The organism is Pseudomonas sp. LAIL14HWK12:I1 (assembly GCF_003202095.1).
GTDB classification, from domain to species: domain Bacteria; phylum Pseudomonadota; class Gammaproteobacteria; order Pseudomonadales; family Pseudomonadaceae; genus Aquipseudomonas; species Aquipseudomonas monteilii.
This window is the reverse complement of record NZ_QJKG01000007.1, coordinates 113,684-170,408: the sequence shown is the minus strand read 5'-3', so window position 1 is coordinate 170,408 and position 56,725 is coordinate 113,684. Positions and strand designations below refer to the sequence as shown.

The following is a 56,725-nucleotide window of genomic DNA, read 5'->3' as shown; positions in this document are numbered from 1 at the left end:
CGTTGTCGAGGAACGGTTCCTGGGTGTAGCGGCGCAGGCCATGGCCGGCCACGGTGTTGACGTCCTCGTGCAGCAGCCCTGCATCGAGCAGCTCGCGGATCAGGAAGGCCATGCCACCGGCGGCCTGGAAGTGGTTGATGTCGGCCTTGCCGTTGGGGTAGACGTGGGACAGGGTCGGCACCACTTCGGAGAGGTCGGCCATGTCCTGCCAGGTCAGCTGGATACCTGCCGCCTGGGCAATCGCCGGGATGTGCAAGGTGTGGTTGGTCGAGCCGCCCGTGGCGTGCAGGGCGACGATGGAGTTGACCAGCGCCTTCTCGTCGACGATTTCGCCCAGCGGCATGAAGCTGCCGCTGGCCTTGGTCATACGCGTTACCTGCTGCGCGGCCTCGGCGGTAAGGGCATCGCGCAGCGGCGTGTACGGGTTGACGAACGAAGCACCCGGCAGGTGCAGGCCCATCACTTCCATCACCAACTGGTTGGTGTTGGCAGTGCCGTAGAAGGTGCAGGTGCCAGGGCTGTGGTACGAGTTCATCTCCGACTCCAGCAGCTCTTCGCGGCTGGCCTTGCCTTCCGCATAGCGCTGACGCACGTCGGCCTTCTGCTTGTTGGAGATGCCGGACACCATCGGCCCGCCGGGGACGAAGATGGTCGGCAGATGGCCGAAGCGCAGCGCCCCCATCATCAGGCCGGGGACGATCTTGTCGCAGATGCCCAGCATGAGCGCCGCGTCGAACATGTTGTGCGACAGCGCTACCGCAGTGGACATGGCGATGACTTCGCGGCTGGCGATGGCCAGTTCCATGCCTGGTTCGCCCTGGGTCACACCGTCGCACATGGCCGGCACGCCACCGGCAAACTGGCCGACCGAGCCAACCTCGCGCAGGGCCTGCTTGATTTGCTCGGGGAAGTGCAGGTACGGCTGGTGGGCAGACAACATGTCGTTGTAGGCCGAGACGATGGCCACGTTGGCCGCGTTCATCAGGCGCAGGGTCTGTTTGTCCTCGCTGCCGCAACCGGCCACGCCGTGGGCGAAGTTGGCGCACTGCAGGCTGGCGCGCATGGGGCCTTCACTGGCCGCACCGCGAATCAGCTGCAGGTAGCGTTCGCGGGTGGCACGGCTGCGTTCGACCAGCCGTTGGGTGACCTCAAGGATGCGCGGATGCATGTACTGGACTCCAGGCTAATTGTAAGGGCGGTTTACCAGGCATTTCCCCTCCAAACGATTGCGGCCTAGGCTCAAGGTAAGGAGCCCGCTGCATCGGTGGAGGCCCATCGCCCGACCACTCGTTGTATGTTTAAACAAAATACTGCCACTAAAAAGGCTTGTTTTCTATCTGCCAGTGAATAATCTTGTAATTCCAACAACAAAACCGTTTCAGTGAAGCTCCTTTTTGCCACAGGTTTCACTCGGACTGCCAGAGGTACTGCCATGACCCTACGCATCGCCATCAATGGATTCGGCCGCATCGGGCGCAACGTCCTGCGCGCACTGTATACCCAAGGCTACCGCCAGGACCTGCAGATCGTCGCCATCAACGACCTGGGCGACAGCGCCATGAATGCCCACCTGCTCAAGTACGACAGCGTGCACGGCACCTTCGACGCCACCGTCGAGGCCGACCACGAGAGCCTGACGGTCAATGGTGACCGTATCGCGGTCAGTGCCATCCGCAACCCGGCCGAACTGCCCTGGAAGGCCGAGGCGATCGACGTGGTGTTCGAATGCACCGGGCTGTTCACCGACCGTGCCAAGGCCGCTGCACACCTGGCCGCAGGGGCTGGCAAGGTGATTGTTTCGGCGCCGGCCAAGGGTGCCGATGCCACCGTGGTGTACGGGGTCAACCATGACATCCTGCGTGCTTCGCACCAGGTCATTTCCAACGCCTCCTGCACCACCAACTGCCTCGCGCCGATTGCCCAGGTGCTGCACCGCGAGTTCGGCATCGAGCAAGGCCTGATGACCACGATTCACGCCTACACCAACGACCAGGTGCTGACCGACGTGTACCACAGCGACCCGTACCGCGCGCGCTCGGCCACCCAGTCGATGATCCCGAGCAAGACCGGCGCCGCCGAAGCCGTGGGCCTGGTACTGCCGGAGCTGGCCGGCAAGCTGACCGGCATGGCGGTGCGGGTACCGGTGATCAACGTGTCGCTGGTGGACCTCACCGTCAACCTCAAGCGCGAGGCCACGGCCGAGCAGGTCAACCAGCTGTTCCTTGAAGCCAGCAAGCATTCCAGGGTATTGGGCTACAACGCCTTGCCGTTGGTTTCCTGCGATTTCAACCACAACCCGCTGTCGTCCATTTTCGATGCCAACCATACCCGGGCCAACGGGCGTATGCTCAAGGTGCTGGCCTGGTATGACAATGAGTGGGGGTTCAGCAACCGGATGCTGGATAACTGCCTGGCGTTGTGCCGGGCCGGGTGAGTATGGCGTGACATTTCTGGCGCCTATGAGATCGAGCGCCGCCCGCGCGGCGCTCGATCTCATAGGCGCTGAAACTGCTGTGGCAAGCACAAACATACCCCCGCCACTCACAATCTTTACCTTTTCCTAACACTTCCACACTTGACCTTCGGCACAGATGATAAGCATTATCATTATCCTTTCGTCGACCAGGTCCCCCCGTGAGTCAGTCCCGGTTCAACTCCGTCTTCCTCGGCCAGCGCCTTACCCTGCTGCGCACCCTGCAACGCATGGTCACTAACCCCAGCACGGCCGAAGACCTGCTGCAGGAAACCTACCTGCGGGTGTCCCGTGCCTTGGGCGAGCGGCCCATCGAGCATATCGAGCCGTTCGTGTTCCAGACCGCGCGCAACCTGGCACTGGACCATCTGCGCGCACGCCGGGTGCAGGCACGGATGCTGGTCGACGACGTGCCCGACGAGGTCCTGCACAGTGTGGCTGCCCCCGCCACCAGCAGCGAGGACGCCGCCCATGCCGAGCAACTGCTCAAGCAACTCAGCATCAGCCTCAACCAGCTGAGCGAGCGCCAGCAGCGCATCTTCATCCTCAGCCGGCTGCATGGCGCCACCTACCTGGAAATCGCCGAACAGCTGAATGTGTCGCCCAGCACGGTGCAGAAGGAGCTGAAACTGATCATGGCGATCTGCATGGGTGTCGCCGACCGCCTCAAGTGAGCCGACCGCTGCCCGGCGGTTACGCAAAGCCCTTGCCACACCCCACCTTAGCCTTGATCATTCGCGAAAAACCATTCAAGGATTTCCCGTGACCGACAGCCCCGCCCCTCGCCCGTCACCCGCCGGGCCCAGCGCCCGTGCTCGTGCCATGGACGAGGCGCTGGACTGGCTGGTGCGCCTGCAATGTGCCGATGCCGCAGATACCCAGGCTTTCGAAGCCTGGCTGAGCGCGGCTCCCGAAAACGCCGAGGCCTATGTCGAGGCGGAAGCGCTGTGGAACGGTGCCCCACTGCACCACGCAGCCGCGCAGATGCACCAGCAGCAGCGCCGCTCATGGCGCGGGCGCCTGCGCAGCCACTGGAAACCCCTGGCCACTGCGGCTGTGCTGCTGGTCGGGCTGTTCACCGTCGGTAACCTGCCCATGCGCCTGCAGGCTGACCACCTGACCGTGGTGGGCGAGCGCCAGCGCCTGCAGCTGGAAGACGGCGCAAAAGTGCTGCTCAACACCAATTCGGCCTTTGCCAGCGACCGCCGCGACGGCCGGCAGGTCGCCCGCCTGCTGCAAGGCGAGGCCTACTTCCAGGTACCCGAGGATGCGCTGCTGCCGCTGGAGGTAGAAGCCGGGCCGTTGCGTGCCCAAGTACGCGACACCGACTTTGCCGTGCGCTACCTGGACGGCGAGGCTCAAGTGCGGGTGCAACGCGGCGATGTCGACCTGCAGGGGGCACGCGACCAGCGCATCCGCCTGAGTGCTGGCGACAGCATCAGCGTCGGCCCGCAGGGCTTTGGCCAGCGCCAACGCGCCGACATGCAAAAAGACCTGGCCTGGGTCGATGGCCGCCTGGTGTTCGAGAACTGCCCCTTGAGCCAGGTGCTGGCCGAAGTACGGCGCTACTACCCCGGCTGGATCATCAACCGCAATGCTCAACTGAAAGACGTGGCAGTCACCGGCAACTACCGCCTCGACCAGCCGCTGGAAACCCTGCGCGCGTTGGCCCACATCACCTCGGCACAGCTGCATGAGTACCCGGCGTTGGTCATTCTGAACTGACCCGAAAATTATTTTTACGCAATCGCGCTACCCCAGCCGTCTCGTTATAGCCAATGCAACTGATTCTTGTTTGAAAACGAGAACAGCCATCACCTATAACAGCCCGCGCGTCTGGGAGCGCTTCCGATGTCCACTGGTCCTACCCGCTCGTCCACCCTTCCCCGTCGTACGGGGCAACTGTCCCTGTTGACCTTGGCTCTGCTCGCCAGCGGTGCCTGCAGCCTGCCAGCGCTGGCCGCCGAACCGGCCCAGGCCAGCAGCCCGCGCATGGGCGACTATCGCTTCAGCATCGGCCAGCAGCCGCTGGTGTCGGCAATCAACGCCTTCAGCCAGGTCACCGGCTGGCAGGTCGGCTTCAGCGCCGAACTGGCCGACGGCGTGGCTTCGCCGGGCGTGCAGGGCTCGCTGCCGCCAGAGGCCGCTCTCAAGCGCCTGCTGCAGGGTACCGGCCTGAGCTTTCGCAAGATCAGCAACGGCAACGTGGTGCTCGAACGCCAGGCGAGCGGCAATGTGATCGCGCTGCAGCAGGTGACCGTCAGCGCCACCCGCAGCGCCCAGGATGTCAGCCAGGTGCCGAGCACCGTCAGCGTGCAGACCCGCGAGCAACTGGACCGCCAGAACGTCAACAACATCCAGGACCTGGTGCGCTACGAGCCGGGCGTATCGGTGGCCGGTACCGGCCAGCGCAGCGGCCTGAACGGCTACAACATCCGCGGTATCGACGGCGAGCGCATCCTCACCCAGGTCGACGGCGTGTCGATCCCCGACAGCTTCTTCTACGGCCCCTACGCCCAGACCCAGCGCAACTACGTCGACCCGGAAATCGTCAAGCGCGTGGAAATCCTGCGTGGCCCGGCCTCGGTGCTGTACGGCAGCAACGCCATCGGCGGCGCGGTAAGCTACTTCACCCTCGACCCGGACGACATCGTCAAGCCTGGCAAGGACGTAGGCGCCCGCCTGAAGACCGGCTACAGCTCGGCCGACGAAAGCTGGCTGACCTCTGCCACCGTCGCCGGCCGCGAGGGCGACTTCGATGGCCTGCTGCACCTGAGCCAGCGCAACGGCCACGAGACCGAAACCCACGGCAGCCAAAGCGGTGACGGCCTGTCGCGCACCGAAGCCAACCCGATGGATGTACGCACCACCAACGTGCTGGCCAAACTGGGCTGGAACTACGCCGACGACGCACGCCTGGGCGTGACCTACGAGCGCTACAAGGATGACCGCGACCAGAACATCCTCAGCGCAGTGGGCGGGCCGTTCATTCCCGGTTTTGGCGGCATGGGCTACTACAAGGCGCGTAATGGCAACGACACCATCACCCGCGAGCGCTTCGGCATCAATCACGAATTCGGCCTGGACTCGGTGGTCGCCGACCAGGTGAAGTGGAGCCTGAACTACCAGATCGCCAAGACCGACCAGCACACAGAGGAAGTCTACGCACCGCCTGGCCGCCAGGTTCTGCGTACCCGCGACACCACCTACAAGGACCGTCAGTGGGTGTTCGATGCCCAGCTCGACAAGGCCTTCAGCATCGGCGCCACCGACCACCTGCTGACCTACGGCACCACGCTCAAGCATGAGAAGGTCACCGGATCGCGCAGTGGCACCGGCACCTGCCTGACCATTGGCTCCGGTTGCACCACCATCGGCGCCGACCGTCCGGCAGACGGCCAGGCGCTGGTCAGCGACTTCCCGGACCCGACCGTGAACACCTACAGCCTGTTCGTGCAGGACGAAATCCGCTGGAACAACTGGACCTTCATGCCAGGCGCGCGCTACGACTACACGCGCATGGCGCCCAAGTTCACCGAAGAATTCCTGCGTGGTCTGGCATCCACCGGTACCGCCCCAACATCCCAGGACGATTCGGACAAGAAGTGGCACCGCGTCTCGCCCAAGTTCGGCCTGACCTACGCCTTCAACGACAACTACACCTGGTACGGCCAATACGCCGAAGGCTTCCGCACGCCGACGGCCAAAGCCATGTATGGTCGCTTTGAAAACATCGAGCAAGGTTACCGTGTAGAGGGCAACCCGAACCTCGAACCGGAGAAGAGCAAAAGCTACGAAACCGGCCTGCGCGGCAACTTCGACGCCGGCAACTTCGACGTGGCGGTGTTCTACAACAAGTACCGCGACTTCATCGACGAAGACGCCGTGCAAAGCGCCAACCTGGAACAAACCTTCCAGGCCAACAACATCAAGCACGCCACCATCAAGGGTGCCGAGGTCAAGGGCCGCCTGAACCTCGACCACTTCGGTGCGCCGCCAGGTCTGTATACCCAGGGCTCGATTGCCTACACCTACGGCCGCAACGATGACACCGGAGAACCGCTGAACAGCGTAAACCCACTGAAAGGCGTGTTTGGCCTGGGTTACGAGCAGCAAAACTACGGTGGCCTGCTGAGCTGGACACTGGTCAAGCGCAAGACCCGCGTCGACGACAGCACCTTCTATTCGCCTGACGGCTCGACCTCGAAGTTCCGTACACCGGGCTACGGCGTGCTGGACCTGACCGGCTACTACAAGGTGACCGACGACGTCACCATCAACGCCGGCCTGTACAACCTGACCGACAAGAAATACTGGCAGTGGGATTCGGTACGCAGCTACGACGGCCAGGGTGAAGCGGCTGTGACCCAGCCCGCCAACATCGACCGCCTGACCATGCCGGGGCGCAACTTCGGTATCAATGTGGTTTGGGATATCTGATTCCCTCCGCCTGGACCGGCCTCTTCGCGAGCACGCCCGCGAAGAGGCCGGTCCAGGCAACACTAATACCCAGTTTTTTTACTGTCCCGCCCCCGCTGCTTCGTCTTGTATCTAGACGCCCCTTTTTCCAAGGACTGCCCCCATGACCGAACGCCCAGCCCTGCGCTCCCAGCGCCTGAACCAGATCACCCACGCCCCGCACGCCGAACTGGATGCCCTGGTCAAATCCCACGCGCCCTTCGACAGTCGCGAAAGCTTTGCCCGCTTCGTCGTTGCCCAATACCTGTTCCAGTCTGAATTGCAGGCCCTGTACAACGACCCGCAACTGATCGCCATCGTCCCGGACCTGGCCGAGCGCTGCCGCGCCGATCAGGCCCGCCGGGACCTCGCCGACCTCGACACCGAAGTACCGGCAGCCGTGCCGGGCGCCCTGGGCAAACCGAGCCTGGGTGAGGCAATGGGCTGGATCTTCGTCTCCGAAGGCTCCAAACTGGGCGCTGCGTTTCTGATCAAGCGTGCCGTGGCCCTGGAACTGTCCGACAGCTTCGGTGCCCGCCACCTGGGCGAACCGGCCGGTGGCCGTGCCGAAGGCTGGAAGCAGTTCACCCGCATCCTCGATGGCCTGGCATTGTCGGCCGAAGAGGAAGCCGCTGCCGAACGCGGCGCAGTTGCCGCCTTCGAACGCTTCACCGAGCTGCTCAAGCACGCCTATGCTGCTGATGCCGCGCTGGTTTGATACGCCGTAGCCGGCCACCCTTCCGGTGGCCGCACCGTTTTATGCAGTGAGACCATGACCCGACCCGCCCGCTCCAAACTCGCCCGCCTGCTGTATGGAATACTGGCTTACGTGAGCCTGGGCGTGGGCCTTGTCGCCATCGTGATTCCTGGCTTGCCGACCACCGAGTTCATCCTGCTGGCCGCCTGGGCTGCTACGCGCAGCTCACCGCGCCTTTCAGCCTGGCTGGAAAACCACCGGTTGTTCGGGCCAATCCTTTACAACTGGCGCAATGGCAAGGTGATCCAGCGCCGGGCCAAGGTAAGCGCGACCGTCAGCATGCTGCTGTGTGCTGGCCTGATGCTGACCTTTCTCGAACACCGCTGGCCGGTGTTCCTGGCCGTCGCCGGCATGACCCTGGGCAACCTGTGGATCTGGTCGCGCCCGGAGCATGCCTGCCCTGCCCCGTCACAAGCTCAGCAGCCCTGAATACAAGGCGTAGGCCGCCAGCGCAGCACCCACAAGCACGGCAGCAAAAATCAGTTTTTCCCAGGTGGTGAACAAGGTCTGCCCCTGCTCATGCTTGGCCCTGGCGAACAGGACCACACCGGGTGCGTACAACAGCGCAGAAAGTAGCAGGTACTTCAGCCCCCCCGCGTACAGCAGCCAAACGGCATACAGCAGGGCAACCAGCGCCACCAGCAGGTCCTTGCGGCGCAGGCCCGGTTGCCCGGCGTAGGTTTCCCCACGCACCGCCATCAGCACGGCATAAGCCGCCGACCACAGGTAGGGCACCAGTATCATCGAAGAAGCCAGGTAGATCAGGCTGGTGTACGTACCGGCCGAGAACAGCGTGATCAACAGGAAGCCCTGGATCATGCAGTTGGTCAGCCACAGGGCGTTGGCCGGCACATGGTTGGCGTTTTCCCTGGCCAGAAAGCGCGGCATGGTCTTGTCCCGCGCCGTGGCGTACAGAATCTCGGCGCACAGCAGCGCCCAGGACAGCAAGGCACCGAGCAGAGAGACCGCCAGCCCGAGGCTGATCAGCAACGCGCCCCAAGGGCCGACAATGTGCTCCAGCACCGAGGCCAGTGAGGGGTTCTGCAGCCCGGCCAGTTCCGGCTGGGTCATCACCCCCAGCGACAACACGTTGACCAGCACCAGCAACGCCAGCACACCGAGAAAACCGATGACCGTAGCCTTACCCACGTCCGAACGGCGCTCGGCTCGCCCGGAATACACGCTGGCCCCCTCGATACCGATGAACACGAACACGGTCACCAGCATCATGTTGCGCACCTGCTCCAGCACGCTGCCGAACTGCGGGTTGCTCATGCCCCAGATATCCCGGGTGAAGATATCGGCGCGGAAGGCAAACGCGGCAATCACCACGAACATCAGCAATGGCACCACCTTGGCCACGGTGGTCACCTGGTTGATGAACGCTGCCTCCTTGATGCCGCGCAGCACCAGGAAATGCACCGCCCACAGCAGCAGCGAGGCACAGCCGATGGCGATTGGCGTGTTGCCTTCGCCAAACACCGGAAAGTAAAAGCCCAGGGTGCTGAACAGCAGTACGAAGTAACCGACGTTACCCAGCCAGGCGCTGATCCAGTAACCCCAGGCCGAGGAGAAGCCCATGTATTCACCGAAGCCCGCCTTGGCGTAGGCGTACACCCCCGAATCGAGCTCCGGCTTGCGGTTGGCCAGGGTCTGGAACACGAATGCCAGCGCCAGCATGCCGACAGCGGTGATGCCCCAGCCGATCAAAACCGCCCCTACATCGGCACGCGCCGCCATGTTCTGCGGCAGCGAGAAGATCCCGCCACCAATCATCGAGCCAACCACCAGCGCGATCAGCGCGCCCAGGCGCAGCTTCTGTCCCGGTTCGCTCATGAGCCTCCCTTTTTTATGCACTGTCACGCATTTGAAACAGCGTTGCGGGCCATATAAACGCTGATACTTATAATGAAGCATGGCATTGAAGCTATAGCACTCATAACGGCTTTGTCTATACACCTATCCTGTAAAAACTAGCAGCTGCGCGGCAACTAGAAAAGAAACTGATAAAACTCGAAATTCTTGTGAAAAATTTGCGAAAGCGGCAAAAACGGCTAGCTTCAAGCATCGCAGGCTGAACAGAGCGTTTGCTCTAGAACGACATGGAGGTGCCAGCGCGCAAGGCTTGCAGCTTAAGCTGCCGGCACTCTCCAGGAGCACCCGTGAAGGAAATTTCCTACCTTCACGTAGCCATAAACTGACGCAAGTCAGCGTACGGCAAAGGCGTCAGATTTATGCTGATGTCAACTTTCTCCTGGCAGGAGTTGTTAAATGTCTGATTCATCTGGAAAACTAAAGCTCGGCGCGTTAGTTGCACTCGTCGTCGGTTCGATGATTGGCGGCGGTATCTTCTCGCTGCCGCAAAACATGGCCGCCAGCGCGGGCGTTGGTGCGGTATTGATTGGCTGGGGCATCACCGCCATCGGCATGCTGACCCTGGCCTTCGTGTTCCAGACCCTGGCTAACCGCAAGCCTGACCTGGATGGCGGGGTGTATGCCTACGCCAAGGCCGGTTTCGGCGACTACATGGGCTTTTCCTCCGCCTGGGGCTACTGGATCAGTGCCTGGCTGGGCAACGTCGGCTACTTCGTGTTGCTGTTCAGTACCTTGGGGTACTTCTTCCCGATCTTCGGTGAAGGCAACACGCCGGCCGCCATCATTGGCGCATCGATCCTGTTGTGGGCGGTGCACTTCCTGGTGCTGCGCGGCATCAAGGAAGCAGCGTTCATCAACCTGGTCACCACCGTGGCCAAAGTGGTGCCACTGGTGCTGTTCGCACTGATCTGCCTGTTCGCCTTCAGGCTCGACATCTTCAGCGCCGATATCTGGGCCGTAGGCACACCAGAGCTTGGCAGCGTGATGAACCAGGTGCGCAACATGATGCTGGTCACCGTGTGGGTGTTCATCGGCATCGAGGGTGCGAGCATCTTCTCGTCCCGGGCGGAAAAACGCTCTGACGTGGGCAAGGCCACGGTCATCGGCTTCGTCACCGTGTTGCTGTTCCTGGTGCTGGTCAACGTGCTGTCGCTGGGCATCATGACCCAACCCGAACTGGCCAAGCTGCAGAACCCGTCGATGGCGGCCGTGCTGGAACATGTGGTCGGCCACTGGGGTGCGGTGCTGATCAGCGTCGGCCTGATCATCTCGCTGCTGGGGGCCCTGCTGTCTTGGGTGCTGCTGTGCGCCGAGATCATGTTCGCCGCCGCCAAGGACCACACCATGCCGGAGTTCCTGCGCCGCGAAAACGCCAACCAGGTGCCGGCCAACGCCCTGTGGCTGACCAACGCCATGGTGCAGATCTTCCTGGTGATCACGCTGTTCTCAAACAGCACCTACCTGTCGCTGATCTACCTCGCCACCTCGATGATCCTGGTGCCTTACCTGTGGTCGGCGGCCTACGCCTTCTTGCTGGCACTGCGCAGCGAAACCTACGAACAAGCCCTGGCCGAACGCAAGAAAGACCTGATCATCGGCGGTATCGCCCTGTTGTACGCCATCTGGCTGCTGTACGCCGGCGGCGTGAAATACCTACTGCTCTCGGCCCTGCTCTACGCACCTGGCGCCATCCTGTTCGCCAAGGCCAAGCGTGAGGTAGGCCAACCTGTCTTCACCAACGTGGAAAAACTGATCTTCGCAGCCGTGGTCATCGGCGCCCTGGTGGCAGCCTTCGGCCTGTACGACGGCTTCCTGACCCTTTGACCCACGTCTTCGTCCAATTGGAGGAATGAAACCATGTCCGCTGAAAAACAGAAGTACGGTGTCCACTCCGAAGCCGGCAAACTGCGCAAAGTGATGGTTTGCGCCCCGGGCCTGGCGCACAAGCGCCTGACGCCGAGCAACTGTGATGAACTGCTGTTCGACGATGTGATCTGGGTAGACCAGGCCAAGCGTGACCATTTCGACTTCGTCACCAAGATGCGCGAGCGCGGCGTAGATGTGCTGGAAATGCACAACCTGCTGACCGACATCGTCCAGCAACCCGAAGCACTGAAGTGGATCCTCGACCGCAAGATCACTCCCGACACCGTGGGTGTGGGCCTGACCAACGAAGTGCGCAGCTGGCTCGAAGGCCTTGATCCTCGCCACCTGGCCGAATTCCTGATCGGTGGCGTGGCGGGCCAGGACCTGCCACAAAGCGAAGGCGCCGACGTGGTCAAGATGTACAACGACTACCTGGGCCATTCCAGCTTCATCCTGCCGCCGTTGCCCAACACCCAGTTCACCCGCGACACCACCTGCTGGATCTACGGTGGCGTGACGCTGAACCCGATGTACTGGCCGGCGCGACGTCAGGAAACCCTGCTGACCACAGCCATCTACAAGTTCCACAAGGAGTTCACCGGCGCCGACTTCCAGGTGTGGTATGGCGACCCGGACAAAGACCACGGCAATGCCACCCTCGAAGGCGGTGACGTGATGCCGATCGGCAATGGCATCGTGCTCATCGGCATGGGCGAGCGCACCTCGCGCCAGGCCATCGGCCAGTTGGCGCAGAACCTGTTCGCCAAGGGCGCCGTCAAGGAAGTGATCGTCGCCGGCCTGCCGAAGTCGCGCGCCGCCATGCACCTGGACACCGTGTTCAGCTTCTGCGACAGCGACCTGGTCACGGTCTTCCCGGAAGTGGTGAAAGAGATCGTGCCGTTCATCATCCGCCCGGACGAAGGCAAGCCGTACGGCATGGACGTTCGCCGCATCAACAAGTCGTTCATCGAAGTGGTGGGCGAGCAACTGGGGGTCAAGCTGCGCGTGGTCGAGACCGGCGGCAACAGCTTCGCCGCCGAGCGCGAACAGTGGGATGACGGCAACAACGTGGTGGCCATCGAGCCGGGTGTGGTCATCGGCTACGACCGTAACACCTACACCAATACCCTGCTGCGCAAGGCGGGCATCGAGGTCATCACCATCAGCGCCGGCGAACTGGGCCGGGGCCGTGGCGGCGGCCACTGCATGACCTGCCCAATTGTGCGCGACCCTATCGATTACTAACGCCCATTACCCCCGGCCGCCCTCACAAAGCGGCGGCCGGTGCGTTCACCAAACTCAAGGAGAAAAGTCATGGCGTTCAACATTCACAACCGCAACCTGCTCAGCCTGGAACACCACACCACGCGCGAGTTGCGCTACCTGCTGGACCTGTCCCGCGACCTGAAGCGCGCCAAGTACACCGGCACCGAGCAGCAGCACCTGAAGGGCAACAACATCGCCCTGATCTTCGAAAAAACCTCCACCCGTACCCGCTGCGCGTTCGAAGTGGCGGCCTATGACCAAGGCGCCAACGTCACCTACATCGACCCCAATTCCTCGCAGATTGGCCACAAAGAGAGCATGAAAGACACCGCCCGCGTGCTCGGGCGCATGTACGATGCCATCGAGTACCGTGGCTTCAAGCAGGAAATCGTCGAAGAGCTGGCCAAGTTTGCCGGCGTGCCGGTGTTCAACGGCCTGACTGACGAATATCACCCAACGCAAATGATCGCCGACGTGCTGACCATGCGTGAGCACAGCGACAAGCCGCTGCATGACATCAGCTACGCCTACCTGGGCGATGCCCGCAACAACATGGGCAACTCACTGCTGCTCATCGGTGCCAAGCTTGGCATGGATGTACGCATCGCCGCACCCAAGGCGCTGTGGCCGCATGATGACCTGGTCGAGCGTTGCAAGAAGTACGCTGAAGAAAGTGGCGCCCGCATCACCCTCACCGAAGACCCGGTTGCTGCGGTCAAGGGTGTGGACTTCGTGCACACCGACGTGTGGGTGTCGATGGGCGAGCCGATCGAGGCGTGGGGCGAGCGCATCAAGCAGCTCAAGCCTTATCAGGTGAATGCGCAGCTGATGAAGTCCACTGGCAACCCGCGGACCAAGTTCATGCACTGCCTGCCGGCGTTCCACAACTCCGAAACCAAGGTAGGCAAGCAGATCGCCGAACAGTACCCGGACCTGGCCAACGGCATCGAAGTGACCGACGACGTGTTCGAGTCGCCGGCCTGCATCGCCTTCGAGCAGGCGGAAAACCGCATGCACACGATCAAGGCGATCCTGGTGTCGACCCTGGCTGACCTCTGACAACCACCTCGTTCCTGTGGGGGCTGGCTTGCCAGCGCCTGCAGGATCGAGGCGCTACCTCATCCGCAAAGGACATTCCCCATGCGTATCGTTGTTGCATTGGGCGGCAACGCCCTGCTGCGTCGCGGCGAGCCCATGACCGCTGAGAACCAGCGCGCCAATATCCGCACCGCCACCGAACAGATCGCCAAGATCCACCCTGGCAACGAGCTGGTCATTGCCCACGGCAACGGCCCGCAGGTTGGCCTGCTGTCACTTCAGGCACTGTCCTACAAACCCGACGAGGCCTACCCGCTGGACGTGCTGGGCGCTGAAACCGAGGGCATGATCGGCTACATGATCGAGCAGGAACTGGGCAACCTGCTGGACTTCGAAGTGCCATTCGCCACCCTGCTGACCCAGGTGGAAGTGGACGCCAATGACCCCGCCTTCAAAGACCCCACCAAGTTCATCGGCCCGGTCTACAGCAAGGACGAAGCCGAACGGCTGGCCAAGGAAAAGGGCTGGGTGGTGAAGGCTGACGGCGACAAGTACCGCCGCGTGGTGGCCAGCCCCAAACCCAAGCGCATCTTCGAAATCCGCCCGATCAAGTGGCTGCTGGAAAAGAGCAGCATCGTGATTTGCGCAGGCGGTGGTGGTATCCCCACCATGTACGATGAAAACCGCAAGCTCAAGGGCATCGAGGCGGTGATCGACAAGGACCTGTGCTCGGCTTTGCTGGCCGAGCAACTGGATGCCGACCTTCTGATAATCGCCACTGACGTCGATGCGGCGTACATTGACTGGGGCAAGCCTACGCAAAAAGCCATCGCCCAGGCACACCCTGACGAACTCGAACGGCTTGGCTTCGCTGCCGGCTCCATGGGGCCAAAGGTGCAGGCTGCCAGTGACTTCGCCCGCAATACCGGCAAAGTGGCGGTGATCAGTTCGCTCGAGAACATCGAAGACATCGTCAAAGGCACTGCCGGCACTCGGGTCTCCACCGCGAAGCCGGGGATCAGCTACCGTTGAATGCAGTGGGCGGGCGCCCGGCGCCCGCCATTTTCGACCTTCCAGAGGAGATAGCCATGGCCCAGTACCACCCCGGTCATGTACACATCGAGCGCACTGCGCTGAACGCGGCAGACCACAGCTACGACCTGAACATCGAGTACGAGGCAGTGTCTGACCCCAAGGAAGGCAGAGGCATTCAGTTCCATATGCATGGCAGCATCGAAGGCAAAACGGTGGAAGAAAAGTTCTTCCTCGCCAAGGACCAGGTGTTGCCCAGCTTTCTCATGCAACTGACCCGCAAGGCCCAGTCGTATCTGGCGCCGCCGAAGAAGTTCGAGACCCTGAGTTCGCCGCACAAGCTCTATGACTACATGTTCGCCGACATTCGCGAAAAACTCGATGTGAAATCGGGCGATCCGATCAAGCCTGAACATCTGGAGTGATTTCAAGAACCGGGGCCGCACAGCGGCCCCGGCGATGTTAAGGCATACTACTGCCCTCCCCGGCCACCACCTCACCCTCCCTCATGCGCATCCACGTCAGCTTCATCGACCGCGTCGGCATCACCCAGGAAGTCCTCGCCCTGCTCGGTGCCCGCAACCTCAACCTGGACGCCGTGGAGATGGTCCCGCCGAACGTCTACATCGACGCCCCCACCCTTAGCCCCGCCGTGCTCGAAGAACTGCACGACGCGCTCTTCGAGGTGCATGGCGTGCAATCGGTGGACGTGGTCGACATCCTTCCTGGCCAACGCCGCCACCTGCAACTGGATGCCCTGCTGGCCGCCATGAGCGACCCGGTGCTGGCGGTGGACAGCGCCGGGCTGGTGCTGCTGGCCAACCCAGCGCTGATCGAACTGTGTGGCCGCGAATCCGCCGGGCGCTCGGTGGGCGAACTGTTTGGCGACCCGGCGCTGCTGCAAGCCCTGCTGGACAATAACTTCCACCTGCCCATGCGCGAGATGCAGCTGAACGGCCAGAGCCTGCTGCTGGACGCCATGCCGATCACCAACGCCGGTGGCCTGCTGACGCTGTACCCACCTTCACGCATGGGCGAACGCCTGTCAGCCTTGCACCACGACCACGCCGAAGGTTTCGATGCCCTGCTCGGCGATTCACCGGCCATCCGCACCCTCAAGGCCCGCGCCCTGCGCGTGGCGGCGCTCGATGCGCCATTGCTGGTGCATGGCGAAACCGGCACCGGCAAAGAACTGGTAGCCCGCGCCTGCCATGCCATCAGCAGCCGCCACGCAGCACCGTTCCTGGCCCTGAACTGTGCCGCGCTGCCCGAGAGCCTGGCCGAGAGCGAGCTGTTCGGTTATGCCCCTGGCGCCTTCACCGGCGCGCAACGGGGCGGCAAGCCCGGGCTGATGGAACTGGCCAACCAGGGCACGGTGTTCCTCGATGAAATTGGCGAAATGTCGCCATACCTGCAGGCCAAACTGCTGCGCTTTCTCAGTGACGGCAGCTTCCGCCGGGTGGGCGGTGACCGCGAAGTGAAGGTGGATGTGCGCATCATCAGCGCCACCCACCGCGACCTGGAACGCATGGTTGCCGACGGCAGCTTCCGCGAAGACCTGTTCTACCGCTTGAACGTGCTCAACCTGCAGGTACCGCCACTGCGCGACCGGGGCCAGGATATCCTGATGCTGGCGCATTTCTTCATGCAGCAAGCCTGCACGCAGATTCAACGCCCGCCCTGCCGATTGACGCCAGCCACCCATTCGGCGCTGCTGGCCAACCCTTGGCCGGGCAATGTACGCCAACTGCAGAACGTGATTTTCCGCGCAGCGGCTATCTGTGAGGGCAACCTGGTGGACATCGGCGACCTGGACATCGCCGGTACTTCGGTGGCACGTGGGCTGGATGGCGACGTAGCCAGCCTGGAGCAGGCCGTGGGTGACTTCGAGCGTGAGCTGTTGCAGCGCTTGTATGCCAGCTACCCGTCGACGCGGCAGTTAGCCGGGCGTTTGCAAACTTCGCATACCGCTATTGCCCAGCGACTGCGTAAATATGGAATACCCGGAAAAGCCTGATACTTGTCGTCAAAACTTACCGTTGATTCAGATTTTTCCTAGCCGCTCAGCCGCAATTGACTGGAGTACTCGCCGTAGAATGGTGACATTGTAATTTTGCATGTCACCCTGAGCGAAGAGTACCCTGATGTTTGAACTCGATTTTTACGGGACACTTGTAGCCGCCTCCTTGGTACTGCTACTGGGGCGCGGTCTGGTCGCACGTATTGGCTTTCTGCGCGCTTACAATATTCCGGAGCCTGTGGCAGGTGGTTTGGTCGTTGCGCTGGCACTCTTGGCATTGCGCAGTTTCGATGTACAGGTCCAGTTTGATACCTCGTTGCAAGCACCGTTGATGCTGGCGTTCTTCGCCACCATCGGTTTGAGTGCAGACTTTGCCAGCCTGAAGAAGGGCGGACGCGTGGTTACTGTGTTCCTGCTGGTGGTGACGGGCTTGCTGCTGGTTCAGAACGCCATGGGTATCGGGCTGGCAACGGCATTGGGGCTCGACCCACTGATGGGCCTGCTGGCCGGTTCGATCACCTTGTCTGGTGGCCACGGCACTGGCGCGGCCTGGAGCGCGACCTTCACTGAAAAGTTTGGCTTGGCTTCGGCCTCGGAACTTGCACTTGCCTCTGCCACGTTCGGCCTGGTGTTGGGCGGTTTGATTGGTGGCCCGGTTGCCCGGTTGCTGATCAAGCGCGTCAAAACACCGGGTGTGGAAGAAGAAGTGCCGCAGTTACCCAAGGGCTTTGAGCAGCCGGACAAAGAGCGGTTGATTACATCGTTTTCATTTATCGAAACCTTGGCTCTTATTGCCGTCAGCTTACTGGCCGGCACATTACTTAATAGCCTGTTGAAAGGTACGGCATTCGAACTACCGACATTCGTTTGCGTACTCTTCGTGGGCGTATTGCTGCGCAACGGCCTTTCGGCGTTCGGTTTTTATCATGTCTTCGAACGGGAAGTCTCGGTACTGGGCAACGTCAGTCTGTCGCTGTTCCTGGCGATTGCCTTGATGTCACTCAAACTGTGGGACCTGGCAGCACTGGCCTTGCCGTTCTTCATACTGCTGGCTGCGCAGACATTGGTCATGGCACTGTTTGCGATCTTCGTGACATTCCGAGTCATGGGCCGCAACTATGATGCAGCCGTGCTGGCCGCGGGGCACTGTGGCTTCGGCCTGGGTGCAACACCCACGGCGATTGCCAACATGCAAGCGGTGACCCAACGCTACGGCGCCTCGCACATCGCCTTCCTGGTGGTGCCGATGGTGGGTGCGTTCTTCATCGACATCATCAACGTGATCGTGATCAAACTGTACCTGGCATTGCCATTTATCACTGGCTAAACCCACCGGCAAGTCCCGGGCATGGCTAGCCCGGGACCGGCGCATGCCCGGGTTCAGGGACGAACCGCTGTCACTTCGATCTCGACACGCCAGGCAGGGTCGGCCAGGCCTGCAATCTGGAACGCCGAGCGTGCAGGAAGGACTGGCTGCCTGGCGGCTGGCCCGAAGAATTGGGTATAGCCGGCCATGAAACCGTCGAAGTCCATTTTCCCGCCGTTCTCCGGGCCGCCCACCAGGAACACCTGCATCTTCACCACATCGGCAAGACCAAGGCCCAGTTCTTTCAGCTGCTGCTGGATGTTTCCAAGCACATTGATGGTTTGTGCCTTGGTATCACCATAGGCTTCCAGCGAACCCTTGGGTGCGTCAGGGTGAATAACCGACGGGACAGAACCACTCAGGTAGACAACCGTCTTCCCGGCAGGCACCTCTACAGCCGACGAGATAGGGAAACTACCTGCGCCATGGCGCACGATTTCTTGTGCATGAACGCTCCCGGCACCCGCGAGTGCCACGGCCATTGCTGCGGTCGTTAAAGCCACTTTCATACTGTTCTCCTGATGATTGCCAAAAATGTGCACGCATCGATGCTGCGCGCACGGGTCATTCCATTGCGCCTTGTGTGCTTAGAACCGATACAGGCTGAAGGGTTTGGGGTCCAGCACCGGCGCCTTTCCAAGCAGCAAGTCCGCCGACAGTTCGGACGACACCGGGCTTTCGGTCATACCCCAACCGGTTGCGGTGTTGAGGACCAGCCCCGGGTACTCATTGACCTGCGAAATGATGGGGTTTTCGTCGGGAGCGATGGCCATCGCACCGCTCCACTGATCGATCAGCTTCGCATCGCTGAACGCGGGGAACTCGACCTTGAGTTTTTCCAGTGAGGCATTCAGTTCCGGCAGGTCCGGCGCTGCGGTCATCAGCCGGTTTTTCTCGAAAGGCGAAACCTCGTCCAGCTTCCAGTGCGTTGGCTGAATGAACGAATCGATCAGTTGCTTGTTGAGTGAGATGTGCACCGGGAAGTCGGGGATGGCCAGCAGTGGCAGGTACTTATAGCCATACATGAACGACTCTTTGACCACCGGGGCAACGACGACGCGTGGCGAGGTGGCGTATGTGCCGTCAGCCTGCTCACGGAAGTAGATATTCCCCGGCAATGCAACGTTGCCCCCGGGTGCACGGGGTGCCGCGCTGATGATTTGCTGGGACTGGTAGGCGGGCAAGGTAGGCACATCGACGCCCAGGTTCTGCATGAACAGCCGGGACCATGCGCCGCCCGCCACGATCACGCGAGACGCCCTGATGGCGCCCTTTTCCGTGACCACGTCGGAGATGGCACCTGCGTGGGTTTCCAGGCCCCTGGCCGCGCAGTGGGTGTAGATCCGCACACCCACTTTCTTGGCATACTCGGCCATGACGAACGATGCACGCTCGGCATCCAGGCTACCGGAGTCTTCCTCGAAGCCTGCGACCGTCCAGCGCGAGGATGCACCGCGCAGGCGCTGTTCAAGTTCACTGCCTTGAATGATTCGCGTCTTGAAAGGAATGTCCGCGCCGACTTCCCGCGTTTTGACATCGATCCACTTTCTGACGCCTTCCAGGTCTTCTTCATCGAAAGGTACTTCGACCCGACCTTGTGTGCGGTAACTTGTGTCCGCCCCCACTTTGGCATTCATCTCTCGCCAACGTTGCTTGGCAAGATGGTGCAACTGGAATGTCGCATCAGGCATCTTGTAGGTCATGACCTGGCCATAGAACCTGCAAGACTGTTCGCCGGCAACTTCACCTTTTTCAACGACAACGACCGAGAGGCCGCGCTCGACAAGGTTGATTGCAGTCATGAGCCCCAGAATACCAGCGCCAACAACCACTACGTCTGCCTGCTTGGGAAGCGCCCCCTCGGTGCCTGCGACATAACCAAACCGCGGTTTGCCGGGAATCAATCGGCCTTCCCGGGTCAACAAAGGGGTCAGAACCCCTGCGCCGCCTGCGATCGCCAAGACGCCGCCGCCAATCAAAAATTTACGCCTCGTCATTCCCATGACACTTTCCCTTCCTGATATTCGGTGCTGGTTGCATGAGCCCGGGCAGCAAGGCACATGCTTGGCCGACAGCCGAATTACCAACTTGTGGTTATTGCTTCAGGCTAACGGCCCACATGAAAGGTGGCCATTCTGGTGACGCGCAATAGGCGGGAAAATCGTTGGGGGCAAATACTTAGTTCAGCCATTTGAAAACTATCACGCAGGTGACATAAATAGTTGATATGGCGACACCCTATAGGTGCAAGAAGAAAGCTCGCAAAGTTTCGCAAGTATCGAACTTGTTTGATTCATTTCCGGCTTGGCAACAACTGAACAGCCTCAAGATACCGTATAGATTTCGATACGCCGTAACGAAATCAGTACACACCCGTTCGAGTGCTATTGCGCAAGGGTTTGATCCCCAAACCCTTTTTCATGCACAACCTTCTGTAGCGTTTTCGTTCCAAACCAACAAACAGCCATCCCATAAAAATATATAAGGTATTGTTTTTAAAGGATTTTCCTCTATTGGCCGCATTATTGCTAAGGGAAAGCACCCCAAGAGCGCGGAGCCACCGCGCCCAACGCCCTGCTTCCCGAGGATTCCCCATGAGCGAGTTGCGTTTCACTGAAGATCACGAATGGCTGCGCGTCGAAGCCGATGGCAGCGTCACCGTGGGCATCACCGCCTACGCCCAAAACGCCCTTGGCGATGTGGTTTTCGTGCAACTGCCAGAGTTGCAGCCGTATGAGAAAGGCAGCGAAGCGTCCACAGTCGAGTCGGTAAAAGCCGCCAGCGGCGTCTATATGCCCCTGACCGGTGAAGTGGTTGAGGTCAACGGCCAACTCGAAGAAAGCCCGGAACTGGTCAACGAAGACCCGATGGGCGAAGGCTGGTTCTTCCGCTTCATCCCTGCCGACGCCAGCGCCGTAACCGCCCTGCTCGACCAGGACGCCTACGACCGCCTGCTCAAAGCCAACGACGACGCCTGAGGAACCCCGCCATGACCATCCACCTCGGCACCGCCAACGAATTCATCGCCCGCCACATCGGCCCGCGCGCCGCTGACGAGCAGGCCATGCTCGCCGCCCTGGGCTTCGACTCGCTGGAAGCCATGACCGCTGCGGTCATCCCTGACAGCATCAAGGGCACCAGCGTGCTCGGTTCGCACGACGGCCAGAGCGAAGCCGACGCGCTCGCCGCGCTCAAGGCCATCGCCGGCAAGAACCAACTGTTCAAGAGCTACATTGGCCAGGGCTACTACAACACCCACACCCCGGCACCGATCCTGCGCAACCTGCTGGAAAACCCGGCCTGGTACACCGCTTACACCCCATACCAGCCAGAAATTTCCCAAGGCCGCCTGGAAGCGCTGCTGAACTTCCAGACCCTGATCAGCGACCTCACCGGCCTGCCGATCGCCAACGCCTCCCTGCTCGACGAAGCCACTGCGGCGGCCGAGGCCATGACGTTCTGCAAACGCCTGTCGAAGAACAAGGCCAGCCACGCCTTCTTCGCCTCCGTACACTGCCACCCGCAAACCCTCGACGTGCTGCGCACCCGTGCCGAGCCGTTGGGTATCGAAGTCGTGATCGGCGATGAGCGCGAGCTGGGCGATGTCAGCGCCTTCTTTGGCGCCCTGCTGCAATACCCGGCCAGCAACGGTGACGTGTTCGACTACCGTGACGTGGTACAGCGCTTCCACGCAGCCAACGCCTTGGTTGCCGTGGCCGCCGACCTGCTGGCCCTGACCCTGCTGACCCCGCCGGGCGAGTTCGATGCCGACGTGGCCATCGGCAGCGCTCAGCGCTTCGGCGTGCCACTGGGCTTTGGTGGCCCGCACGCGGCTTACTTCGCCACCCGTGACGCCTTCAAGCGCGACATGCCGGGCCGCCTGGTCGGCGTATCGATCGACCGCTTCGGCAAGACCGCCCTGCGCCTGGCCATGCAAACCCGCGAGCAGCATATCCGCCGCGAAAAGGCCACCAGCAACATCTGCACCGCCCAGGTGCTGCTGGCCAACATTGCCAGCATGTTCGCCGTGTACCACGGCCCGGCCGGCCTCAAGCGCATTGCCGAGCGCACCCACGCCCTGACCGCGATCCTGGCCGCCGGCCTGAAGGCGTTGGGCGTGCAGGTAGTGGGCGCCAGCGCCTTCGACACCCTGACTCTGGCCACCGGCACTGCAACCGCCAGCCTGCATGACAAGGCCCGCGCCCAAGGCATCAACCTGCGCCAGGTCGACGCCACCCACCTGGGCCTGTCGCTGGACGAAACCAGCAGCCAGGCGGACGTCGAGTCGCTGTGGCAATTGTTCGCTGGCGACCAGGCTCAACCAGACTTCGCCGCGCTGGCCGCCAGCACCGGTTCGCTGCTGCCTACCGCCCTGTTGCGCCAGTCGGCGATCCTCGAACACCCGGTGTTCAACCGCTACCACAGCGAAACCGAGCTGATGCGCTACCTGCGCCGCCTGGCCGACAAGGACCTGGCGTTGGACCGCAGCATGATTCCGCTGGGCTCGTGCACCATGAAACTGAACGCCGCCAGCGAGATGATCCCGGTGACGTGGGCCGAGTTCGGCAACCTGCACCCGTTCGCCCCGGCAGAGCAGAGCCAGGGCTACCTGCAGATGACCACCGAGCTGGAAGCCATGCTGTGCGCCGCTACTGGCTATGACGCCGTATCGCTGCAGCCCAACGCAGGCTCCCAGGGCGAGTACGCAGGCCTGCTGGCCATCCGCGCCTACCACCGCAGCCGTGGCGAAAGCCACCGCGACATCTGCCTGATCCCGTCGTCGGCCCACGGCACCAACCCTGCGACCGCCCACATGGCCGGCATGCGCGTAGTGGTTACCGCTTGTGACGCCCGCGGCAACGTCGACGTAGAGGACCTGCGCGCCAAAGCCATCGAGCACCGCGAGCGCCTGGCCGCGATCATGATCACCTACCCGTCGACCCACGGCGTGTTCGAGGAAGCGATCGGCGAAATCTGCGCGATCATCCACGACAACGGTGGCCAGGTGTACATCGACGGCGCCAACATGAACGCCATGGTCGGCCTGTGCGCCCCGGGCAAGTTCGGCGGCGACGTGTCCCACCTGAACCTGCACAAGACCTTCTGCATCCCGCACGGCGGTGGCGGCCCGGGCGTTGGCCCGATTGGCGTCAAGTCGCACCTGGCGCCGTTCCTGCCAGGCCACGCGCAGCTTGAAAACACCGAAGGGGCCGTATGCGCCGCGCCGTTCGGCAGCGCCAGCATCCTGCCGATCACCTGGATGTACATCCGCATGATGGGCGGTGCCGGCCTCAAGCGTGCCTCGCAGATGGCAATCCTCAACGCCAACTACATCGCCCGCCGCCTGGAAGAGCACTATCCTGTTCTGTATACCGGCGGCAATGGCCTGGTGGCCCACGAGTGCATCCTCGACCTGCGCCCGCTGAAGGACACCAGCGGCATCAGCGTCGACGACGTGGCCAAGCGCCTGATCGACTTTGGCTTCCACGCCCCGACCATGTCCTTCCCGGTGGCGGGCACGCTGATGATCGAACCGACCGAAAGCGAGTCCAAGGAAGAACTGGACCGCTTCTGCAACGCGATGATCCAGATCCGCGAAGAAATCCGTGCGGTCGAAAACGGTAGCCTGGACAAGGACGACAACCCGCTGAAAAACGCCCCGCACACCGCGGCCGAGCTGGTTGGCGAATGGGCCCACGGCTACAGCCGCGAGCAGGCGGTCTACCCGCTGCCAAGCCTGGTGGAAGCCAAGTACTGGCCGCCAGTGGGTCGGGTCGACAACGTGTTCGGCGACCGCAACCTGGTGTGCGCCTGCCCGTCGATGGAGAGCTATCAGGACGCCTGATGCAGTCGGGAACCATGGGGCTGCTGCGCAGCCCTTTCGCGGCACAAGGCCGCTCCTATACGGGCGGCGCTGTCCTGTAGGAGCGGCCTTGTGCCGCGAAAGGGCCGCAAAGCGGCCCCAAGGTTTGCAGGAGGAACATCCATGTCACTGAGCGTCTTCGACCTGTTCAAGATCGGCATCGGCCCCTCCAGTTCGCACACGGTCGGCCCGATGCGCGCCGCCGCGCGGTTCGCTGAAGGGCTGCGCCGTGACGGCTTGCTCGCCCGCACGGCCAGCGTCAAAGCCGAGTTGTATGGCTCACTGGGCGCCACCGGCAAGGGCCACGGCAGTGACAAGGCGGTGCTGCTGGGCCTTGAAGGCGAACAGCCGGACATTATCGACACCGAAAGCATCCCCGCCCGCCTGCAGGCCATCCGCGACAGTGGCCACATCAACCTGCTGGGCGAGCACAGCATTGCGTTCATTGAAAAACAGCATGTGGCAATGATCCGCAAGCCGCTGGACTACCATCCCAACGGCATGATCTTTCGCGCGTTCGACGAAGCCGGCCTGCAAATCCGCAGCCGCGAGTATTACTCGGTGGGCGGCGGTTTCGTGGTCGACGAGGACGCCGCCGGCCACGACCGCATCGTCGAGGACAGCACCGTGCTGCCCTACCCGTTCAAGACCGCCAAGGAACTGCTCGGCCATTGCACCACGCAAAACCTGTCGATAAGCCAAGTGATGCTGGCCAACGAGGCCGCCTGGCGCCCAGAGGCAGAAACCCGCGCCGGGCTGCTGCGCATCTGGCAGGTGATGCAGGATTGCGTCGAAGCGGGCTGCCAGCATGAAGGCATATTGCCGGGCGGGCTCAAGGTCAAGCGGCGGGCGCCCGCATTGTACCGCCAACTGAGCCGCCACCCCGAAGCCAGCCTGCGCGATGCCCTGTCGGTGCTCGACTGGGTCAACCTCTACGCCTTGGCCGTGAACGAAGAAAACGCCTACGGCGGGCGCGTGGTCACCGCCCCCACCAATGGGGCGGCAGGTATCGTCCCGGCAGTGTTGCACTACTACATGCGCTTCGTGCCGGGCGCCAGCGAGGACGGGGTGGTGCGTTTTCTGCTCACCGCTGCGGCCATCGGCATCCTGTACAAGGAAAACGCCTCCATCTCTGGCGCGGAAGTGGGCTGTCAGGGCGAGGTCGGCGTGGCCTGCTCGATGGCTGCCGGCGCGTTATGCGAGGTGATGGGTGGCAGCGTGCAGCAGGTGGAGAACGCTGCAGAAATCGGTATGGAGCATAACCTGGGCCTGACCTGCGACCCGATCGGCGGGCTGGTCCAGGTGCCGTGCATCGAGCGCAATGCCATGGGCTCGGTGAAGGCAATCAACGCGGTGCGCATGGCCTTGCGCGGCGACGGGCAACATTACGTGTCGCTCGACAAGGTCATCCGCACCATGCGCCAGACCGGCGCCGACATGAAAAGCAAATACAAAGAGACCGCCCGTGGCGGCCTGGCCGTCAACATCATCGAATGTTGACCCGACAACAACACCAAGGAGTCACCGATGTCCGAAACACTGCTCAAGACCCCACTGCACGCCCTGCACCTGGAACTGGGTGCCCGCATGGTGCCGTTCGCCGGCTACGACATGCCGGTGCAGTACCCGCTGGGCGTGCTCAAGGAACACTTGCACACCCGCGAGCAGGCCGGCCTGTTCGACGTTTCGCACATGGGCCAGATCATCCTGCGCGGCGCTGATGCCGCCAAGGCCCTGGAAAGCCTGGTACCCGTGGACATCATCGACCTCCCGGCAGGCATGCAGCGCTATGCCATGTTCACCAACGAGCAGGGCGGCATCCTCGACGACCTGATGGTGGCCAACCTGGGTGACGACACGCTGTTCCTGGTGGTCAACGCCGCCTGCAAGGACCAGGACCTGGCCCACCTGCGAAAACACATCGGCAACCGTTGCGAGGTGCAGCCGCTGTTCGAGCAACGTGCCCTACTGGCCCTGCAAGGCCCAGCTGCGGTCAAGGTGCTGGAACGCCTGGCCCCGGAAGTGGCCGGCATGACCTTCATGCAGTTCCGCCCGGTGAAGCTGCTGGGCGAAGACTGCTTCGTCAGCCGCTCGGGCTACACCGGCGAAGATGGCTACGAAATCTCGGTTCCGGCACAAGCCGCCGAAGCCCTGGCCCGTCGTCTGCTGGCCGAGCCGGAGGTACAGCCGATTGGCCTGGGCGCTCGCGACTCGCTTCGCCTGGAAGCCGGCCTGTGCCTGTATGGCCACGACATGAATGCCGAGACCACCCCGGTCGAGGCCAGCCTGCTGTGGGCGATTTCCAAGGTGCGCCGTGCCGACGGTGCACGTGCCGCCGGGTTCCCGGGTGCCGAGGCCATCTATGCCCAGCAGCGCGATGGCGTGGCACGCAAGCGCGTCGGGCTGCTACCGCAAGAACGTACGCCCGTTCGTGAAGGCGCGGATATTGTCGATGCAAACGATAAACCGGTCGGCAAAGTCTGCAGCGGCGGCTTTGGCCCGACACTCGGCGCACCTGTAGCAATGGGTTATATCGATAGTGAACATGCTGCAGTCGACACCCCGCTGTTTGCCGTGGTGCGGGGCAAGAAGGTTGCCTTGAAAGTCAGCAAAATGCCTTTCGTGGCACAACGTTACTACCGTGGTTGAAACAGCTTTGTGAAGGTTACGGGCAGGTTCCACATATTCGTTTTCGAACCTGCTCAATAACTTTTGAACATGGCGCCAGGCCAGGCGCCATGCCGTTTCCGTCAAATCGGTCGGTTATCGGCAAACGGCTGATTTTCCATACGACCAAGGGCTTGTTTTTCGCTCGGGAGTTGGCGTAGAGTCACTGCACTGTGTTTGCATGGGTCGCAACAGTTCGTGACCTGGGCCAGTAGCCGAGATTTGCTACAACCCGTTCGACGTCTCTTACTTTCCTGCAACCCAGCCCAGTACTCTTTCGCTTACAAACAAGTGCGAAAGAAACTGTCATCAAAATTCAAGCTTCATAGGAAATAAGACAATGGCTGAGCGTCAGAACGGTACCGTCAAGTGGTTCAATGACGAAAAAGGTTACGGCTTCATCACCCCCGAAAGCGGTCCGGATCTGTTCGTGCACTTCCGCGCTATCGAAGGCAACGGCTTCAAGAGCCTGAAAGAAGGCCAGAAGGTTACCTTCGAAGCAGTCCAGGGCCAGAAAGGCATGCAGGCTGACAAAGTTCAGGTCGCCGGTTAAGCCGAACCCGACTTCGAGAAAAGCCCCTGCCAAGTGCAGGGGCTTTTTTTTGCCCGTAGAATAGCGGCTTCGTCTTCTGGAGCCGTCCCGCATGTCCAAGCCTCTGCTCACCCCTCAGGGAGATTTTCCACCGGTCGGCCTGGGCCGGCGCCTGGCGGCGATGTTCTATGACTTTTTACTGTGCACGGCCCTGCTGATCGTGACCGCTGGCGCTTACAAGATGATCCAGATGGCGATCATCGGCGAGGCACGCATGCGCGAGCTGACCGAGGCTGGGGCACTGGATGGCGACCCTCTGCTGTCGACGGTGCTGCTGTTCGCCCTCTTCGGCTTCTTTGCCAAGTTCTGGACCCATGGCGGGCAGACCCTGGGCATGCAGGTATGGGGTGTGCGAGTGCAGAACGCCGATGGTTCGGCCATCAGCCTGTGGCAGGCGCTGTTGCGCTTTGTGGTGTCGATTGCTTCGTGGCTGTGCCTGGGGTTGGGTTTCTTCTGGGTGTTAATCGACAAGCGCAAGCGGGGCTGGCATGACATCTATTCAGAGAGCCAGCTGGTGCGGGTGCCGAAGCAGAAGAAATGAGCACAGGTTAACACCCATGAAAAAGCCGACCCTAAGGTCGGCTTTCTTGTGCAGCTCAGGCCATCAACCCGCCCGGCGCAACAACCACACACCGGCCAAGGCACAAATGCCCGCCGGAATCACCACCGCCAGCAGCGGCGGGAAGCCAAACACCTGGCTAGATGGCCCCAGCAAGTCCTGACCGATTCGGAACACGAAGCCCACCAGCACACCGGTGAACACGCGCTGCCCGAGTGTTACCGAGCGCAGCGGGCCGAAGATGAAGGAAATTGCCATCAGCACCAGTGCCGCAGTCACCATCGGCTGCAGTACCTTGGTCCAGAACGCCAGCCAGTAGCGGGCATTGTTCAAACCCTGGTCAGACAGGTAGTGGATGTAGTCCCACAGCCCGGTAATCGACAGCGATTCCGGCGCCAGGATCACGGTATTGAGCAGTTCTGGCGTGAGCGAAACGTCCCAGCGCTCTTGCGGCGCGCTGACGACTTCGGTGTGGTCACCACGGAAATAGGTGGTGCGCACGTCGGCGAGCAGCCAGTGGTCGTTCTGGTACTGGGCACGGCGGGCGAAGCTCGACGTGACGATCTTGCGCTCGTTGTCGAAGCGGTAACGGGTCACCCCCAGCAGCAAGCCGTTAGGCTGCACGGCGTTGATGTGCACGTACTCTTCACCCTGACGGTGCCACATACCGCGCTTGGAGCTTTGCGCCTCACCCCCGCCCTGGGCCAGCGAGCGGTCGGCCTGGGCCTTGTTCTCGGTCACCGGTGCCACGTATTCACCGATCAGCACGCCGACCAGCATCAGTACCAGCATCGGCTTCATCACCGCCCAGACGATACGGCCGATGGAAACGCCGGCCGCACGCATGATGGTCAGCTCGCTGCTGCTGGCCAGGCTGCCCAGGCCGATCAGGCAGCCGATCAGTGCCGCCATCGGCAGCATTTCGTACAGCCGCCGCGGTGCGGTGAGCAGGACGAAGTTGCCAGCCTCCATCACCGTATAGGTATCACTCAGGTCGCTCATCTCATCGATGAAGGCGAACAGCGAAGCCAGGCCGAGGATGATCCCCAGCACAGCCAGGATGGCCAGCAGCACGCTCTGGCCGATATAGCGGTCGAGCTTAGCCATGGGCCACCTCCGCACGACGGGCAGCGCGCTTGAGGCGCAGCGGCTCCCAGTACATCAGCCCCAGGCCGATCAGCAGGAACAGACCGTGGACCCACCACATGCCCAGGCCGATCGGAAGTTTGCCCTTCTCGAGGGCACCGCGTACGGAAATCAGCATTGTCAGGTAGGCCATGTACAGAAGAATTGCCGGCAGCAGCTTGAGGAAGCGGCCCTGACGCGGGTTGACCCGGGACAGTGGCACCGCCAGCAGGGTGACGACGAACACCAGGATCGGCAGCGACAACCGCCATTGCAACTCGGCACGCTCACGCAGGCCCTTCTTGCCGATCAACTCGGAGGTAGGGATGGCTTCACGTTCGGTGACTTCCTCGCTGACTTCCGGCTTGGGCAGCAGCACGCCATAGGTGTCGTACTTGATGGCGCGGTAGTCGGCCTGGCCCGGGTTACCGTCGTAGCGGTAACCGTTTTCCAGCACCAGATAGCGGTTGCCGTCGGCCTGGATTTCCTGGTGACCCTTTTCCGCGACCAGCACCGACGGCGCGCGGTCCTTGGTTTTGTCCTGGTTGAAGCGCTTCTCCGAAATGAACACCCCGGCCAGGTTGATGCGGTCATCCGACAGCTGCTCGGTATAGGTGACCCGCGAGCCGTCACGCAACGTCTGGAAGCGGCCAGGCACCAGGGTGTCGAACTCGGTCAGCGCGTCTTGCTGGGCGATGATCTGCTGCACCTGGGCCACGCCCAGCGGTGCAAGGCTCAGGCTCAGCCAGGCCACCAGCAGGGCGACCAGGGCGGCCGGCACCATGGTCAGGCCCAACAGGCGCTGCTGGCTCATGCCGGTGGCCGACAACACGGTCATCTCGCTCTCCAGGTACAGGCGCCCGTAAGCCAGGAGAATACCGAGGAACAGCCCCAGCGGCAGGATCAATTGCAGGAAACCCGGCAACCGGAAGCCCATGATCAGGAACAGCACGCCCGGGTCGAGCACGCCCTGGGCAGCCTGGGCCAGGTACTTGATGAAGCGCCCGCTCATGATGATCACCAGCAGCACAGCGCTGACGGCGCTCAAGGTCACCAGGACCTCGCGGGACAGATAACGAAAGACGATCAAACCAGACACTCCTGGGTTGTCAGGGCGGACTGCCATGCAATGGCGCCAAACAATGACTTAGTACATCCAAGACCAATGCCGGTTCGCCAATGGCGAACCTCCATGTAAAGTGCGCGCATTATCCTGTGATTGACCGCCCCTGTCACTTGGCCGCGCATGAACGCGCATAACGGGGTTGTCAGCACGCTTGCCGCAGGCTCAAACTGGCAGCTTTTCCGCTGGCGCGCCACTAAGCGGCCAGGCCCGTCCAGAGCGCTGGCACACACAGCGCCATTCGTATCGATCATTCGGGGATCCTGACATGGAACTGGTTGTAAAAAGCGTAGCTGCTGCATCCGTAAAAACCGCCACACTGGTCATTCCGGTAGGTGAAAACCGCAAGCTCGGTGCTGTGGCCAAGGCTGTCGACCTGGCCAGCGAGGGTGCCATTAGCGCCGTGCTCAAGCGCGGCGACCTGGCCGGCAAGCCGGGCCAGACCCTGCTGCTGCAGAACCTTGCGGGCCTGAAGGCCGAGCGCGTGCTGCTGGTAGGCAGTGGCAAGGATGAAGCCCTGGGCGACCGCGCCTGGCGCAAGCTGGTTGCCAGCGTGGCCGGCGTACTCAAGGGCCTGAACGGTGCCGATGCAGTGCTGGCCCTGGACGATGTGGCGGTCAACAACCGCGACGCCCATTACGGTAAATACCGCCTGCTGGCCGAAACCCTGCTCGACGGCGAATACGTCTTCGACCGTTTCAAGAGCCAGAAGGCCGAGCCGCGCGCCCTGAAAAAGGTCACCCTGTTGGCCGACAAGGCCGGCCAGGCCGAAGTCGAGCGTGCGGTCAAACACGCCAGCGCCATCGCCACCGGTATGGCTTTCACCCGCGACCTGGGCAACCTGCCGCCTAACCTCTGCCACCCAAGCTTCCTGGCAGAGCAGGCCAAGGACTTGGGCAAGGCGCACAAGGCGCTGAAGGTCGAGGTGCTGGACGAGAAGAAGATCAAGGACCTGGGCATGGGTGCGTTCTATGCCGTGGGCCAGGGCAGCGACCAGCCTCCACGCCTGATCGTGCTGAATTACCAGGGCGGCAAAAAGGCCGACAAGCCATTCGTGCTGGTCGGTAAAGGCATCACCTTCGACACCGGCGGCATCAGCCTCAAGCCAGGCGCCGGCATGGACGAAATGAAATACGACATGTGTGGCGCCGCCAGTGTGTTCGGAACCCTGCGTGCCGTGCTGGAACTGCAGCTGCCAATCAACCTCGTGTGCCTGCTGGCCTGCGCCGAAAACATGCCGAGCGGCGGTGCCACCCGCCCGGGTGACATCGTCACCACCATGAGCGGCCAGACCGTGGAAATTCTCAACACCGACGCCGAAGGCCGCCTGGTGCTGTGTGACACCCTGACCTACGCCGAGCGCTTCAAGCCGCAGGCGGTGATCGACATCGCCACCCTGACCGGCGCCTGCATCGTCGCCCTGGGCAGCCACACCTCCGGCCTGATGGGCAACAACGACGACCTGGTGGGCCAGTTGCTCGACGCCGGCAAGCGCGCCGACGACCGTGCCTGGCAGCTGCCGCTGTTCGACGAATACCAGGAGCAGCTGGACAGCCCGTTCGCCGACATGGGCAACATCGGCGGGCCGAAGGCCGGCACCATCACCGCGGGTTGCTTCCTGTCGCGCTTCGCCAAGGCCTACAACTGGGCGCACATGGACATCGCCGGTACCGCGTGGGTCAGTGGCGGCAAGGACAAAGGCGCCACCGGCCGCCCAGTGCCTCTGCTGACCCAGTACCTGCTGGACCGCGCTGGCGCGTGACGCCGTGAGGCCGGTGGCGCCTTGTGCGCCACTGGCCGGCGATTCTCACCATGAGCAAAGTCGACTTCTACATCTTGCCCACCGACTCGCTGTCGGCGCGGCTGGATTTCGCCTGCAAGCTGTGCGAAAAGGCCTGGCGCCTCGGCCACCGGGTCTACCTGCACTGCCAGGACGCGGACCAGCGCAGCGAGCTGGACCAACGCTTGTGGCGCTTCAAGGGCGAAGCGTTCGTGCCCCACGACCTGGCCGAGGTGCATGCCGATGCCGGCGTGGCGTTGGGCTTGGCAGACAGCGCGGGCGAGCACCGCGACTTGCTGATCAACCTGGGCGCCAGCGTGCCGGGCTTTGTTGGCCAGTTCGAGCGGGTGGCCGAAATCGTGGTCGAGGAGCCTGGCATCCGCCAATCGGCCCGAGAGCGATTCCGTTTCTACCGCGAACAGGGCTATGCTCTGCAAGACCACCGCTTACAGCGACTTTGACGACGATGGACAAGCCCTCCCCTTTGCCCGACTCCGCCCATCTGCTCGATGACCTCGAGTCAATCCGCCAGCTGCTTGGCGACGCCGACCTGCAACCGCCGCTGCTGACCGAAACGGTGGAGCAGATTCCGTTGCTGCTTGACGAACCTGCCGGCAACCCTGCACCGGTTGCCGAACCGGTGGCTGCCGAACCCGAGGACGACCCGCAAACCCGCCGCCAGGACACCCTGCTGCACCTGGAGAGCGAACTGCGTGCGGCGGCGCAGATGATCATGCAGGACGTGATCAACGACTTCACCCCGCACATCGAGAACGAGATCAAGCGCCGGCTGGATGCGCGGATCGAGCGGTTGATCAAGCGTTCGGAGTAAGCCTGAATTTCGGCGGTGCCCGCGAAGCAGGCGCCGCCGCACTGCCAGATAGCAGCAGCTTGTCGCCTGCGGCCCCCACCTTGGTTATACTTCCCGGCTTTCCCGAATAAATGCACAGGGTCCCGCCGCGCATGGATAAGACCTACCAGCCGCACGCCATCGAAACTTCCTGGTACAACACCTGGGAGTCCGAGAACTATTTCGCCCCACAAGGTGCAGGCGAGTCCTACACCATCATGATCCCGCCGCCGAACGTGACCGGCAGCCTGCACATGGGCCATGGATTCAACAACGCGATCATGGACGCCCTGATCCGTTTCCGCCGCATGCAAGGCCGCGACACCCTGTGGCAGCCAGGCACCGACCACGCCGGTATCGCCACGCAGATGCTGGTCGAGCGCCAGCTCGAAGCCAAAGGCCAGAACCGTCATGACCTGGGCCGCGAGAAGTTCCTGGAAAAGGTCTGGGAATGGAAGGACCAGTCCGGTGGCAACATCAGCCGCCAGATCCGCCGCCTGGGCTCCTCGGTAGACTGGAGCCGCGAGCGCTTCACCATGGACGACGGCCTCTCCGAAGCCGTTAAAGAAGCGTTCGTGCGCCTGCATGAAGATGGCCTTATCTACCGTGGCAAGCGCCTGGTCAACTGGGATACCAAGCTGCACACGGCCATCTCTGACCTCGAAGTGGAAAACCACGACGAAAAAGGCCACCTGTGGAACCTACGCTACCCGCTGGCCGACGGCGCCAAGACCGCCGAAGGCAACGACTACCTGGTGGTTGCCACCACCCGTCCGGAAACCCTGCTGGGTGACGCGGCCGTTGCGGTCAACCCGAACGACGAACGCTACCAGGCACTGATCGGCAAGTTCGTCGAACTGCCGCTGGTTGGTCGCCGCATCCCGATCATCGCCGACGACTACTGCGACCCAGCGTTTGGTACCGGCTGCGTGAAGATCACCCCGGCTCACGACTTCAACGACTACGAAGTCGGCAAGCGCCACAACCTGCCGCTGCTGAACATCTTCGACAAGAACGCCTTCGTGCTTGCCAGCGCCCAGGCCTTCAACCTCGACGGCAGCGTCAACGAGCAGGTTGATACCCGACTGCCTGCCCAATACGCCAACCTCGACCGCTTCGTCGCGCGCAAGCAGATCGTTGCCGACCTGGATGCCCAGGGCCTGCTGGTGAGCATCGACGACCACGCCCTGAAGGTGCCGAAAGGAGACCGTTCGGGCACCGTGATCGAGCCGTGGCTGACCGACCAGTGGTACGTCTCCACCAAGCCGCTGGCGGAACCTGCCATCGCCGCCGTGGAAGATGGCCGTATCCAGTTCGTGCCCAAGCAGTACGAGAACATGTACTTCTCCTGGATGCGTGACATCCAGGACTGGTGCATCAGCCGCCAGCTGTGGTGGGGCCACCGCATCCCGGCGTGGTACGACGAGGCCGGCCAGGTCTACGTTGGCCGCAACGAGGAAGAAGTGCGCGCCAAGCACAACCTGGGCGCCGACGTGGTCCTGCGCCAGGACGACGACGTGCTCGACACCTGGTTCAGCTCCGGCTTGTGGACCTTCTCCACCCTGGGCTGGCCGGAACAGACCGAGTTCCTCAAGAAGTTCCACTCCACCGATGTGCTGGTAACCGGCTTCGACATCATCTTCTTCTGGGTTGCGCGCATGATCATGCTGACCATGCACCTGATCAAGAACGAGGACGGCACCCCGCAGGTACCGTTCAAGACCGTGTACGTGCACGGCCTGGTCCGTGACGGCCAAGGCCAGAAGATGTCCAAGTCCAAGGGCAACGTGCTGGACCCGCTGGACATCGTCGACGGCATCACCCTCGACGCCCTGCTGGAAAAACGCACCAGTGGCATGATGCAGCCCAAGCTGGCCGAGAAAATCGCCAAACAGACCAAGGCCGAGTTCCCTGAGGGTATCGCCAGCTACGGCACCGACGCCCTGCGCTTCACCTTCTGCTCGCTGGCCTCCACAGGCCGCGACATCAAGTTCGACATGGGCCGCGTCGAAGGCTACCGCAACTTCTGCAACAAGATCTGGAACGCCGCCCGCTACGTGCTGGACAAGGGCGAGGACTGTGGCCAGAACGGCGAAGCTTACGAATTGTCGCTGGCTGACCGCTGGATCATCTCGCAGCTGCAGCGCACCGAAGCCGAAGTGACCCGCCAGCTGGAGCAGTTCCGCTTCGACCTGGCCAGCCAGGCGCTGTACGAGTTCATCTGGAACCAGTACTGCGACTGGTACCTGGAGCTGTCCAAGCCGGTACTGTGGGATGAAAACGCCCCGGTCGAGCGCGCTCGTGGTACCCGCCGCACCCTGGTGCGCGTGCTGGAAGTGGCGCTGCGCCTGGCGCACCCGTTCATGCCGTTCATTACCGAAGAAATCTGGCAGCGCATCGCGCCGCTGGCCGGTATCGAAGGCAAGACCATCATGCTGCAGCCGTGGCCGGTGGCCAATGAGGCACGCATCGACGCCGCCGCTGAAGGTGACATCGAGTGGCTCAAGGAATTGATGGTCGGCCTGCGCAACATCCGCGCCGAAATGAACATCGGCCCAGGCAAGCCGCTGCCGCTGTTCCTGAAGAACGCCAACGCCGACGACCAACGCCGCCTGCTGGAAAACGAAGCGCTGCTGAAGAAGCTGGCCAAGGTGGAGTCGTTCACCGTGCTGGGCGATGCCGACGAAGCGCCGCTGTCGGCCACCGCCCTGGTCGGTGACCTGCAAGTGCTGGTGCCAATGGCCGGCCTGATCGACAAGGATGCCGAGCTGGCGCGCCTGAACAAGGAAATCCAGCGCCTGCAAGGCGAAGTGGCACGCGTGGGTGGCAAGCTGTCCAACGCCGCCTTCGTCGACAAGGCTCCGCCTGCGGTGATCGAGAAGGAACGTGCCAAGCTGGCCGAGTCTGAACAGGCCCTGGCCAACTTCACCGAGCAGCATGCGCGCATCGCTGCGCTGTAAACCTCGGTAAATTCATCGCGGGCAACCCCGCTCCTACAGGTCAACGTAGGAGCGGGCTTGCCCGCGATGCTTTTCAGGACTCCACCATGATCCAGAAACCTACCCTGCACCCGCGCAACCGCCACCAGGGCCGCTACGACTTCCCTAGCCTGATCAAGGCCCACCCGGACCTTGCCCGCTTCACCATCACCAATCCCCACGGCAAACCGAGCATCGACTTCGCCAACCCTGAAGCCGTGCGCGTGTTCAACCGTGCCCTGCTCAAGGCCCAGTACGGCATCCAGCACTGGGATATCCCCGCCGACTACCTGTGCCCGCCCATCCCCGGCCGCGCCGACTACATTCACGTGGCCGCCGATCTGCTGGCCGAAGACAACGCCGGCGAGGCGCCAAAGGGTGCCAAGGTGCATGCACTGGATATCGGTGTGGGTGCCAACTGCATCTACCCACTGCTTGGGCACAGCGACTACCGCTGGCGCTTCCTGGGCTCGGACATCGACCCCGTGGCCCTGGCATCGGCCAAGGCCATCGTGCAGGCCAATGGGTTGGGCAAGGCCATCACCCTGCGCCAACAGACCAATCGCACGCACATCCTCAGCGGCCTGCTGCAGGATGACGAACGCTTCGACCTGACCCTGTGCAACCCGCCCTTCCATGCCTCACGCGAAGAAGCCACCCGTGGCAGCCAGCGAAAATGGAAGAACCTGGGCAAGCAAGACCCCAAGCGCAAGCTGCCTGTGCTCAACTTCGGTGGCCAGAACAATGAACTGTGGTGCGAGGGCGGCGAAATCCGCTTTGTAACCCTACTGGTCGGCGAGAGCGTGCAGTACGCCGAGCGGGTGCTGTGGTTCACCAGCCTGGTGTCCAAGGCCAGTAACTTGCCGGGCATCGAGACCGCACTGAAGAAGGCAGGCGCCAAGGCCGTACGCATCATCGAAATGGGCCAGGGGCAGAAACAGAGCCGCATGGTCGCCTGGAGCTTCCTTGACGATGCCGCGCGCCAGGCCTGGCACGCCCAGCGTAAATCACAGGCATGAAAAAACCGCGCCCGGGCAAGCCGGGCGCGGTTTCGTCAACACGTCAACAATTACTTGTTGATGGCGTCGGTCAGCACTTTGGCTGGAACGAACTTGACGACTTTCTTGGCAGCGATTTCGATGGCAGCGCCAGTCGAAGGGTTGCGGCCGGTACGGGCAGGACGCTCGGAGACTTTCAGCTTGCCGATGCCTGGCAGGGTGATTTCAGCGCCGTTTTCCAGTTGGTCGGCAACGATCTGGCCCAGTTGCTCCAGAGCGTTCTTGGCGGTGGCTTTTGGCGCGGCGATCGATTCGGCGATGTCGGCAATCAGTTGGTCTTTGGTCAATGCCATGGTGGTGTTCCTTCCCTATCAAATTCGATGGTTATGCAGCGAACTACGACGTTATCGGGCCAGCCCCTGAAAGTGGAGGGCCGCGCCAATCGCGTATGTAGATACGTAAATCGGCGTTTGGTTCGACACGACGACAGCACGCTGCCAGCAATGCGCCACACGAGGGGCACAAGACCGCGCAAAACTACCACAGGAGCAGATAAATATCCGCTGCGCACTTCGATTTAATGCAGGTTTTTCGGGGGTTTTAGCTTAAAACGCACAAATTTGAACAAAAAACGAACAACCGACATATCTGCCAACATACGGCCACTGCATCACCTTGTGTCTAGGGTAAACTTGGCAACTTTTGCAGCTCGCCGAGAATCCCATGCCAATCCGTCATTGCATCGTTCACCTGATCGACAAAAAGCCTGATGGCAGCCCCGCGGTGCTGCATGCTCGCGACTCCGAACTGGCCGCCTCCGATGCCATCGAGAACCTGCTGGCCGACCTCAATGACAGCTATAACGCCAAGCAAGGCAAAGCCTGGGGCTTTTTCCACGGTGAGTCGGGCGCCTACCCATTGAGCGGCTGGCTGAAGCAGTACCTGGACGAAGAAAAAGACTTTACCGCCTTCAGCCGCATTGCCGTGGAACACCTGCAAAAGCTGATGGAAGAGTCCAACCTGTCCACTGGCGGCCATATCCTGTTCGCCCATTACCAGCAAGGCATGACCGAATATCTGGCCATTGCGCTGCTGCACCACAGCGAAGGGGTAGCGGTGAACGCCGAACTCGACGTGATGCCCTCGCGCCACCTTGACCTTGGCCAGTTGCACCTGGCGGCACGCATCAACCTGTCGGAGTGGAAGAACAACCAGAACTCCAAGCAGTACATCTCGTTCATCAAGGGCAAGAACGGCAAGAAAGTGTCGGATTACTTCCGCGACTTCATCGGCTGCCAGGAAGGTGTAGATGGCCCAGGCGAAACCCGTACCCTGCTCAAAGCCTTCAGTGACTTCGTCGAGAGCGAAGACCTGCCGGAAGAGTCCGCCCGCGAAAAGACCCAGACCCTGGTCGAGTACGCCACCACCCAGACCAAACTGGGCGAGCCGGTAACGCTGGAAGAGCTGTCCAGCCTGATCGACGAAGACCGGCCCAAAGCGTTCTACGACCACATCCGCAACAAGGACTATGGCCTGTCGCCAGAAATCCCGGCGGACAAGCGCACCCTCAACCAGTTCCGCCGCTTCACCGGGCGTGCCGAGGGGCTGTCGATCAGCTTCGAGGCACACTTGCTGGGCGACAAAGTGGAGTATGACGAGGCGGCAGGCACCCTGATCATCAAGGGGCTGCCGACAACGCTGGTGGATCAGTTGAAGCGGCGCAAGGACTAATCCCCTCAAAGCCGGTAAAGGAGGCCACCAGCGCCTCCTTTGCCGATTTGCGCAGCCGCTTTACCAGCCGCTCCTGACGCAAAGCCTCGCCTTTATCCGGCCATTGCTCCACATACACCAGCGCCTGGGCTGGACTGGTCTTGAAGTAGCGGGCGCCCTGCCCCTTCTGGTGCGCCGCAAAACGCCGCTGAGGGTCATCGCTGATGCCGCAGTACAGCGAGCCGTTGGCGGTCCTTACCAGGTAGACATACCAGGGTTTGCCAACAACTGATTCGACGGTTTCACTCACCTTGGGCCTGCTGGAATGCGCGCAATCCCTTGAATGCCTGCAGGCGAACCTTGTTCTGCACCAGCGGCGACCAGCCCAGCAATACGCCAGGCATACCCAAGGCCTGCCGCGACCAACGCCACAGGTCGAAGGTGTCGTCATGCTGGCAGATCAGCCCATCACGAATGACAAAACGCGCCTGGATGTCGTTGACCACAACACGGTCGGTCTGGGTGAACAGGTAGGTGGCCACCCAGTGCGCGCCGCCACTGCGCTCATCGGCGCGGACGCTGTCGAACGTCAGGGTAAAGTTCTTGGCGCGGCGGGTGAGCATACGCCACATATCACCTGCATCCTTGCCGCGCAGGGTGCCGAAAACCGGGTCGCTGAAAACGATATCGTCGCTGTAGCAGGCCACCATCGCCTCGGCGTCCAGGCGCTGGAAGGCCTGGTAGAAGCGGGTGATCAGGTCGCGGTTGGCGTCGCTCATGGGGGCAGGTCCGTCCTGGGGTTCAAAGCAGCACGATAATCTGCCCCGATAGCTTATGCCAGTACCCGCGAAGAGGCCGGCACTGCCATCACCCGTCTCAGACTTTTTCGCTGGTCACCTGCACATGCAACGCCCGCCCGGCACCCAGCCCGAACACGATGGCACCAATACCCAATACCGCAAAAATCCACCCCAGCGCGGCCCAGCCCCCGGTAAGGTCATGCACCAGCCCCACCGCAAACGGCCCCATCGACGCCAAGGTGTAACCCACGCCCTGCGCCATGCTCGACAGGTTCGCCGCTACATGGGCGTCTTTCGAACGCAGCACAATCAGGGTCAGCGCCAGGGCAAAAGTACCGCCCTGCCCCAGGCCCAGCACCACGGCCCATCCCCACAGCCCCGAAACCGGCGCATACAGGCAACCGAACAGGCCCGCCAGGGTAATCAACATGACCAGCACGATCGCCAGGCGTTGGTCCTTGCCACGGGTGGCTAGCCAGGGCGCACTCAGCGAGCTGACCAGCTGCACGATCACCGACCCCGACAGCACCAGCCCTGCCTCGGTCGGGCTCAGGCCACGGCCTATCAGGATCGATGGCAACCAACCGAACACGATGTAAGCCAGCGATGACTGCAAGCCCATGTACAAGGTCACCTGCCAGGCCAGCGGATCGCGCCACAGGCCCCGTACACGATAAGCCACCTTGTGCAGGCCATGCCCCTGGCGGGCCTGTGGCAGCCACACCAGCATCGCCAGCAAGGCCGGCAATACCCAGAAGCCCAGCCCAAGTGCCCAACTACCGCCAAAATGCTGGGCCAACGGTACGGTAGCCCCCGCCGCCATGGCGGCGCCCAGGCACAACGCCATGGTGTACACACCGGTCAGCGTGCCGGCGTGCTGCGGGAAGTCGCGCTTGACGATACCCGGCAGCAGCACGCCGATAATGCCAATGCTCGCCCCCGCCATCAGGCTGCCGAGGAACACGCCAACGGGGCCGAAGGCGCTTCGCACCCCGATACCCAGCGCCAACGTGACAAGAATGCCGAGGATCACCCGCTCACTGCCAAAACGCCGCGCCAGCAAGGGTGCCAGCGGCGCGAACAGCCCCAGGCACAGCACCGGCAAGGTGGTCAGCAAGCCGGCCTGCGAGGCACTCAGCCCCAGCCCTTCAGACACCAGCCCCAGCACCGGCGCCATGCTCGACAACGCCGGGCGCAGGTTCAAGGCTACCAGCACCAGGCCCAGCAGCAACAGCCAGGGCCGCCGCAACACTACAGGCTGCTGCTGCACCTGCTCGTCGTCAGCCTCGGCATCGATCAGCAGCTCATCGAGGTCCCGCTCGTTCGGCGGGGTATTGCGGGTGATGGATTCAGCCATGGCCTTCTCGGTGTCAGGATTCGATGAGGGTGCGGCTGAGGCGCTTGGCCCGCTCCGCGTCGCGTTGTTCGATGGCTTCGAGGATCTGGCCGTGCAGGTCGAACGTGGCCTGACAGCGCGGAACAGTCGCCATGTTGCGTTGCAGCGCGGCAGCCACCACCCCGGAAAAGTAGCGATACAGCTCGCTTAACGCCGGGTTGTGGGCGGCATCGACCAACCGCTGGTGGAACACCAGGTCGCAGGCCACATAAGCATCGACATCCCCGTGAAAGTGCCCGGCGCTGCTGGCCAGCGCATCGCGTAGCGCCTGCAGATCGGCATCGGTACGGCGCAGCGCCGCCAAGCCGATGGCTTCGGCTTCGAGGATGTGACGGGTTTCCCGGGCCTGCTCAGCACTGCAGCGAGACATCGCCTGCACCGCCTGCAGCGGATCCTGGGCCGTGCGCAGGTAACTACCGTCACCTTGGCGAATTTCCACCAGGCCACTGAACGCCAGCACACGCATGGCTTCGCGCACGGTATTGCGGCTGATGCCCAGTTGCAGGGCCAACTCCGGCTCGGTAGGCAGTCGCTGGCCGACCTGCCAGTCGCCCAGCACGATGCGCTCACGCATGCGATCCACAGCAAGCTCAACCAGGGAACGCTTGGTCAGCTCAGTATTCATTGCACTCAACCAATCATCCGATGAATTTGCACAAGCTTACTGGAGGCCGGTCTACGCCGCAAACCACCTGACATTTCTGCCAGTTGTGAACAACCCACGTTGTTGCAACGCTCGCAGTAGTACTTTCAAGGGCGTCCTGACATGCGACTCACTAGCCTGCTGCTATTGCTGCTTCTGGCCATACTCCCGGGTTGCGAACCGACCCGACACCCAAGCCGCCCCAAGGCCTTGTTAATCGGTCTCGATGGTGTGCAGCTTGAGCGCTACCTGCAATTGGGCGACGCGACCAACCTCAGCCAGCGGCTGTATTACGGCAAGGCCTATACGGGTGGCATCAACGGCAAGGCCAGCGAGCAACCGACCTTGTGCGGCCCGGGATGGGTCACGTTGCTGACGGGTGTCTGGAGCAACAAGCACGGGGTCAGCAACAATGCCGAGTCATTGCGGGTAGACCCGTCGTTTCCCAGCCTGTTCAAACGACTGCGACTGGCCATGCCGAATGCCTACCTGTCCAGCGTGGTCGGCTGGTCACCGCTGAACACGGCCTACCTGCTGGAGGACGCCCATGGCGCCGATGTGCGTGAGAGTGGTTTATCAGATGCACGCGTCATCGAGCGAACGCTGCAGATCCTGGACAATACACCCGCCGACTTTACCTTCATTCAACTGGATGAAGCAGACCAGACTGGCCACGACAGCGGCTTTGGCGAACGCTATCAACAGTCGTTGCGCACGCTCGACAGCCAGATCGGCCATTTGCTGGACAAGGTCGATGAGCGCCAGCGCCTGAACCCGCAGGAAGACTGGCTGGTGATCGTCAGCACGGACCATGGGCGGGATTACTGGGGCAAAGCGCATGGCGGTATGTCGGAGCAGGAAAAAACCATCTTCATTGCCAGCAACAAGCCGTTGAACCAGGAACTTTCGCAACCCGGCATTCCAGCGGAAAACCCTGGGCCGAACCACCTGTACAGCCTGCCTGCGCAAACCTCGGTCGCCCCCACCGTGTTACGTCACATGGGCCTGAAACTGCTGCCGGAATGGCTACTGGATGGCACACCCTTGCTGGGTGATACCGGCGTGCGCAAGGTACGGGTCGACGAAACCAAAGGGCGGGTACGCTGGAACAGCAATGCTCCCGGCTACCTGACGATACTCAAGAACGGGCATGTGGTTGCGCAAGTACCGGCCAAGGACGGGCAATGGACCGACCCCGAAGGCATGGGGCAGGAGAACGACTATGTGCTAGTGCTCGATGGCACACCAGCGGCGGTGCGTAACCGTCCGGCTGGCAAAGCATTTGTCATAGAAGAAAGCAGTTATTAAGCCGGGCGCGCTCTTAATAAAGGCGCGCCCGACAATGCTTCAGTTCAACGCATCGAGCAACGCCTGGTTCATCTCTGGCGTACCGATGGTAATGCGCAGGAACTGGGCAATGCGTGCCTGCTTGAAGTGACGCACGATCACGCCCTGCTCCCGCAGTCGGGCAGCCAGTTCGGCGGCATCCTGTTGCGGGTGGCGGGCGAAGATGAAGTTGGCGGCCGAAGGCAACACTTCAAAGCCCTTGGCTTGCAACTGCCCGACCAACGCTTCGCGGCTGTCGATCACTTTACGGCAGGTTTCTTCGAAGTACTCACGGTCTTCGAACGCCACCGCTGCGCCCACGATCGCCGCTCGGTCCAGCGGGTAGGAGTTGAAGCTGTTCTTGATCCGCTCCAGTGCCTCGATCAGGTCCGGATGCCCCACCGCCAGACCAACCCGCAGGCCAGCCAGCGAGCGCGACTTCGACAGCGTCTGGGTGACCAGCAGGTTGTCGTAGCGGTCCACCAGGCTGATGGCCGTCTCGCCGCCGAAATCGATGTAAGCCTCATCCACCACCACCACCGAGTCACGGTTGGCCTGCAGCAACTGCTCCACTGCCTGCAGCGGCATCAGGCAACCTGTCGGCGCGTTGGGGTTGGGGAAGATGATGCCGGCGTTGGGCTTGTTGTAGTCCTCGATGCGGATCTGGAACTGCTCGTCCAGCGCCACCTGCTCGAAGGCAATACCGTAGAGACCACAGTAGACCGGGTAGAAGCTGTAGCTGATGTCCGGGAACAACAGCGGTGCATCGTGCTGGAACAGGCCGTGGAAGATGTGCGCCAACACCTCATCCGAGCCGTTGCCGACAAACACTTGCGCCGGGGTTACGCCGTAATAGTCGGCCACCGCTTGCTTGAGGCGGTCACCGTTCGGGTCCGGGTAAAGGCGCAGGTTATCGTTCAACTCACCGCGCATGGCCTCCAGCGCCTTGGGCGATGGGCCATAGGGGTTTTCGTTGGTGTTGAGCTTGACCAGACGGGCCAGCTTGGGCTGCTCGCCCGGCACGTAAGGCACCAGGTCCTTGACGAAGGGGCTCCAGAATCGACTCATGCTCAGTTCCCCTTCTCTTGGGTCAGGATACGGTATTCAGCGCTGCGGGCGTGGGCGGTCAGCGACTCGCCACGGGCCAGGACCGACGCGGTGTGCCCCAGCTCGGAGGCACCCTGCTCGGAGCAGAAGATGATCGACGAACGCTTCTGGAAGTCATACACCCCCAGCGGCGACGAGAAACGTGCGGTGCCGGAGGTCGGCAACACGTGGTTGGGGCCGGCACAGTAATCGCCCAGCGCTTCGCTGGTGTGGCGGCCCATGAAGATCGCCCCAGCGTGGCGAATGTGCGGCAACCAGGCTTGCGGGTCGGCCACCGACAGTTCCAGGTGTTCCGGTGCAATACGGTTGGCCACGTCCATCGCCTGTTGCATGTCACGCACCTGAATCAGTGCACCACGGCCGTTGATCGACTTCTCGATGATTTCGGCACGCTCCATGGTCGGCATCAGCTTGTCGATGCTGGCGGCAACGCGGTCGAGGAAGGCGGCATCCGGGCTGACCAGAATGGCCTGGGCGTCTTCGTCGTGCTCGGCCTGGGAGAACAGGTCCATGGCGATCCAGTCCGGGTCGGTCTGGCCGTCGCACACCACGAGGATTTCCGACGGGCCGGCGATCATGTCGATGCCCACCTGGCCGAACACATGGCGCTTGGCAGTAGCAACGTAGATGTTGCCTGGGCCGACGATCTTGTCCACCTGCGGCACGCTTTCGGTGCCGTAGGCCAACGCGGCAACAGCCTGGGCACCACCGACGGTGAACACACGGTCGACACCGGCAATGCACGCGGCCGCCAGCACCAGCTCGTTGACCTCACCACGCGGGGTCGGTACCACCATGACCACTTCGGCCACGCCGGCAACCTTGGCCGGGATGGCGTTCATCAACACCGACGACGGGTACGACGCCTTGCCGCCCGGCACATACAGGCCAGCACGGTCCAGTGGGGTAACCTTCTGGCCAAGCACAGTGCCGTCGGCCTCGGTGTACTGCCAGGAATCCTGCTTCTGCCGCTCGTGGTACATGCGCACGCGATTGGCGGCTGTTTCCAGGGCTTCGCGCTGGGCCGGGGTGATGCGGGTCAGCGCCAGCTCCAGGCGTTCACGATTGAGGATCAGGTCGTCAATCGACTTGGCATCTACGCCATCGAAACGCTGGGTGAATTCAACCAGCGCCGCATCACCGCGCTCACGCACGGCCTTGATGATGTCGAGCACGCGCTGATTGACCGCGTCATCGGACACACTTTCCCAGCTCAGCAGATGATCCAGATGTCGGGCGAAATCCGGATCAGCGGCGTTGAGACGGGCAATTGCAGTGGACACGGTCATGGCGAGGGCCTCGATTATTAGCGAATGCTCAGGCGCCCTAGGCTACCAGTCCATCCGCGCGGGCACCCGAGAAAAATGGCTATGACGCGGATAGACGGGCGCGACAGCGAAGGCCGCGCGCAGGAGTCAGCCGCGGTGTCGCGATTCGACCGCTTGACGAAGCGTGTCGATCAGGCTCTGGATACGGGCGTGCTGCATTTTCATGGAGGCCTTGTTGACCACCAGGCGCGAGCTGATCGTGGCGATCAGTTCCTGGGGCTCCAGGCCGTTGGCACGCAGGGTGTTGCCGGTGTCGACCACGTCGATGATCTTGTCGGCGAGGTTGATCAGCGGTGCCAGCTCCATCGAGCCATATAGCTTGATGATGTCGACCTGACGCCCCTGCTCGGCGTAGTAACGCTTGGCTACGTTGACGAACTTGGTGGCCACGCGCAGGCGGCCCTTGGGCTCAGGCGCGCCAACCGCGCCAGCCGTCATCAGCTTGCACTGGGCAATCTGCAGGTCCAGAGGCTCATACAGGCCCTGGCCGCCGTACTCCATCAGCACGTCCTTGCCGGCCACACCCAGGTCGGCGGCACCATGCTCGACATAGGTCGGCACGTCGGTAGCACGCACGATCAGCAGGCGCACGTCGTCCTGCGTGGTGGGGATGATCAGTTTGCGGCTCTTGTCCGGGTTCTCGGTCGGCACGATACCGGCCTCGGCCAGCAACGGCAGGGTATCGTCGAGAATACGGCCTTTGGAAAGCGCGATGGTCAACATTGGAACGTCGGTCCTTAAGCGGCTGCTGCCGGCCAGGTCATCGACCTGGCCGCATTCAATTCAAAGGGTGCGTCCATGCACCTTCGGGCTACTAGCCCGGTACGCGGCGGATTTTCGCGCCGAGCATCTGCAGTTTCTCTTCGATGCACTCGTAACCACGGTCGATGTGGTAGATGCGATCGATCAGGGTATCGCCTTCGGCAACCAGCGCCGACAGCACCAGGCTGGCGGACGCACGCAGGTCGGTGGCCATGACCGGGGCACCCTTCAGCGCTTTTACGCCAGTGACGATGGCAGTGTTGCCTTCGACCTGGATCTGCGCGCCCATGCGGTGCATTTCGTAAACATGCATGAAACGGTTTTCGAAGATGGTCTCGATCACTGCGCCCGTGCCTTCGGCAATGGCGTTCAGCGAGATGAACTGCGCCTGCATGTCGGTCGGGAACGCCGGGTACGGAGCGGTACGCAGGTTGACGGCTTTCGGCCGCTTGCCATGCATGTCCAGCTCGATCCAGTCTTCGCCGGTGTTGATGTCGGCGCCGGCTTCCTTGAGTTTTTCCAGTACGGCTTCAAGGATGGTCGGGTCGGTATCCTTGACCTTGACACGGCCGCCAGTCACGGCAGCAGCGACCAGGTAGGTACCGGTCTCGATGCGGTCCGGCATCACGCGGTAGTTGGCCGAGTGCAGGCGCTCGACGCCATCGATGGTGATGGTGTCGGTGCCAGCGCCCTGGACGTTGCCACCCATGGCATTGATGAAGTTGGCCAGGTCGACCACTTCCGGCTCACGCGCGGCGTTCTGCAGCACGCTGCGGCCTTTGGCCAGGGCAGCGGCCATCATGATGTTTTCGGTACCGGTCACGCTGACGGTGTCGAAGAAGAAGTGCGCACCGCGCAGGCCACCCTCAGGCGCCTTGGCCTTGATGTAGCCGCCTTCCACTTCGATTTTCGCGCCCATGGCTTCGAGGCCACGGATGTGCAGGTCGACCGGGCGTGAGCCAATGGCGCAACCGCCAGGCAGGGCCACTTCGGCTTCGCCGAAACGGGCAACCATCGGGCCCAGCACCAGGATCGAGGCGCGCATGGTCTTGACCAGCTCGTAAGGCGCGACCAGGGTCTTGATGGTGCGTGGGTCGATCTCCACCGCCAGCTTTTCGTCGATCACAGGCTCGATGCCCATGCGGCCGAACAGCTCGATCATGGTGGTGATGTCGTGCAGGTGCGGCAGGTTGCCCACGGTGACCGGGCCGTCAGCCAGCAGGGTAGCCGCCAGAATTGGCAGGGCTGCGTTCTTCGCACCCGAAATGCGGATCTCGCCGTCAAGGCGAGCGCCGCCAGTAATAATCAGTTTGTCCATTGGAATCTCGCCGCCAAGTTGGCTCAGGTGCGCTCAGCCCAGGCTGCGCTGCTGAAAAATTTCATGGTTACCGCATGGATGCTGCCATTGGCAATCCACGGATTCAGGTGAGCATAGATCGCCTGCTGGCGTTTGACCGGGCTCAGGCCAGCCAACTCGTCGCTGATCACGTTCAACTGGAAGTTGCAGCCTTCGCCTTCAACTTCGACCCGGGAACCCGGCAATTTCTCTTCAAGGAAGCTTTTAACTTCTACGGCCTGCATGCTCAACCTCAATCGGCGCCCGATGCGCACGGGTCGGCCATCATACAAAAAAGCCCCTCGCCTGCGAAGCCCAACGAGGGTTTCGCTGACCGAGGGGCCATCATCCGCGCTGGGCCATCAGGTTGCCATCACTTCATCGAGGTCATAAACCTCGGCAATTTCCCGCATGTCGTCGGGCATGTTGCGCACCTGGCAGCCCTTGCCACCCGCTTGGGCATCGCGCATGAATGCCAGCAACAGCGACAGACCTACGCTGGTGGAGTGCTGCACCGCCGAGCAATCCAGCACCAGCTGCGCCTCGCGGCAAGCCGCGATCAGTGCCTTGCCCTGCTTGCGCAGGACCGGGCCGCTACGGTAATCCAGCACACCAGCCAGGCGCAGTACGCCCGGCTCGGCCATGCTTACAGCGGCCTCACTCATTTGACGGTCTTCTCTGGCGAGTTGTCGGCAGCCTGCTTGGCCTTTGCCACTTCACCGGCCCAGCCATCGATGGTCTTGTCCAGGTCGTTGCCGTTGCGCTGCATGGCATCGGCGAACTGGTCGCGGAACAGCTTGCCGATGTTGATGCCGTTGACGATGACGTTACGCACTTTCCATTCGCCACCCAGGTTTTCCAGGGTGTACTGCACCGGATATACGGCGCCATTGTTGCCGGTGACCTTCATACCTACGGAAGCGCGCTTGCCGTCATCGGCTTTGGCCGGGTCTACGACGATACCCTGGTTGTTGTACTCCAGTAGCGCGTTACCGTAGAACTGGAACAGGCTGCGCTTGAAGTTTTCCTGGAAGCGCTGCATCTGCTCGGGCGTGGCCTTGCGCGAGTACTTGACGGTCATGATGCTTTTGGAAATACCGTCGGCATCGACCACCGGCGCGAGGATCCGGTCAAGGGTGTCGTAGAAAGCTTGCGGGTTGGACTTGTACTGCTCTTTGTTGGCCTTGAGCTCACTCAGCAGCTCGGTGGTGGTGCTCTGCACCACGTCGTGCGGCGACTGCGCGGCCAGGGCCATCAGAGGGAAGGCCGCCAGCAGGACCAGCAGGCCACGTCGCAGGATCGAAATCATGGAAACTCCTTAATTAGCCGGTTGCGCTTCTTTCGGTTCCTTGCCAACGGAGTTGAGCAGGAACTTGCCAATCAGATCTTCCAGCACCAGTGCTGACTGGGTGTCGTGGATGGTCGCACCGTCCTTGAGCACCTGGTCTTCGCCGCCCACGCTGATGCCGATGTACTTCTCGCCAAGCAAGCCGGCGGTCAGGATCGAGGCCGTGGAGTCGGTCGGCAGGTTGTCCACCGACTTGTCCAGCTGCAGCGTCACCCGACCGGTGTAGGAATCACGGTCCAGATCGATGGCGGTAACCTTGCCGATCGTCACACCGGCCATGGTCACTTTAGCTCTGACCGTCAAACCGGCGATATTGTCGAAGTAGGCATAAACTTTATAGGTATCGCTGCTCGGGCTGGCCGACAGCCCGCTGACACGCAGGGCCAGCAGCAGCAGCGCCAGGATCCCGGCCAGGAGGAACAGGCCGACACCGATTTCCAGGGTGCGGTTTTGCATCAGAAATCTCCAAACATCAAGGCGGTCAGAATAAAGTCCAGACCCAGCACTGCCAACGAGGCATAGACCACGGTCTTGGTGGTGGCACGGCTGATCCCTTCTGAGGTGGGCTCACAGTCGTACCCCTGGAATACGGCGATCCAGGTCGTGACGAAGGCGAACACCAGGCTCTTGATCAACCCGTTGAGCACGTCGTCGGTAAAGGAAACACTGTTCTGCATGTTGGCCCAGAACGAGCCCTCGTATACACCCAGCCAGTCCACAGCCACCCACGAGCCCCCCCAGATGCCGACCACGCTGAAGATCAGCGCCAGCAGCGGCAACGAGATGAAACCGGCCCAAAGGCGTGGCGCGACGATGTACTTGAGCGGGTCGACGCCGATCATTTCCAGGCTCGACAGCTGCTCGGTGGACTTCATGTTGCCAATTTCAGCGGTCAGTGCGGAGCCTGCGCGGCCGGCGAACAGCAACGCTGTCACCACCGGACCAAGCTCGCGCAGCAGGGTCAGGGCGACCATCTGCCCCACCGCCTGCTCCGAACCGTATTTGGTCAGGATGCTGTAGCCCTGCAGCGCCAGCACCATGCCGATGAACACCCCGGACACGACAATGATCGCCAGCGACAGCACGCCTACCGAGTACAGCTGCTTGGTCAGCAACTGGAAACCGCCGCCGATGCCGCCGCGGCCGATCAGTGCATGGAACAGGAACAGGCAGGAACGCCCCAGTACCGCCAGCACGTCGATCGCCGAGCGACCTAGCAGGCGGACACGTTCGAGTAAGGATCTTCTGCGCATCAACGCGCCCCCAGCAGGTCGGCGCGGTAATCAGGCGCAGGAAAGTGGAAGGGAACCGGGCCGTCCGGGTCGCCCTTCATGAACTGGCGAATCCGTGGGTTGTCCGACCCCATCAGCTCATCAGGCGTGCCCTGGCCCAACACCTGGCCGTCCCCCACCACATAGATGTAGTCGGCAATGCTGGCGGTTTCTGCCAGGTCGTGGGACACGACGATGCTGGTGATGCCTAACGCATCGTTGAGCAGGCGGATCAGGCGCACCAGTACGCCCATGGCGATCGGGTCCTGGCCGACGAACGGTTCGTCGTACATGAGGATCTGCGGGTCCAGGGCAATGGCCCGGGCCAGCGCCACACGGCGCTTCATGCCGCCAGACAGTTCGTCGGGCATCAGGTCGATGGCACCGCGCAGGCCCACGGCCTGCAGCTTCATCAACACGATGTCACGGATCATCTCGTCCGACAGCTGGGTGTGCACGCGCAGCGGGAACGCGACGTTCTCGAACACATCGAGGTCGGTGAACAGCGCGCCGCTCTGGAACAGCACACCCATCTGCTTGCGGGCGTCGAACAGGTCGCTGCGCGACAGCGTCGGCAGGTTTTGCCCGGCAACCCATACCTCACCGCTGGAGGGGCGCAGCTGCGCGCCCATCAGGCGGAGCAACGTGGTCTTGCCGCAACCCGATGGCCCCATGATGCCGGTGACCTTGCCGCGCGGGATGCGAATGTCGACGTTGCTGAAAATGCTGCGCGAACCGCGTTTGAAGGTAAGCCCCTTCAACTCGACCGCGTAGGCGCTATCCACACTCATCTAGACTCCTTGCTAGTGCAGCCTCGTCCTAATGGACGCCGGCCTCCATCAGGAAGGCACACGCGCCCCTGGCAGGCCGAATAGCGGCGAACTATAGCACCGCTGACAGCGCCGCCCCAAGGCCGGGCAACGAGTCGTTCAGCCCTGAGACAGGCTTTGATGACATTCGCCACAGCAATCGAAAGGGTGAGGGTTTTTGTCATTGCGCGTATAATCGCGGCCTTTTCATCAGGCATTGCTTTTTCGACATGAGCCAATCCAGCGAGCTGATCCAATCCGCCCAACGCACCCTGCGCCTGGAACTCGAGGCCGTAGAGGCCCTGCTGGCGCGCATCGACGACAACTTCGTCAAGGCCTGCGAACTGATCCAGGCCTGCAAGGGCCGGGTTGTCGTGGTCGGCATGGGCAAGTCCGGGCACATCGGCAACAAGATCGCCGCCACCCTGGCCAGCACCGGCACCCCGGCATTTTTCGTGCACCCGGCCGAAGCCAGCCATGGTGACATGGGCATGATCACCCGCGAGGATGTCATCCTTGCCCTGTCGAATTCCGGCAGCACCGCAGAGATCGTCACCTTGCTGCCCCTGATCAAGCGCCTGGGCATCAAGCTGATCAGCCTTACCGGCAACCCGGATTCGCCCCTGGCCCAGGCCGCCGAGGTCAACCTTGACGCCCGCGTCGCGCAAGAGGCCTGCCCGCTGAACCTGGCGCCCACCTCCTCTACCACGGCGTCGCTGGTGCTGGGGGACTGCCTGGCCATCGCCCTGCTCGAAGCCCGAGGCTTCACCGCCGAGGACTTTGCCTTCTCGCACCCGGGTGGCGCACTGGGCCGACGCCTGCTGCTCAAGGTCGAGAACGTGATGCATGCCGGCGACGAACTGCCTCAAGTGCCGCGTGGCACCCTGCTCAAGGACGCGCTCCTTGAAATGTCCCGCAAAGGTTTGGGCATGACCGTGATCGTCGAAGCTGACGGCAAGCTGGCCGGGATCTTCACCGACGGCGACCTGCGCCGCAGCCTGGACCGCAACATCGACGTACACACCACCCTGATCGATCAGGTCATGACCGTGCATGGCAAGACGGCACGTGCCGAAATGCTTGCCGCCGAAGCCCTGAAGATCATGGAAGACCACAAGATCGGCGCCCTGGTGGTGGTGGATCGCGAAGACCGCCCGACCGGTGCCCTGAACATGCACGATCTGCTGCGCGCCGGCGTAATGTAAGGAGCGATGGAATGAACCAGGACCTCATGCAACGCGGCAAGCACATCAAGCTGGCAGTGTTCGACGTGGACGGCGTGCTCACCGACGGGCGCCTGTACTTCCTCGAAGACGGCAGCGAATTCAAGACCTTCAACACCCTCGACGGCCAGGGCATCAAGATGCTCATGAACGCGGGCGTGACCACCGCGATCATCAGCGGCCGCAAGACCCCGGTGGTCGAGCGCCGCGCCAGAAACCTCGGCATCCCGCACCTGTATCAGGGCCGAGAGGACAAATTGGTCGTGCTTGACGGCCTGCTCGCCGAACTGGGCCTAAGCTATGATCAAGTAGCCTACCTGGGCGACGACCTGCCGGACCTGCCGGTCATTCGCCGGGTAGCATTGGGCATGGCCGTGGCCAACGCCGCGCCGTTCGTTCGCCAGCACGCCCACGGCGTGACCCAGGCACGCGGCGGCGAGGGAGCGGCCCGTGAATTCTGCGAACTGATCATGCAGGCCCAGGGTACCCTGGACGCTGCCAACGCCAACTACCTGTAAGGCTGCCCATGTTCAGCAAGAAAGCCCGCAATGCTGCGCTGCTCGCAGTGATCGCTGCCCTGCTGGTGGCGATCGGCTACTGGAATGTCAGCCCGGAAAGCTTCCTCGACAAGCCGGTGGCCCAGGTCGACGAAAGCGCTATCGACTACTATGCGATCAACGCCCACAGCGTGCAGTTTCTGCCCGACGGCAAACTGCAGTACGAGATGACCGCCGACAAGGTCGAACACCTCAAGGCCAGTGAAATCACCCTGCTGACCACGCCGGACCTGCACATGTACCGCGGCACCGAATACCCGTGGCACGTGCAGAGCACCCGCGCCGAGGTCAACCCGGACGGTACCGAGGTCGAGCTGATCGACAAGGTACGGGTTGCTCGCACCGACGAAAAGCAGCGCGAAACCATCATTACCAGCTCACGCATGACCGTGTTCCCGCAGAAGCAATATGCGCAGACCGAGCAAGCCGTTAGAATCGACGGCGCCGGTGGCACTACTACGGGCAAAGGAATGAAAGCGTATTTGAAAGAAGGCAAGATGGACTTGCTCTCTAACGTAAGAGGACAGTATGAGGCTCGTTAAAACCCTCCCCCTTTTGCTCAGCCTGAGCGCAGCACTGGGAAGCGCGAGCGCCCTCGCCCTGCCGAACGACCGTGACCAGCCGATCCGTATCCAGGCCGACAACGCCCACCTGGACGACAAGCAAGGCGTGGCCACCTACACCGGCGACGTGATCATCACCCAGGGTTCGATGATGATCAAAGGCAACACCGTGACCATCACCCGTTCCGCCTCTGGCGACATCGACGTGGTGACCTCGGTGGGCAACCTGGCCTACTTCGAGCAGCAGCAGAGCGCGGCCAAGCCGGACAAGATGAAAGGCTGGGGCGTTACCATCCAGTACCAGTCGCAGAAGGACCTGGTGATCCTCACCGACCGTGCCAAGGTCGAGAACGAGGGCAACACCACCGAAGGCGAGAAAATCGTCTACAACACTCAGACCCAGGTGGCGACTGCGGGTCGCGGTGGCAACGTGACCACACCGCGTCAGCGTATCGACATGGTGATCCAGCCCAAGAAGAAGGCCGAGTAAATGGCAACCCTCAAAGCCCAGCACCTGGCCAAGAGCTACAAGGGGCGACAGGTGGTACGTGACGTCAGCCTGTCGATCGACAGCGGCCAGATCGTCGGCCTGCTTGGCCCCAACGGCGCCGGCAAGACCACTTGCTTCTACATGATTGTCGGGCTGGTCCAGGCCGAGCAGGGGCGTGTGCTTATCGATAACCTCGATGTCAGCCACCAGCCCATGCACGGCCGCGCCCGCGCCGGCATCGGCTACCTGCCGCAGGAGGCCTCGATCTTCCGCAAGCTGTCGGTGGCCGACAACATCATGGCCATCCTCGAGACCCGCAAGGACCTCGACCGCGACGGGCGCCGCAAAGAACTGGAAAGCCTGCTACAGGAGTTCCACATCAGCCACATCCGTGACAACCTCGGCATGAGCCTGTCCGGTGGTGAACGCCGCCGGGTCGAGATTGCCCGCGCCCTGGCCACCGCACCCAAGTTCATCCTGCTGGACGAACCGTTCGCTGGCGTCGACCCGATTTCGGTCGGCGACATCAAGCAGATCATCCACCACCTCAAGGCCAAGGGCATTGGTGTACTGATCACCGACCACAACGTGCGCGAAACCCTGGATATCTGCGAAACCGCCTATATCGTCAACGATGGCCGCCTGATCGCCGAAGGCGATGCCGAGACCATCCTGGCCAACGAGCTGGTCAAAGAGGTTTACCTGGGCCACGAGTTCCGGCTCTGACCCCGGCACATGCCTGGAGTACTGGCAAATCGCCCTGAAACCGGGGTGAAAGTTGTTACAGTGCTCTAGGCAAACGCTACAATTTAAGGCATAAAACTTGCTTGATCTGGCGCCCCGGCGCCCTCGTGTAGTGGATGGCGCATGCGCGCCGGCGAACAAGGTATTAAGCCCCAGCCATGAAACCATCGCTCGTCCTAAAAATGGGCCAGCAACTGACGATGACACCGCAGTTGCAACAGGCCATCCGCCTGCTCCAGCTTTCCACCCTGGACCTCCAACAGGAAATCCAGGAAGCGCTGGAGTCGAACCCGATGCTCGAACGTCAGGAAGACGGCGACGACTTCGACAACAGCGACCCGATGGCGGACAACGCCGAGAACAAGCCGGCCGCCGAAGTCCAGGACAACAGTTTCCAGGAAAGCACCGCCAGTGCCGACAACCTGGAAGACGGTGAGTGGAGCGAGCGCATCCCCAACGAGCTTCCAGTCGATACCGCCTGGGAAGACATCTACCAGACCAGCGCCAGCAGCCTGCCAAGCAACGATGACGACGAGTGGGACTTCACCACCCGCACCTCAGCCGGCGAGAGCTTGCAGAGCCACCTGCTGTGGCAACTGAACCTGGCACCGATGTCCGACACCGACCGCCTGATCGCCGTCACGCTGATCGACAGCATCAATGGCCAGGGCTACCTGGAAGACACGCTCGAGGAAATCTGCGCCGGTTTCGACCCGGAGCTGGATATCGAGCTGGACGAGGTCGAAGCGGTGCTGCACCGCATCCAGCAGTTCGAGCCAGCCGGCGTCGGCGCGCGCAACCTGGGCGAATGCCTGCTGCTGCAACTGCGCCAGTTGCCCGCCAGTACCCCCTGGATGACCGAAGCCAAGCGCCTGGTCACCGATTTCATCGACCTGCTCGGCAGCCGCGATTACAGCCAGCTCATGCGGCGCATGAAAATCAAGGAAGACGAGCTGCGCCAGGTGATCGAACTGGTACAGAGCCTCAACCCGCGCCCCGGTTCGCAGATCGAGTCCAGCGAGCCCGAGTACGTGGTGCCTGACGTCATCGTGCGCAAAGACAGCGACCGCTGGCTGGTGGAGCTGAACCAGGAGGCTATCCCGCGCCTGCGCGTCAACCCGCAATACGCCGGTTTCGTGCGCCGTGCCGATACCAGCGCCGACAACACCTTCATGCGCAACCAGTTGCAGGAAGCGCGCTGGTTCATCAAGAGCCTGCAAAGCCGCAACGAAACCCTGATGAAGGTTGCCACACAGATCGTCGAGCACCAGCGCGGTTTCCTCGACCATGGTGACGAAGCCATGAAGCCGCTGGTATTGCATGACATCGCAGAAGCGGTGGGCATGCACGAGTCGACCATTTCGCGGGTTACCACGCAGAAATACATGCATACACCGCGTGGCATCTACGAACTGAAATACTTTTTCTCCAGCCACGTCAGCACCTCCGAAGGCGGAGAATGCTCGTCCACGGCGATCCGCGCGATCATCAAAAAACTGGTTGCGGCGGAAAATCAGAAAAAGCCATTGAGTGACAGCAAGATCGCTGGTTTACTGGAGGCACAAGGCATCCAGGTAGCCCGTCGCACCGTCGCCAAGTACCGCGAGTCCCTCGGCATCGCACCGTCGAGTGAGCGCAAGCGACTGATGTAGCCCCTGAGATGTGCCACAGCGTTTGTGGGGCAGGTGCAAGACCTGCCTCTTTATGCACGGGCAACAAAGGAGAAGCTGTATGCAAGTCAATATCAGTGGACAGCATGTAGAAGTCACCCAGCCACTGCGCGATTACGTGCTTGAAAAGCTCGCCCGCGTGGAAAGTCACTTCGACAAGATCACCAACGTGCAGGTCATCATGAAAGTCGAGAAGCTGCAGCAGAAGGTCGAGGCGACCCTGCAGATTCCCGGCGGCGAAGTGGTAGCCAACGCCGAACACGAAGACATGTATGCAGCGATCGACGCCTTGGCCGACAAGCTCGACCGCCAACTGAAAAAACACAAGGAAAAACAGCAAAGCCTGCTGCAAGGTGCAGCTGCCCGCTGATCCCCCTCATCCATGATCCGACTTGAAACCATCCTGACCCCCGGCCGTTCACTCGTGAACGTGCCGGGCGGCAGCAAGAAGCGCGCCCTGGAAAAGGTCGCCACCGTCATCGCCGACCAAGTGCCAGAACTGGAGATGCAAGACGTCTTCGAAAAGCTGGTCGCCCGCGAAAAACTCGGATCGACCGGTTTCGGCAATGGCATCGCCATTCCGCACTGCCGCCTTGAAGGCTGTTCAGCGCCGGTTAGCGCCCTGCTGCACCTGGAAGCACCTATTGATTACGACGCCATCGATGGCGCGCCCGTGGACCTGCTGTTTGTACTGCTGGTACCCGAAGCCGCCACCGATGCGCATCTGGAACTGCTGCGTCAGATCGCCAGCATGCTCGATCGCAAGGAGGTCCGTGATCGCCTGCGCGCGGCCACCAGCAGTGAGGCCCTGTTCCAGGTTGTCCTGGACGTACAGAACGAGCACTGAACATGCGCCTGATCATCGTCAGCGGCCGGTCCGGCTCCGGCAAGAGCACCGCCCTCGATGTCCTGGAAGACAACGGTTTCTACTGCATTGACAACCTGCCCGCCGGGCT

General features: G+C 62.1%; 56 protein-coding genes (2 of these 56 cut by a window edge). 35 read left to right on the top strand and 21 right to left on the bottom strand.

Annotated features, from left to right (window positions below; translation table 11 throughout):
* Positions 1-1,168: the 5' portion of a phosphogluconate dehydratase gene (gene edd, locus D906_RS18510; RefSeq protein WP_016713092.1), read on the bottom strand. The gene continues 659 nt to the left of window position 1, outside the view; the window shows 1,168 of its 1,827 coding nt (coding positions 1-1,168); its start codon is at positions 1,166-1,168; its stop codon lies off the left edge, out of view.
* A gap of 264 nt (positions 1,169-1,432) precedes the next feature.
* On the opposite strand from edd, the gene gap reads away from it, so the two are divergent.
* From gap to D906_RS18480, 6 genes are all read left to right on the top strand, one after another.
* The gene (gene gap, locus D906_RS18505; RefSeq protein WP_019098209.1) at positions 1,433-2,434 is read left to right on the top strand and encodes a type I glyceraldehyde-3-phosphate dehydrogenase; all 1,002 of its coding nucleotides are present in this window, start codon (positions 1,433-1,435) and stop codon (positions 2,432-2,434) included.
* Positions 2,435-2,634: 200 nt separating this feature from the next.
* The gene (locus D906_RS18500) at positions 2,635-3,147 is read left to right on the top strand and encodes an RNA polymerase sigma factor (protein WP_019098208.1); all 513 of its coding nucleotides are present in this window, start codon (positions 2,635-2,637) and stop codon (positions 3,145-3,147) included.
* Positions 3,148-3,235: 88 nt separating this feature from the next.
* Positions 3,236-4,198, top strand: coding sequence for a FecR domain-containing protein (locus D906_RS18495; RefSeq protein WP_019098207.1), 963 nt, complete (start codon positions 3,236-3,238; stop codon positions 4,196-4,198).
* 126 nt (positions 4,199-4,324) lie between these two features.
* A complete protein-coding gene (locus D906_RS18490) occupies positions 4,325-6,913 on the top strand; it encodes a TonB-dependent receptor (protein ID WP_027615489.1) in 2,589 nt (862 codons plus the stop codon).
* Positions 6,914-7,055: 142 nt separating this feature from the next.
* Complete coding sequence (locus D906_RS18485; RefSeq protein ID WP_019098205.1) at positions 7,056-7,649, top strand: biliverdin-producing heme oxygenase; 594 nt, start codon at positions 7,056-7,058, stop codon at positions 7,647-7,649.
* Between the two features lie 54 nt (positions 7,650-7,703).
* Positions 7,704-8,117 carry a YbaN family protein gene (locus D906_RS18480; RefSeq protein WP_019098204.1) on the top strand — a complete coding sequence of 138 codons (414 nt, stop codon included), beginning with the start codon at positions 7,704-7,706 and terminating at the stop codon, positions 8,115-8,117.
* On the opposite strand, the gene arcD (D906_RS18475) is transcribed toward D906_RS18480, so the two are convergent.
* The gene (arcD, locus tag D906_RS18475) at positions 8,097-9,524 is read right to left on the bottom strand and encodes an arginine-ornithine antiporter (protein ID WP_027615488.1); all 1,428 of its coding nucleotides are present in this window, start codon (positions 9,522-9,524) and stop codon (positions 8,097-8,099) included. The genes D906_RS18480 and arcD (D906_RS18475) overlap by 21 nt on opposite strands.
* A 435-nt stretch (positions 9,525-9,959) precedes the next feature.
* On the opposite strand from arcD (D906_RS18475), the gene arcD (D906_RS18470) reads away from it, so the two are divergent.
* The 7 genes from arcD (D906_RS18470) (at position 9,960) to gltS (ending at position 18,112) form a co-directional block, all read left to right on the top strand.
* Entirely contained in the window at positions 9,960-11,387 is a 1,428-nt protein-coding gene (gene arcD, locus D906_RS18470; protein WP_019098202.1) for an arginine-ornithine antiporter, read from the top strand.
* A gap of 33 nt (positions 11,388-11,420) precedes the next feature.
* Positions 11,421-12,674, top strand: coding sequence for an arginine deiminase (gene arcA, locus D906_RS18465; RefSeq protein ID WP_025753771.1), 1,254 nt, complete (start codon positions 11,421-11,423; stop codon positions 12,672-12,674).
* 69 nt (positions 12,675-12,743) lie between these two features.
* Positions 12,744-13,754, top strand: a complete 1,011-nt coding sequence (locus D906_RS18460; RefSeq protein ID WP_016713102.1) for an ornithine carbamoyltransferase — start codon at positions 12,744-12,746, stop codon at positions 13,752-13,754.
* 81 nt (positions 13,755-13,835) lie between these two features.
* Positions 13,836-14,765: a carbamate kinase gene (gene arcC / locus D906_RS18455; protein ID WP_019098200.1), complete on the top strand. Its 930-nt coding sequence runs from the start codon at positions 13,836-13,838 to the stop codon at positions 14,763-14,765.
* A gap of 56 nt (positions 14,766-14,821) precedes the next feature.
* Complete coding sequence (locus D906_RS18450) at positions 14,822-15,190, top strand: DUF5064 family protein (protein WP_016713104.1); 369 nt, start codon at positions 14,822-14,824, stop codon at positions 15,188-15,190.
* An 83-nt stretch (positions 15,191-15,273) separates the two neighbouring features.
* Positions 15,274-16,782 (top strand): sigma-54-dependent transcriptional regulator, encoded by a 1,509-nt coding sequence (locus tag D906_RS18445; protein WP_019098199.1) that lies wholly within the window; start codon positions 15,274-15,276, stop codon positions 16,780-16,782.
* Positions 16,783-16,909: 127 nt separating this feature from the next.
* Complete coding sequence (gene gltS / locus D906_RS18440) at positions 16,910-18,112, top strand: sodium/glutamate symporter (protein ID WP_019098198.1); 1,203 nt, start codon at positions 16,910-16,912, stop codon at positions 18,110-18,112.
* 53 nt (positions 18,113-18,165) lie between these two features.
* Here gltS and D906_RS18435 read toward each other — a convergent pair whose 3' ends face one another.
* Positions 18,166-18,660 carry a RidA family protein gene (locus D906_RS18435; protein WP_025753772.1) on the bottom strand — a complete coding sequence of 165 codons (495 nt, stop codon included), beginning with the start codon at positions 18,658-18,660 and terminating at the stop codon, positions 18,166-18,168.
* Between the two features lie 78 nt (positions 18,661-18,738).
* Positions 18,739-20,154, bottom strand: a complete 1,416-nt coding sequence (locus D906_RS18430; protein ID WP_026020418.1) for an FAD-binding oxidoreductase — start codon at positions 20,152-20,154, stop codon at positions 18,739-18,741.
* Between the two features lie 591 nt (positions 20,155-20,745).
* Here D906_RS18430 and gcvH point away from each other — a divergent pair.
* The 6 genes from gcvH (at position 20,746) to D906_RS18400 (ending at position 27,814) form a co-directional block, all read left to right on the top strand.
* Positions 20,746-21,129: a glycine cleavage system protein GcvH gene (gcvH, locus tag D906_RS18425; protein WP_019098195.1), complete on the top strand. Its 384-nt coding sequence runs from the start codon at positions 20,746-20,748 to the stop codon at positions 21,127-21,129.
* 11 nt (positions 21,130-21,140) lie between these two features.
* Positions 21,141-23,996: an aminomethyl-transferring glycine dehydrogenase gene (gcvP, locus tag D906_RS18420; protein WP_027615487.1), complete on the top strand. Its 2,856-nt coding sequence runs from the start codon at positions 21,141-21,143 to the stop codon at positions 23,994-23,996.
* A 141-nt stretch (positions 23,997-24,137) separates the two neighbouring features.
* Positions 24,138-25,514, top strand: a complete 1,377-nt coding sequence (locus D906_RS18415) for an L-serine ammonia-lyase (protein WP_027615486.1) — start codon at positions 24,138-24,140, stop codon at positions 25,512-25,514.
* Positions 25,515-25,541: 27 nt separating this feature from the next.
* On the top strand, positions 25,542-26,663 hold the full coding sequence (gcvT, locus tag D906_RS18410) for a glycine cleavage system aminomethyltransferase GcvT (RefSeq protein WP_025753775.1): 1,122 nt from the start codon (positions 25,542-25,544) through the stop codon (positions 26,661-26,663).
* A 358-nt stretch (positions 26,664-27,021) separates the two neighbouring features.
* The gene (locus tag D906_RS18405) at positions 27,022-27,234 is read left to right on the top strand and encodes a cold-shock protein (RefSeq protein ID WP_003257941.1); all 213 of its coding nucleotides are present in this window, start codon (positions 27,022-27,024) and stop codon (positions 27,232-27,234) included.
* A gap of 91 nt (positions 27,235-27,325) precedes the next feature.
* Positions 27,326-27,814: an RDD family protein gene (locus D906_RS18400; protein ID WP_009687037.1), complete on the top strand. Its 489-nt coding sequence runs from the start codon at positions 27,326-27,328 to the stop codon at positions 27,812-27,814.
* Between the two features lie 63 nt (positions 27,815-27,877).
* Here D906_RS18400 and lptG read toward each other — a convergent pair whose 3' ends face one another.
* Together lptG and lptF are read right to left on the bottom strand one after the other, a co-directional pair.
* The gene (gene lptG / locus D906_RS18395; protein WP_025753776.1) at positions 27,878-28,939 is read right to left on the bottom strand and encodes an LPS export ABC transporter permease LptG; all 1,062 of its coding nucleotides are present in this window, start codon (positions 28,937-28,939) and stop codon (positions 27,878-27,880) included.
* Entirely contained in the window at positions 28,932-30,047 is a 1,116-nt protein-coding gene (gene lptF, locus D906_RS18390) for an LPS export ABC transporter permease LptF (protein ID WP_016713115.1), read from the bottom strand. The genes lptG and lptF overlap by 8 nt, the downstream gene beginning before the upstream one ends.
* Before the next feature lie 301 nt (positions 30,048-30,348).
* On the opposite strand from lptF, the gene D906_RS18380 reads away from it, so the two are divergent.
* The 5 genes from D906_RS18380 (at position 30,349) to rlmF (ending at position 36,707) form a co-directional block, all read left to right on the top strand.
* Positions 30,349-31,842: a leucyl aminopeptidase gene (locus D906_RS18380; protein ID WP_025753778.1), complete on the top strand. Its 1,494-nt coding sequence runs from the start codon at positions 30,349-30,351 to the stop codon at positions 31,840-31,842.
* 50 nt (positions 31,843-31,892) lie between these two features.
* Complete coding sequence (locus D906_RS18375; protein WP_028614409.1) at positions 31,893-32,321, top strand: DNA polymerase III subunit chi; 429 nt, start codon at positions 31,893-31,895, stop codon at positions 32,319-32,321.
* Between the two features lie 5 nt (positions 32,322-32,326).
* Complete coding sequence (locus tag D906_RS18370; protein ID WP_016713119.1) at positions 32,327-32,692, top strand: hypothetical protein; 366 nt, start codon at positions 32,327-32,329, stop codon at positions 32,690-32,692.
* A gap of 131 nt (positions 32,693-32,823) precedes the next feature.
* Positions 32,824-35,670 carry a valine--tRNA ligase gene (locus tag D906_RS18365; RefSeq protein WP_019098190.1) on the top strand — a complete coding sequence of 949 codons (2,847 nt, stop codon included), beginning with the start codon at positions 32,824-32,826 and terminating at the stop codon, positions 35,668-35,670.
* A gap of 86 nt (positions 35,671-35,756) precedes the next feature.
* Positions 35,757-36,707, top strand: coding sequence for a 23S rRNA (adenine(1618)-N(6))-methyltransferase RlmF (rlmF, locus tag D906_RS18360; protein WP_027615484.1), 951 nt, complete (start codon positions 35,757-35,759; stop codon positions 36,705-36,707).
* Between the two features lie 50 nt (positions 36,708-36,757).
* Here the strand turns inward: rlmF and D906_RS18355 are convergent, their stop codons facing one another.
* Positions 36,758-37,039, bottom strand: coding sequence for an HU family DNA-binding protein (locus tag D906_RS18355; protein WP_003255106.1), 282 nt, complete (start codon positions 37,037-37,039; stop codon positions 36,758-36,760).
* A 370-nt stretch (positions 37,040-37,409) separates the two neighbouring features.
* On the opposite strand from D906_RS18355, the gene yejK reads away from it, so the two are divergent.
* Positions 37,410-38,417 carry a nucleoid-associated protein YejK gene (yejK, locus tag D906_RS18350; protein WP_019098188.1) on the top strand — a complete coding sequence of 336 codons (1,008 nt, stop codon included), beginning with the start codon at positions 37,410-37,412 and terminating at the stop codon, positions 38,415-38,417.
* Here yejK and D906_RS18345 read toward each other — a convergent pair.
* The 4 genes from D906_RS18345 to D906_RS18330 all read right to left on the bottom strand — a co-directional run bounded on the left by D906_RS18345 (position 38,365) and on the right by D906_RS18330 (position 41,217).
* Entirely contained in the window at positions 38,365-38,706 is a 342-nt protein-coding gene (locus D906_RS18345) for a GIY-YIG nuclease family protein (protein ID WP_080587368.1), read from the bottom strand. The genes yejK and D906_RS18345 overlap by 53 nt on opposite strands.
* On the bottom strand, positions 38,699-39,175 hold the full coding sequence (locus D906_RS18340; RefSeq protein WP_016713123.1) for a nuclear transport factor 2 family protein: 477 nt from the start codon (positions 39,173-39,175) through the stop codon (positions 38,699-38,701). The genes D906_RS18345 and D906_RS18340 overlap by 8 nt, the downstream gene beginning before the upstream one ends.
* A 97-nt stretch (positions 39,176-39,272) precedes the next feature.
* Positions 39,273-40,553 carry an MFS transporter gene (locus tag D906_RS18335; protein ID WP_025753780.1) on the bottom strand — a complete coding sequence of 427 codons (1,281 nt, stop codon included), beginning with the start codon at positions 40,551-40,553 and terminating at the stop codon, positions 39,273-39,275.
* 13 nt (positions 40,554-40,566) lie between these two features.
* The gene (locus D906_RS18330) at positions 40,567-41,217 is read right to left on the bottom strand and encodes a FadR/GntR family transcriptional regulator (protein ID WP_019099462.1); all 651 of its coding nucleotides are present in this window, start codon (positions 41,215-41,217) and stop codon (positions 40,567-40,569) included.
* 141 nt (positions 41,218-41,358) lie between these two features.
* Between D906_RS18330 and D906_RS18325 the strand changes: the two genes are divergently transcribed.
* Positions 41,359-42,543, top strand: coding sequence for an alkaline phosphatase family protein (locus D906_RS18325; protein WP_026020500.1), 1,185 nt, complete (start codon positions 41,359-41,361; stop codon positions 42,541-42,543).
* A 39-nt stretch (positions 42,544-42,582) separates the two neighbouring features.
* Here D906_RS18325 and hisC read toward each other — a convergent pair whose 3' ends face one another.
* The 10 genes from hisC to D906_RS18275 all read right to left on the bottom strand — a co-directional run bounded on the left by hisC (position 42,583) and on the right by D906_RS18275 (position 50,504).
* Positions 42,583-43,629 carry a histidinol-phosphate transaminase gene (gene hisC / locus D906_RS18320; RefSeq protein WP_016713127.1) on the bottom strand — a complete coding sequence of 349 codons (1,047 nt, stop codon included), beginning with the start codon at positions 43,627-43,629 and terminating at the stop codon, positions 42,583-42,585.
* 2 nt (positions 43,630-43,631) lie between these two features.
* Positions 43,632-44,957 carry a histidinol dehydrogenase gene (gene hisD / locus D906_RS18315; RefSeq protein WP_025753782.1) on the bottom strand — a complete coding sequence of 442 codons (1,326 nt, stop codon included), beginning with the start codon at positions 44,955-44,957 and terminating at the stop codon, positions 43,632-43,634.
* Positions 44,958-45,083: 126 nt separating this feature from the next.
* On the bottom strand, positions 45,084-45,719 hold the full coding sequence (gene hisG / locus D906_RS18310; RefSeq protein ID WP_016713129.1) for an ATP phosphoribosyltransferase: 636 nt from the start codon (positions 45,717-45,719) through the stop codon (positions 45,084-45,086).
* Positions 45,720-45,810: 91 nt separating this feature from the next.
* Entirely contained in the window at positions 45,811-47,076 is a 1,266-nt protein-coding gene (gene murA, locus D906_RS18305) for a UDP-N-acetylglucosamine 1-carboxyvinyltransferase (protein ID WP_016713130.1), read from the bottom strand.
* A gap of 23 nt (positions 47,077-47,099) precedes the next feature.
* Positions 47,100-47,339, bottom strand: a complete 240-nt coding sequence (locus D906_RS18300) for a BolA family protein (protein WP_003255121.1) — start codon at positions 47,337-47,339, stop codon at positions 47,100-47,102.
* A 117-nt stretch (positions 47,340-47,456) separates the two neighbouring features.
* Positions 47,457-47,759 carry a lipid asymmetry maintenance protein MlaB gene (locus tag D906_RS18295; protein WP_027615483.1) on the bottom strand — a complete coding sequence of 101 codons (303 nt, stop codon included), beginning with the start codon at positions 47,757-47,759 and terminating at the stop codon, positions 47,457-47,459.
* On the bottom strand, positions 47,756-48,403 hold the full coding sequence (locus D906_RS18290) for a phospholipid-binding protein MlaC (RefSeq protein WP_019099459.1): 648 nt from the start codon (positions 48,401-48,403) through the stop codon (positions 47,756-47,758). The genes D906_RS18295 and D906_RS18290 overlap by 4 nt, the downstream gene beginning before the upstream one ends.
* Positions 48,404-48,412: 9 nt before the next feature.
* A complete protein-coding gene (gene mlaD, locus D906_RS18285) occupies positions 48,413-48,898 on the bottom strand; it encodes an outer membrane lipid asymmetry maintenance protein MlaD (protein WP_016485045.1) in 486 nt (161 codons plus the stop codon).
* A complete protein-coding gene (gene mlaE, locus D906_RS18280; RefSeq protein WP_016713133.1) occupies positions 48,898-49,695 on the bottom strand; it encodes a lipid asymmetry maintenance ABC transporter permease subunit MlaE in 798 nt (265 codons plus the stop codon). Before mlaE ends, mlaD begins: the two co-directional genes overlap by 1 nt.
* The gene (locus D906_RS18275) at positions 49,695-50,504 is read right to left on the bottom strand and encodes an ATP-binding cassette domain-containing protein (protein WP_016713134.1); all 810 of its coding nucleotides are present in this window, start codon (positions 50,502-50,504) and stop codon (positions 49,695-49,697) included. Before D906_RS18275 ends, mlaE begins: the two co-directional genes overlap by 1 nt.
* Before the next feature lie 248 nt (positions 50,505-50,752).
* Between D906_RS18275 and D906_RS18270 the strand changes: the two genes are divergently transcribed.
* From D906_RS18270 to rapZ, 9 genes are all read left to right on the top strand, one after another.
* Positions 50,753-51,727, top strand: a complete 975-nt coding sequence (locus D906_RS18270) for a KpsF/GutQ family sugar-phosphate isomerase (protein WP_019099458.1) — start codon at positions 50,753-50,755, stop codon at positions 51,725-51,727.
* Positions 51,728-51,738: 11 nt separating this feature from the next.
* Positions 51,739-52,263: an HAD family hydrolase gene (locus tag D906_RS18265; protein WP_016713136.1), complete on the top strand. Its 525-nt coding sequence runs from the start codon at positions 51,739-51,741 to the stop codon at positions 52,261-52,263.
* An 8-nt stretch (positions 52,264-52,271) separates the two neighbouring features.
* The gene (gene lptC, locus D906_RS18260; protein ID WP_019099457.1) at positions 52,272-52,844 is read left to right on the top strand and encodes an LPS export ABC transporter periplasmic protein LptC; all 573 of its coding nucleotides are present in this window, start codon (positions 52,272-52,274) and stop codon (positions 52,842-52,844) included.
* Positions 52,831-53,355, top strand: a complete 525-nt coding sequence (lptA, locus tag D906_RS18255; RefSeq protein ID WP_012270658.1) for a lipopolysaccharide transport periplasmic protein LptA — start codon at positions 52,831-52,833, stop codon at positions 53,353-53,355. Before lptC ends, lptA begins: the two co-directional genes overlap by 14 nt.
* Complete coding sequence (gene lptB / locus D906_RS18250; RefSeq protein WP_010952146.1) at positions 53,356-54,081, top strand: LPS export ABC transporter ATP-binding protein; 726 nt, start codon at positions 53,356-53,358, stop codon at positions 54,079-54,081.
* Positions 54,082-54,257: 176 nt separating this feature from the next.
* On the top strand, positions 54,258-55,751 hold the full coding sequence (locus D906_RS18245) for an RNA polymerase factor sigma-54 (RefSeq protein WP_025753783.1): 1,494 nt from the start codon (positions 54,258-54,260) through the stop codon (positions 55,749-55,751).
* Positions 55,752-55,830: 79 nt separating this feature from the next.
* Complete coding sequence (gene hpf, locus D906_RS18240; RefSeq protein WP_003255135.1) at positions 55,831-56,139, top strand: ribosome hibernation-promoting factor, HPF/YfiA family; 309 nt, start codon at positions 55,831-55,833, stop codon at positions 56,137-56,139.
* Positions 56,140-56,151: 12 nt separating this feature from the next.
* Positions 56,152-56,616, top strand: a complete 465-nt coding sequence (gene ptsN / locus D906_RS18235) for a PTS IIA-like nitrogen regulatory protein PtsN (protein ID WP_016713139.1) — start codon at positions 56,152-56,154, stop codon at positions 56,614-56,616.
* A gap of 2 nt (positions 56,617-56,618) precedes the next feature.
* Positions 56,619-56,725, top strand: partial view of an RNase adapter RapZ gene (gene rapZ, locus D906_RS18230; protein WP_016713140.1) — the beginning only. The gene runs 748 nt beyond the window's last position; only the first 107 of its 855 coding nucleotides appear in the window; its start codon is at positions 56,619-56,621; the stop codon falls past the right edge of the window.

What these genes read in the sequence shown, in the direction of transcription:
- D906_RS18300 (WP_003255121.1), bottom strand. Translation starts at nt 47,339, where the DNA reads ATGCAGGCCGTAGAAGTTAAAAGCTTCCTTGAAGAGAAATTGCCGGGT.
- D906_RS18460 (WP_016713102.1), top strand. Translation starts at nt 12,744, where the DNA reads ATGGCGTTCAACATTCACAACCGCAACCTGCTCAGCCTGGAACACCAC.
- gcvH (WP_019098195.1), top strand. Translation starts at nt 20,746, where the DNA reads ATGAGCGAGTTGCGTTTCACTGAAGATCACGAATGGCTGCGCGTCGAA.
- gcvT (WP_025753775.1), top strand. Translation starts at nt 25,542, where the DNA reads ATGTCCGAAACACTGCTCAAGACCCCACTGCACGCCCTGCACCTGGAA.
- D906_RS18435 (WP_025753772.1), bottom strand. Translation starts at nt 18,660, where the DNA reads ATGAAAGTGGCTTTAACGACCGCAGCAATGGCCGTGGCACTCGCGGGT.
- D906_RS18445 (WP_019098199.1), top strand. Translation starts at nt 15,274, where the DNA reads ATGCGCATCCACGTCAGCTTCATCGACCGCGTCGGCATCACCCAGGAA.
- lptG (WP_025753776.1), bottom strand. Translation starts at nt 28,939, where the DNA reads ATGGCTAAGCTCGACCGCTATATCGGCCAGAGCGTGCTGCTGGCCATC.
- gltS (WP_019098198.1), top strand. Translation starts at nt 16,910, where the DNA reads ATGTTTGAACTCGATTTTTACGGGACACTTGTAGCCGCCTCCTTGGTA.
- murA (WP_016713130.1), bottom strand. Translation starts at nt 47,076, where the DNA reads ATGGACAAACTGATTATTACTGGCGGCGCTCGCCTTGACGGCGAGATC.
- lptB (WP_010952146.1), top strand. Translation starts at nt 53,356, where the DNA reads ATGGCAACCCTCAAAGCCCAGCACCTGGCCAAGAGCTACAAGGGGCGA.
- D906_RS18355 (WP_003255106.1), bottom strand. Translation starts at nt 37,039, where the DNA reads ATGGCATTGACCAAAGACCAACTGATTGCCGACATCGCCGAATCGATC.
- arcC (WP_019098200.1), top strand. Translation starts at nt 13,836, where the DNA reads ATGCGTATCGTTGTTGCATTGGGCGGCAACGCCCTGCTGCGTCGCGGC.
- arcD (WP_019098202.1), top strand. Translation starts at nt 9,960, where the DNA reads ATGTCTGATTCATCTGGAAAACTAAAGCTCGGCGCGTTAGTTGCACTC.
- hisD (WP_025753782.1), bottom strand. Translation starts at nt 44,957, where the DNA reads ATGACCGTGTCCACTGCAATTGCCCGTCTCAACGCCGCTGATCCGGAT.
- D906_RS18415 (WP_027615486.1), top strand. Translation starts at nt 24,138, where the DNA reads ATGTCACTGAGCGTCTTCGACCTGTTCAAGATCGGCATCGGCCCCTCC.
- rlmF (WP_027615484.1), top strand. Translation starts at nt 35,757, where the DNA reads ATGATCCAGAAACCTACCCTGCACCCGCGCAACCGCCACCAGGGCCGC.
- D906_RS18245 (WP_025753783.1), top strand. Translation starts at nt 54,258, where the DNA reads ATGAAACCATCGCTCGTCCTAAAAATGGGCCAGCAACTGACGATGACA.
- D906_RS18405 (WP_003257941.1), top strand. Translation starts at nt 27,022, where the DNA reads ATGGCTGAGCGTCAGAACGGTACCGTCAAGTGGTTCAATGACGAAAAA.
- hisG (WP_016713129.1), bottom strand. Translation starts at nt 45,719, where the DNA reads ATGTTGACCATCGCGCTTTCCAAAGGCCGTATTCTCGACGATACCCTG.
- D906_RS18265 (WP_016713136.1), top strand. Translation starts at nt 51,739, where the DNA reads ATGAACCAGGACCTCATGCAACGCGGCAAGCACATCAAGCTGGCAGTG.
- yejK (WP_019098188.1), top strand. Translation starts at nt 37,410, where the DNA reads ATGCCAATCCGTCATTGCATCGTTCACCTGATCGACAAAAAGCCTGAT.
- D906_RS18400 (WP_009687037.1), top strand. Translation starts at nt 27,326, where the DNA reads ATGTCCAAGCCTCTGCTCACCCCTCAGGGAGATTTTCCACCGGTCGGC.
- D906_RS18450 (WP_016713104.1), top strand. Translation starts at nt 14,822, where the DNA reads ATGGCCCAGTACCACCCCGGTCATGTACACATCGAGCGCACTGCGCTG.
- mlaE (WP_016713133.1), bottom strand. Translation starts at nt 49,695, where the DNA reads ATGCGCAGAAGATCCTTACTCGAACGTGTCCGCCTGCTAGGTCGCTCG.
- D906_RS18290 (WP_019099459.1), bottom strand. Translation starts at nt 48,403, where the DNA reads ATGATTTCGATCCTGCGACGTGGCCTGCTGGTCCTGCTGGCGGCCTTC.
- D906_RS18270 (WP_019099458.1), top strand. Translation starts at nt 50,753, where the DNA reads ATGAGCCAATCCAGCGAGCTGATCCAATCCGCCCAACGCACCCTGCGC.
- D906_RS18480 (WP_019098204.1), top strand. Translation starts at nt 7,704, where the DNA reads ATGACCCGACCCGCCCGCTCCAAACTCGCCCGCCTGCTGTATGGAATA.
- gap (WP_019098209.1), top strand. Translation starts at nt 1,433, where the DNA reads ATGACCCTACGCATCGCCATCAATGGATTCGGCCGCATCGGGCGCAAC.
- hpf (WP_003255135.1), top strand. Translation starts at nt 55,831, where the DNA reads ATGCAAGTCAATATCAGTGGACAGCATGTAGAAGTCACCCAGCCACTG.
- D906_RS18275 (WP_016713134.1), bottom strand. Translation starts at nt 50,504, where the DNA reads ATGAGTGTGGATAGCGCCTACGCGGTCGAGTTGAAGGGGCTTACCTTC.
- lptA (WP_012270658.1), top strand. Translation starts at nt 52,831, where the DNA reads ATGAGGCTCGTTAAAACCCTCCCCCTTTTGCTCAGCCTGAGCGCAGCA.
- ptsN (WP_016713139.1), top strand. Translation starts at nt 56,152, where the DNA reads ATGATCCGACTTGAAACCATCCTGACCCCCGGCCGTTCACTCGTGAAC.
- mlaD (WP_016485045.1), bottom strand. Translation starts at nt 48,898, where the DNA reads ATGCAAAACCGCACCCTGGAAATCGGTGTCGGCCTGTTCCTCCTGGCC.
- D906_RS18370 (WP_016713119.1), top strand. Translation starts at nt 32,327, where the DNA reads ATGGACAAGCCCTCCCCTTTGCCCGACTCCGCCCATCTGCTCGATGAC.
- arcD (WP_027615488.1), bottom strand. Translation starts at nt 9,524, where the DNA reads ATGAGCGAACCGGGACAGAAGCTGCGCCTGGGCGCGCTGATCGCGCTG.
- hisC (WP_016713127.1), bottom strand. Translation starts at nt 43,629, where the DNA reads ATGAGTCGATTCTGGAGCCCCTTCGTCAAGGACCTGGTGCCTTACGTG.
- D906_RS18485 (WP_019098205.1), top strand. Translation starts at nt 7,056, where the DNA reads ATGACCGAACGCCCAGCCCTGCGCTCCCAGCGCCTGAACCAGATCACC.
- arcA (WP_025753771.1), top strand. Translation starts at nt 11,421, where the DNA reads ATGTCCGCTGAAAAACAGAAGTACGGTGTCCACTCCGAAGCCGGCAAA.
- gcvP (WP_027615487.1), top strand. Translation starts at nt 21,141, where the DNA reads ATGACCATCCACCTCGGCACCGCCAACGAATTCATCGCCCGCCACATC.
- D906_RS18430 (WP_026020418.1), bottom strand. Translation starts at nt 20,154, where the DNA reads ATGGGAATGACGAGGCGTAAATTTTTGATTGGCGGCGGCGTCTTGGCG.
- D906_RS18490 (WP_027615489.1), top strand. Translation starts at nt 4,325, where the DNA reads ATGTCCACTGGTCCTACCCGCTCGTCCACCCTTCCCCGTCGTACGGGG.
- D906_RS18335 (WP_025753780.1), bottom strand. Translation starts at nt 40,553, where the DNA reads ATGGCTGAATCCATCACCCGCAATACCCCGCCGAACGAGCGGGACCTC.
- D906_RS18380 (WP_025753778.1), top strand. Translation starts at nt 30,349, where the DNA reads ATGGAACTGGTTGTAAAAAGCGTAGCTGCTGCATCCGTAAAAACCGCC.
- D906_RS18295 (WP_027615483.1), bottom strand. Translation starts at nt 47,759, where the DNA reads ATGAGTGAGGCCGCTGTAAGCATGGCCGAGCCGGGCGTACTGCGCCTG.
- D906_RS18325 (WP_026020500.1), top strand. Translation starts at nt 41,359, where the DNA reads ATGCGACTCACTAGCCTGCTGCTATTGCTGCTTCTGGCCATACTCCCG.
- D906_RS18365 (WP_019098190.1), top strand. Translation starts at nt 32,824, where the DNA reads ATGGATAAGACCTACCAGCCGCACGCCATCGAAACTTCCTGGTACAAC.
- D906_RS18330 (WP_019099462.1), bottom strand. Translation starts at nt 41,217, where the DNA reads ATGAATACTGAGCTGACCAAGCGTTCCCTGGTTGAGCTTGCTGTGGAT.
- D906_RS18340 (WP_016713123.1), bottom strand. Translation starts at nt 39,175, where the DNA reads ATGAGCGACGCCAACCGCGACCTGATCACCCGCTTCTACCAGGCCTTC.
- D906_RS18375 (WP_028614409.1), top strand. Translation starts at nt 31,893, where the DNA reads ATGAGCAAAGTCGACTTCTACATCTTGCCCACCGACTCGCTGTCGGCG.
- lptC (WP_019099457.1), top strand. Translation starts at nt 52,272, where the DNA reads ATGTTCAGCAAGAAAGCCCGCAATGCTGCGCTGCTCGCAGTGATCGCT.